General features: G+C 69.5%; 52 protein-coding genes and 1 tRNA gene (2 of these 53 running past the window's edge). 23 read left to right on the top strand and 30 right to left on the bottom strand.

The window, feature by feature from the left end; genetic code table 11:
• Positions 1–159, bottom strand: partial view of a pyridoxamine 5'-phosphate oxidase family protein gene (locus ABZV58_RS22045; RefSeq protein WP_355002018.1) — the beginning only. The gene continues 447 nt to the left of window position 1, outside the view; only the first 159 of its 606 coding nucleotides appear in the window; its start codon is at positions 157–159; the stop codon falls past the left edge of the window.
• A 116-nt stretch (positions 160–275) separates the two neighbouring features.
• Positions 276–731: a flavodoxin domain-containing protein gene (locus ABZV58_RS22050; RefSeq protein WP_355002019.1), complete on the bottom strand. Its 456-nt coding sequence runs from the start codon at positions 729–731 to the stop codon at positions 276–278.
• 509 nt (positions 732–1,240) lie between these two features.
• Here ABZV58_RS22050 and ABZV58_RS22055 point away from each other — a divergent pair.
• Positions 1,241–2,722: a stealth family protein gene (locus ABZV58_RS22055; RefSeq protein ID WP_355002020.1), complete on the top strand. Its 1,482-nt coding sequence runs from the start codon at positions 1,241–1,243 to the stop codon at positions 2,720–2,722.
• Here the strand turns inward: ABZV58_RS22055 and ABZV58_RS22060 are convergent.
• Entirely contained in the window at positions 2,670–3,623 is a 954-nt protein-coding gene (locus tag ABZV58_RS22060) for a phosphodiesterase (RefSeq protein WP_355002021.1), read from the bottom strand. The two genes, ABZV58_RS22055 and ABZV58_RS22060, sit on opposite strands and share 53 nt — an antisense overlap.
• Before the next feature lie 203 nt (positions 3,624–3,826).
• Between ABZV58_RS22060 and ABZV58_RS22065 the strand changes: the two genes are divergently transcribed.
• Positions 3,827–4,438, top strand: coding sequence for a DUF4232 domain-containing protein (locus ABZV58_RS22065; RefSeq protein ID WP_355002022.1), 612 nt, complete (start codon positions 3,827–3,829; stop codon positions 4,436–4,438).
• A gap of 261 nt (positions 4,439–4,699) precedes the next feature.
• Here ABZV58_RS22065 and ABZV58_RS22070 read toward each other — a convergent pair whose 3' ends face one another.
• From ABZV58_RS22070 to ABZV58_RS22090, 5 genes are all read right to left on the bottom strand, one after another.
• The gene (locus tag ABZV58_RS22070; RefSeq protein WP_355002023.1) at positions 4,700–5,791 is read right to left on the bottom strand and encodes a glycerol dehydrogenase; all 1,092 of its coding nucleotides are present in this window, start codon (positions 5,789–5,791) and stop codon (positions 4,700–4,702) included.
• A 197-nt stretch (positions 5,792–5,988) separates the two neighbouring features.
• Positions 5,989–6,621 carry a MazG family protein gene (locus ABZV58_RS22075; RefSeq protein ID WP_355002222.1) on the bottom strand — a complete coding sequence of 211 codons (633 nt, stop codon included), beginning with the start codon at positions 6,619–6,621 and terminating at the stop codon, positions 5,989–5,991.
• Between the two features lie 269 nt (positions 6,622–6,890).
• Positions 6,891–10,508, bottom strand: a complete 3,618-nt coding sequence (gene mfd, locus ABZV58_RS22080) for a transcription-repair coupling factor (RefSeq protein WP_355002024.1) — start codon at positions 10,506–10,508, stop codon at positions 6,891–6,893.
• Positions 10,509–10,951: 443 nt separating this feature from the next.
• On the bottom strand, positions 10,952–11,599 hold the full coding sequence (locus ABZV58_RS22085) for a TetR/AcrR family transcriptional regulator (RefSeq protein ID WP_355002025.1): 648 nt from the start codon (positions 11,597–11,599) through the stop codon (positions 10,952–10,954).
• A gap of 181 nt (positions 11,600–11,780) precedes the next feature.
• Complete coding sequence (locus tag ABZV58_RS22090) at positions 11,781–12,395, bottom strand: TetR/AcrR family transcriptional regulator (protein WP_355002026.1); 615 nt, start codon at positions 12,393–12,395, stop codon at positions 11,781–11,783.
• A 355-nt stretch (positions 12,396–12,750) separates the two neighbouring features.
• Here ABZV58_RS22090 and ABZV58_RS22095 point away from each other — a divergent pair.
• The 7 genes from ABZV58_RS22095 (at position 12,751) to ABZV58_RS22125 (ending at position 18,440) form a co-directional block, all read left to right on the top strand.
• Positions 12,751–12,821 (top strand) — tRNA-Gln (locus ABZV58_RS22095).
• An 88-nt stretch (positions 12,822–12,909) separates the two neighbouring features.
• Positions 12,910–14,400 carry a bifunctional UDP-N-acetylglucosamine diphosphorylase/glucosamine-1-phosphate N-acetyltransferase GlmU gene (gene glmU, locus ABZV58_RS22100; protein ID WP_355002027.1) on the top strand — a complete coding sequence of 497 codons (1,491 nt, stop codon included), beginning with the start codon at positions 12,910–12,912 and terminating at the stop codon, positions 14,398–14,400.
• Positions 14,397–15,377 carry a ribose-phosphate diphosphokinase gene (locus tag ABZV58_RS22105; protein ID WP_067784493.1) on the top strand — a complete coding sequence of 327 codons (981 nt, stop codon included), beginning with the start codon at positions 14,397–14,399 and terminating at the stop codon, positions 15,375–15,377. Before glmU ends, ABZV58_RS22105 begins: the two co-directional genes overlap by 4 nt.
• Before the next feature lie 275 nt (positions 15,378–15,652).
• A complete protein-coding gene (locus ABZV58_RS22110) occupies positions 15,653–16,441 on the top strand; it encodes a hypothetical protein (protein WP_355002028.1) in 789 nt (262 codons plus the stop codon).
• 78 nt (positions 16,442–16,519) lie between these two features.
• Positions 16,520–16,786 (top strand): hypothetical protein, encoded by a 267-nt coding sequence (locus ABZV58_RS22115; protein WP_355002029.1) that lies wholly within the window; start codon positions 16,520–16,522, stop codon positions 16,784–16,786.
• A 57-nt stretch (positions 16,787–16,843) separates the two neighbouring features.
• Complete coding sequence (locus ABZV58_RS22120; protein WP_355002030.1) at positions 16,844–17,767, top strand: hypothetical protein; 924 nt, start codon at positions 16,844–16,846, stop codon at positions 17,765–17,767.
• Between the two features lie 28 nt (positions 17,768–17,795).
• Positions 17,796–18,440, top strand: coding sequence for a DUF2461 domain-containing protein (locus ABZV58_RS22125; protein WP_355002031.1), 645 nt, complete (start codon positions 17,796–17,798; stop codon positions 18,438–18,440).
• 110 nt (positions 18,441–18,550) lie between these two features.
• Here the strand turns inward: ABZV58_RS22125 and egtD are convergent, their stop codons facing one another.
• The 4 genes from egtD to egtA form a co-directional block, all read right to left on the bottom strand.
• Positions 18,551–19,522: an L-histidine N(alpha)-methyltransferase gene (gene egtD / locus ABZV58_RS22130; RefSeq protein ID WP_355002032.1), complete on the bottom strand. Its 972-nt coding sequence runs from the start codon at positions 19,520–19,522 to the stop codon at positions 18,551–18,553.
• Positions 19,519–20,355, bottom strand: a complete 837-nt coding sequence (gene egtC / locus ABZV58_RS22135; protein WP_355002033.1) for an ergothioneine biosynthesis protein EgtC — start codon at positions 20,353–20,355, stop codon at positions 19,519–19,521. Before egtC ends, egtD begins: the two co-directional genes overlap by 4 nt.
• Complete coding sequence (egtB, locus tag ABZV58_RS22140; RefSeq protein ID WP_355002034.1) at positions 20,355–21,692, bottom strand: ergothioneine biosynthesis protein EgtB; 1,338 nt, start codon at positions 21,690–21,692, stop codon at positions 20,355–20,357. The genes egtC and egtB overlap by 1 nt, the downstream gene beginning before the upstream one ends.
• An 85-nt stretch (positions 21,693–21,777) precedes the next feature.
• Positions 21,778–23,088: an ergothioneine biosynthesis glutamate--cysteine ligase EgtA gene (egtA, locus tag ABZV58_RS22145; protein WP_355002035.1), complete on the bottom strand. Its 1,311-nt coding sequence runs from the start codon at positions 23,086–23,088 to the stop codon at positions 21,778–21,780.
• Positions 23,089–23,327: 239 nt separating this feature from the next.
• Here egtA and ABZV58_RS22150 point away from each other — a divergent pair, with 239 nt between their 5' ends.
• Positions 23,328–24,506, top strand: coding sequence for an aminotransferase class V-fold PLP-dependent enzyme (locus tag ABZV58_RS22150; RefSeq protein ID WP_355002036.1), 1,179 nt, complete (start codon positions 23,328–23,330; stop codon positions 24,504–24,506).
• Complete coding sequence (locus ABZV58_RS22155; RefSeq protein ID WP_355002037.1) at positions 24,506–25,423, top strand: ribonuclease Z; 918 nt, start codon at positions 24,506–24,508, stop codon at positions 25,421–25,423. The genes ABZV58_RS22150 and ABZV58_RS22155 overlap by 1 nt, the downstream gene beginning before the upstream one ends.
• Before the next feature lie 72 nt (positions 25,424–25,495).
• Here ABZV58_RS22155 and ABZV58_RS22160 read toward each other — a convergent pair whose 3' ends face one another.
• Together ABZV58_RS22160 and ABZV58_RS22165 are read right to left on the bottom strand one after the other, a co-directional pair.
• Entirely contained in the window at positions 25,496–26,401 is a 906-nt protein-coding gene (locus ABZV58_RS22160) for a hypothetical protein (RefSeq protein WP_355002038.1), read from the bottom strand.
• Positions 26,402–26,485: 84 nt separating this feature from the next.
• Positions 26,486–27,040, bottom strand: a complete 555-nt coding sequence (locus ABZV58_RS22165) for a TetR/AcrR family transcriptional regulator (RefSeq protein ID WP_355002039.1) — start codon at positions 27,038–27,040, stop codon at positions 26,486–26,488.
• Between the two features lie 104 nt (positions 27,041–27,144).
• Here ABZV58_RS22165 and ABZV58_RS22170 point away from each other — a divergent pair, with 104 nt between their 5' ends.
• Both ABZV58_RS22170 and ABZV58_RS22175 read left to right on the top strand, forming a co-directional pair.
• Positions 27,145–27,855 carry a lysophospholipid acyltransferase family protein gene (locus tag ABZV58_RS22170; RefSeq protein WP_355002040.1) on the top strand — a complete coding sequence of 237 codons (711 nt, stop codon included), beginning with the start codon at positions 27,145–27,147 and terminating at the stop codon, positions 27,853–27,855.
• 112 nt (positions 27,856–27,967) lie between these two features.
• Entirely contained in the window at positions 27,968–29,614 is a 1,647-nt protein-coding gene (locus tag ABZV58_RS22175; RefSeq protein ID WP_355002041.1) for a fatty acyl-AMP ligase, read from the top strand.
• A 163-nt stretch (positions 29,615–29,777) separates the two neighbouring features.
• Here the strand turns inward: ABZV58_RS22175 and pth are convergent, their stop codons facing one another.
• Together pth and ABZV58_RS22185 are read right to left on the bottom strand one after the other, a co-directional pair.
• Positions 29,778–30,359 carry an aminoacyl-tRNA hydrolase gene (gene pth, locus ABZV58_RS22180; RefSeq protein ID WP_355002042.1) on the bottom strand — a complete coding sequence of 194 codons (582 nt, stop codon included), beginning with the start codon at positions 30,357–30,359 and terminating at the stop codon, positions 29,778–29,780.
• Positions 30,360–30,382: 23 nt separating this feature from the next.
• Positions 30,383–30,979, bottom strand: a complete 597-nt coding sequence (locus ABZV58_RS22185; RefSeq protein WP_355002043.1) for a 50S ribosomal protein L25/general stress protein Ctc — start codon at positions 30,977–30,979, stop codon at positions 30,383–30,385.
• Positions 30,980–31,289: 310 nt separating this feature from the next.
• Here ABZV58_RS22185 and ABZV58_RS22190 point away from each other — a divergent pair, with 310 nt between their 5' ends.
• Entirely contained in the window at positions 31,290–32,933 is a 1,644-nt protein-coding gene (locus tag ABZV58_RS22190) for a peptide chain release factor 3 (RefSeq protein WP_355002044.1), read from the top strand.
• A 69-nt stretch (positions 32,934–33,002) separates the two neighbouring features.
• Here ABZV58_RS22190 and ABZV58_RS22195 read toward each other — a convergent pair whose 3' ends face one another.
• From ABZV58_RS22195 to ABZV58_RS22210, 4 genes are all read right to left on the bottom strand, one after another.
• Entirely contained in the window at positions 33,003–33,422 is a 420-nt protein-coding gene (locus ABZV58_RS22195; RefSeq protein ID WP_355002045.1) for an SgcJ/EcaC family oxidoreductase, read from the bottom strand.
• A 107-nt stretch (positions 33,423–33,529) separates the two neighbouring features.
• Positions 33,530–34,474: a sigma-70 family RNA polymerase sigma factor gene (locus ABZV58_RS22200; protein ID WP_355002046.1), complete on the bottom strand. Its 945-nt coding sequence runs from the start codon at positions 34,472–34,474 to the stop codon at positions 33,530–33,532.
• Between the two features lie 11 nt (positions 34,475–34,485).
• Positions 34,486–35,013: a nuclear transport factor 2 family protein gene (locus tag ABZV58_RS22205; RefSeq protein WP_355002223.1), complete on the bottom strand. Its 528-nt coding sequence runs from the start codon at positions 35,011–35,013 to the stop codon at positions 34,486–34,488.
• A 273-nt stretch (positions 35,014–35,286) separates the two neighbouring features.
• Complete coding sequence (locus ABZV58_RS22210; protein WP_355002047.1) at positions 35,287–36,162, bottom strand: Abi-alpha family protein; 876 nt, start codon at positions 36,160–36,162, stop codon at positions 35,287–35,289.
• 405 nt (positions 36,163–36,567) lie between these two features.
• On the opposite strand from ABZV58_RS22210, the gene ABZV58_RS22215 reads away from it, so the two are divergent.
• Together ABZV58_RS22215 and ABZV58_RS22220 are read left to right on the top strand one after the other, a co-directional pair.
• On the top strand, positions 36,568–37,842 hold the full coding sequence (locus ABZV58_RS22215; RefSeq protein WP_355002048.1) for a hypothetical protein: 1,275 nt from the start codon (positions 36,568–36,570) through the stop codon (positions 37,840–37,842).
• On the top strand, positions 37,833–38,753 hold the full coding sequence (locus ABZV58_RS22220; RefSeq protein ID WP_355002049.1) for an Abi-alpha family protein: 921 nt from the start codon (positions 37,833–37,835) through the stop codon (positions 38,751–38,753). The genes ABZV58_RS22215 and ABZV58_RS22220 overlap by 10 nt, the downstream gene beginning before the upstream one ends.
• Positions 38,754–38,855: 102 nt before the next feature.
• On the opposite strand, the gene ABZV58_RS22225 is transcribed toward ABZV58_RS22220, so the two are convergent.
• Together ABZV58_RS22225 and ABZV58_RS22230 are read right to left on the bottom strand one after the other, a co-directional pair.
• Positions 38,856–40,646, bottom strand: coding sequence for an ABC-F family ATP-binding cassette domain-containing protein (locus ABZV58_RS22225; protein WP_355002050.1), 1,791 nt, complete (start codon positions 40,644–40,646; stop codon positions 38,856–38,858).
• 95 nt (positions 40,647–40,741) lie between these two features.
• The gene (locus ABZV58_RS22230; protein WP_355002051.1) at positions 40,742–41,677 is read right to left on the bottom strand and encodes a 4-(cytidine 5'-diphospho)-2-C-methyl-D-erythritol kinase; all 936 of its coding nucleotides are present in this window, start codon (positions 41,675–41,677) and stop codon (positions 40,742–40,744) included.
• Positions 41,678–41,886: 209 nt separating this feature from the next.
• On the opposite strand from ABZV58_RS22230, the gene ABZV58_RS22235 reads away from it, so the two are divergent.
• Both ABZV58_RS22235 and ABZV58_RS22240 read left to right on the top strand, forming a co-directional pair.
• Complete coding sequence (locus ABZV58_RS22235) at positions 41,887–42,093, top strand: copper ion binding protein (RefSeq protein WP_067784434.1); 207 nt, start codon at positions 41,887–41,889, stop codon at positions 42,091–42,093.
• Positions 42,093–42,953, top strand: coding sequence for a hypothetical protein (locus ABZV58_RS22240; RefSeq protein ID WP_355002052.1), 861 nt, complete (start codon positions 42,093–42,095; stop codon positions 42,951–42,953). The genes ABZV58_RS22235 and ABZV58_RS22240 overlap by 1 nt, the downstream gene beginning before the upstream one ends.
• A 194-nt stretch (positions 42,954–43,147) precedes the next feature.
• Here ABZV58_RS22240 and rsmA read toward each other — a convergent pair whose 3' ends face one another.
• The 3 genes from rsmA to ABZV58_RS22255 form a co-directional block, all read right to left on the bottom strand.
• Positions 43,148–44,029, bottom strand: a complete 882-nt coding sequence (rsmA, locus tag ABZV58_RS22245; RefSeq protein WP_355002053.1) for a 16S rRNA (adenine(1518)-N(6)/adenine(1519)-N(6))-dimethyltransferase RsmA — start codon at positions 44,027–44,029, stop codon at positions 43,148–43,150.
• Positions 44,030–44,091: 62 nt separating this feature from the next.
• A complete protein-coding gene (locus ABZV58_RS22250) occupies positions 44,092–45,219 on the bottom strand; it encodes a transglycosylase family protein (RefSeq protein ID WP_355002054.1) in 1,128 nt (375 codons plus the stop codon).
• Between the two features lie 176 nt (positions 45,220–45,395).
• Positions 45,396–46,223 (bottom strand): TatD family hydrolase, encoded by an 828-nt coding sequence (locus tag ABZV58_RS22255; RefSeq protein ID WP_355002055.1) that lies wholly within the window; start codon positions 46,221–46,223, stop codon positions 45,396–45,398.
• Between ABZV58_RS22255 and metG the strand changes: the two genes are divergently transcribed.
• Positions 46,111–47,964: a methionine--tRNA ligase gene (gene metG, locus ABZV58_RS22260; protein ID WP_355002056.1), complete on the top strand. Its 1,854-nt coding sequence runs from the start codon at positions 46,111–46,113 to the stop codon at positions 47,962–47,964. The genes ABZV58_RS22255 and metG overlap by 113 nt on opposite strands.
• A gap of 72 nt (positions 47,965–48,036) precedes the next feature.
• On the opposite strand, the gene ABZV58_RS22265 is transcribed toward metG, so the two are convergent.
• Positions 48,037–48,789 (bottom strand): isocitrate lyase/phosphoenolpyruvate mutase family protein, encoded by a 753-nt coding sequence (locus ABZV58_RS22265; RefSeq protein ID WP_355002057.1) that lies wholly within the window; start codon positions 48,787–48,789, stop codon positions 48,037–48,039.
• A 146-nt stretch (positions 48,790–48,935) separates the two neighbouring features.
• Here ABZV58_RS22265 and ABZV58_RS22270 point away from each other — a divergent pair, with 146 nt between their 5' ends.
• A complete protein-coding gene (locus tag ABZV58_RS22270; RefSeq protein WP_355002058.1) occupies positions 48,936–49,799 on the top strand; it encodes an SDR family oxidoreductase in 864 nt (287 codons plus the stop codon).
• On the opposite strand, the gene soxR is transcribed toward ABZV58_RS22270, so the two are convergent.
• Positions 49,768–50,253, bottom strand: coding sequence for a redox-sensitive transcriptional activator SoxR (gene soxR, locus ABZV58_RS22275; protein ID WP_067784413.1), 486 nt, complete (start codon positions 50,251–50,253; stop codon positions 49,768–49,770). The two genes, ABZV58_RS22270 and soxR, sit on opposite strands and share 32 nt — an antisense overlap.
• A 124-nt stretch (positions 50,254–50,377) precedes the next feature.
• On the opposite strand from soxR, the gene arcA reads away from it, so the two are divergent.
• Positions 50,378–51,673: an arginine deiminase gene (arcA, locus tag ABZV58_RS22280; RefSeq protein WP_355002059.1), complete on the top strand. Its 1,296-nt coding sequence runs from the start codon at positions 50,378–50,380 to the stop codon at positions 51,671–51,673.
• 7 nt (positions 51,674–51,680) lie between these two features.
• Positions 51,681–52,040, top strand: coding sequence for a GntR family transcriptional regulator (locus tag ABZV58_RS22285; protein ID WP_355002060.1), 360 nt, complete (start codon positions 51,681–51,683; stop codon positions 52,038–52,040).
• Between the two features lie 8 nt (positions 52,041–52,048).
• Here the strand turns inward: ABZV58_RS22285 and ABZV58_RS22290 are convergent, their stop codons facing one another.
• Positions 52,049–53,647, bottom strand: coding sequence for a phospholipid carrier-dependent glycosyltransferase (locus ABZV58_RS22290; protein WP_355002061.1), 1,599 nt, complete (start codon positions 53,645–53,647; stop codon positions 52,049–52,051).
• Positions 53,648–54,083: 436 nt separating this feature from the next.
• Here ABZV58_RS22290 and rsmI point away from each other — a divergent pair, with 436 nt between their 5' ends.
• Positions 54,084–54,941: a 16S rRNA (cytidine(1402)-2'-O)-methyltransferase gene (gene rsmI, locus ABZV58_RS22295; RefSeq protein WP_355002062.1), complete on the top strand. Its 858-nt coding sequence runs from the start codon at positions 54,084–54,086 to the stop codon at positions 54,939–54,941.
• A gap of 280 nt (positions 54,942–55,221) precedes the next feature.
• Here rsmI and ABZV58_RS22300 read toward each other — a convergent pair whose 3' ends face one another.
• Positions 55,222–56,349 carry a glycosyltransferase gene (locus ABZV58_RS22300; RefSeq protein WP_355002063.1) on the bottom strand — a complete coding sequence of 376 codons (1,128 nt, stop codon included), beginning with the start codon at positions 56,347–56,349 and terminating at the stop codon, positions 55,222–55,224.
• Between the two features lie 90 nt (positions 56,350–56,439).
• Positions 56,440–57,263, bottom strand: partial view of an EAL domain-containing protein gene (locus ABZV58_RS22305; protein WP_355002224.1) — the final stretch only. Its footprint extends 994 nt past the window's final position; only the last 824 of its 1,818 coding nucleotides appear in the window; the start codon falls outside the window, past its right edge; the stop codon is at positions 56,440–56,442.

The raw sequence follows: 57,263 nt of genomic DNA on the forward strand, positions 1-57,263 counted from the left end.
GTCTTGTCGTTGCGCAGGGCTCGCTCCGGCTGCCATCTTCGTCACCTCATGGATCGTCGCGCGCGACGGGCTGTGTCGCACTGATAGCAGTCTAAGGTGCTGGGACACATGCGCGCTGGCGCTGTGCCGTTTGTCCGGCGGGACCTTGGGTTCTTTCACCGAAGCGGTTGCTGTTCGTCCGCTTGCGTTGTGTCACTTGCACGCTGGGGTAGGCAAACCTAATTCCGGCACACTCCGCGCAACGCCCCGGTGAATCGATGAAGCGGCGAGTTCGTTCAGGCCGAAGCGAATTCGAGAACGGGCAGCGTCCGCGCCCACTCACGCGCCATGTCGCGCACGCGCACCTCGGTGGACGCGTCGTGGCGCGCGTGCTCGCCGACCTGGGTCGCGCCGCGAGCGGTCAGCTTCTCGGCCGCGATCTCTCCGCCGCGGTTGAAGGTGTCGCCGTAGACGGAATCGCCGAGGCCGAACACCGCGAAGCGCAAACCGGTCAGATCGGGCGTGCGCGCGTCGAGGGCGTCGAAGAACGGCTCCGCGCCGGTCGGCAGATCACCGTCGCCGTAGGTCGAGCAGACGACGACGTGGAAGGCGGCGACGTCCAGATCGTCGACGTCGAAGTCGGTCATGTCGTAGACCGAGACGTCGTGCGCGCCCGCCAGCTCGTCCGCGACGCACCCGGCCGCGGTTTCGGAAGTGCCCATCTCCGACCCGAACAGAATGACTACGCGCACCGCGCCCGCTCCTTCCCGGCTCGCGCCGATAGCCGCTTTTGATTTGGCAAGGCTACCCTAATTCCTGTGCGGATGGACGCCGTCGCGGCCCGGTCCGGTATCCGTGCCCGTTTTCGATTGACGGACCGTCGCCACGGATGCATCATTCAGTAGCAACCCCCTGTTCAGCGGGGGTTCTCCGATAAGCCGGCCGATGACTGTCCGGCCTTGCGTGTTGCTCCCGGCCGCGCTAGGTCCCATCGCCCCGCGAGCCCGGTCAACACTCCCCATCCATACGAACGCTTCCCGCGTCCGGCCGTGAGTGAGGTGAGAACGATGGTGTACCGATCGTCAGGACTTCCGCGAATCACCGCGTTCCTGCACTACGGCAGGGCTCCGCATTTCTGACTCCGCACCGCATCGGGCACGTCCTGCGACGCGTCGGCGTCGCCGGGAACTCGCTCGGCTCCCGGTGCGGTGCGGGTGAAAGTACGGGCGCATCGTCGGAAACGGCCCAAAGGGAGGCGAATATGGACAGGGCAGTGAATCCAGGGGGTTGGGATCCCGGCACGGCTCGGGTGGGATACGACACCGTCGCGATCGCGGCGAGCAATCTGGCGGTCTCGGAGGCCGCGATCGCGGATCTCGGTTACCTGCGCGGCCAGCTCGCCGCGGCGGAGGTGCCGTTTCTGCTGATCAAGGACAGCGGGCACCGGCTGATCCTGGCCGCCGACGCGGCGCACCGCGGCATGGTGCATCGCGTGACGGACGCCGCGCGCGCTGCGGGCTTCGCGGTCGCGGAGGTCGGTCACCAGGTTTTCCGGCTCGGCCGCGACGCCGATCCGGCGCATCACGTCGAGCTGGAGCTGTGGGAGTACCACGGCGACACCGTCGAATGCCCGCGGCCCAACGCGTTGACCCGCAGCGTCTTCGACCTCGCCGACGTGGAGTTCACCCAGATCCGGCTGTTCGACCGGACGTGGCCGACCCTGGCCGACATGTTCGCGCCGCAGGCCACCGATGTCGCCTTCGACATCGACATCGTCTTCTCCTGGGTGGACGGCTCGGACCCGGAATTCCGCGCCAGGCGCGCGGGCCTGATGACACAGGTCGTCGTCGGTGAGGGCGACGACGCGGACGCCAGGATCCGCCAGATCGACGAACTGAAGTACGCCATGCGTTCGGTGCACAAGAACGCGCCGTGGATCCGCCGCATCTTCGTCGCCACCGATTCGGCGGTCCCCGACTGGCTGAGCGAGCACCCGAAGGTCACTATCGTGCCCGCGATCGAGCACTTCAGCGAGCCCGCGGCGCTGCCGACCTTCAACTCGCACGCGGTGGAATGCCAGTTGCAGCACATCGAGGGGCTCAGCGAGCACTTCCTGTACTCCAACGACGACATGTTCTTCGCCAGGCCGGTGCGGCCCGAGATGTTCTTCACGCCGGGCGGCATCAGCCGGTTCATCGAGGCGGACACCCGCATCGGGCCGGGCCGGAACAACGAGCGCCGCAGCGGATTCGAGAACGCGGCTCGGGTGAACCGCGCGTTGCTCGCCGATCGCTTGGGTCACGTCATCACCCGGCACCTCGAGCACACCCCCGCGCCGTTGCGGCGCAGCGTGCTGCTGGAGATGGAGGCGGAGTTCGGCGCCGACTTCGCGCGCACCATGGCCAGCCGATTCCGTTCGGCCACCGACATTTCCGTCACCAACTCGCTGTACCACTACTACGCGCTGCTGACCGGTCGCGCGGTACCGCAGGAGGCGGCGCGCATGCGCTACGTCGACACCACGAGCCGCGACGGGCTCGCGCTGCTCGACCACTTGGCCGCCGTGCGGGACGTCGACTTCTTCTGCCTCAACGACGGCAGCTTCCCCGAGGTGCCGGAATCCGAACGAGTCCAACGAGTTTCGGAATTCCTCGCGGACTGGTTCCCGGATCCGGCGCCATGGGAACGGCTCAGTGCACCGCCTCGTCGTCCGCTTCCGGAGTCGGCTCCCGGCGCCGCATGACGTGCGGGATGCGGCCCGCGGGTGGAATCGCGATGCCCGCCTCGGCGAGTTTCGCCGCCGCCTCCTCGGGGGTGGCGGGCTCGCCGACGGTCGCGCCCACGTCGATCGGGACCACCGAATGCACGACCGTGTCCGGATAGACGTGCACGAAGTTGAAGGCCTGGGCGCCGTCGCGGCCGCGCAGTCCGCCCGTCGCGGCGGCCAGATCCTGCGTGTAGCAGGTGGACGAGGCGACCGAGACCGGGATGCCCGCGAACGTCGCGTAGGTGGAGAAGTGCACGTGACCGGCGAGGATCGCGCGCACGTCGGTGCCGTCCAGCACGTCGGCGAGCCTGCGCTGGTCGCGCAGCTCCACCGTGACGGCCAGGTCGACCACGCACGGCACCGGCGGGTGGTGCATGGCCAGGATGGTGCCGAACGGCGCGGGCTCGGCGAGCACGTCGCTCAGCCAGGCCAGCTGCTCGTCGGAGATCTCGCCGTGGTGGTGTCCCGGCACCGAGGTGTCCAGCGCGATGATGCGCAATCCGTCGATCATGTGCACGCGATCGAACGGCTTCGTCGATGGCGCCTCGTCGAGCAACGTGTGCCGCAGCACCCCGCGATCGTCGTGGTTTCCCATCACCCAGACCACCGGCGCGCCGACGTGCCGCGCGAACGGCTCGACCAGCGCGCGTAGCTTCTCGTACGCGCCAGGCTCGCCGCGGTCGGCGAGATCGCCGGTGAACACCAGTGCCGTCGGGCGGATGCGGCTGGCCGCTGCCTGACCGAGCAGCCTGCGTAAACGCTGCTCGGCATCCACATCCCCGTACAGCTCGCCGTCACCGGCGATGAGGTGGGTGTCACTGAAATGGAACAACACGTGATCCGGTCGCGGATGCTCCGCGACTCTGCTGATGCGCACCGGACCGAACGTCCCTCCCGGCGGATGGCCCGCCATCGGCTTCGGGTTCCAGCCAGGATAGCGAACCCCTACCAACGGCTTTCCCGCCAAGTTGTGACGACAAGCTTGCGGGAAGGTGAGGTTTCGGTGTACAGGCCGCGCGTCGGATACGCTGCGGGCGACTCGAGACGGCCGGTGCGCGCCGGTGTTCGGAGGGGGTTCTGATGGGCATGCGGACGGTCGCGATCGGCGTTGCCTGCGTGGGGGTGCTGGTCGGTTGCGCGGCGTGCGCGAGTCCGCGCGAATACGGCGCCGACGACGCGATCTGGGCGTCGACCACGACCGCGAAGGCGGCGGGTGCGCAGTCCACGACGGGGGTGCCGGACGACCCGCTGCGGTGCCGAAGCGCCGAGCTCTCGCTGCGCTCGGTGGCGGGGCCGCAGGGCGGCGGCGGGACCGTCCGCGCCTACCTGGTGCTGACCAACGCGTCGGGACGCACCTGCACGGTGTTCGGCCATCCGGGCGTGGATTTTGTGAACAATGACACACTCTTCGGTGCGCGAACCGAGCCGGTGCCGCCGACCGCGGCGGCGCCCCGCGCGGTGCAGACGCTCGACCCCGGCGAATCGACCGCGGCGGAGTTCGTTTTCCGCGGCGAACCGGGTGGGACCTGCGCCGATATGCGTGCCATCCGAGTCGTCCCGCCGGACGAGACCGTGGCGTTGACCACTCCGCTCGTCGATCTGCACACCGGGCCCGCGGAGAGGTTTCGCGTCTGCGACAAAGTGATCACGGTGGGGGCGTTCACCACGGCGCGGGGGTTGCCGCGCAAGTAGGGGTTCGTCCGCCCGGATGTGCCCGGGCGCGGGAGCATCGCGGCCGCCGAGCTCGTTCGGACCAGCAGCCGCCGACCTTGTCCAGATCAGCAGCGCCGAGCCCATTCGGACCAGCGGCCGCCAACCCCGTCCAGATCAGCAGCCGCCGACCTTGTCCAGATCAGCAGCCGCCGAGGCCATTCGGACCAGCAGCCCATCGAGCCCGTTCGGACCAGCGGCCGCCGAGCGCTTTCGAATCGTCAACCGACGAGTGCCGCCGAATCAGCGACCGCCGAGGGCGTCCGCAGCGAGTAGGGCGTCGAGCACCATCGGCGCGTCCACCGTGAACGGCTCGTTGTGGATCGTCTCGCCCGGGGCGGTGGCGCGAGTCGCTATGGCGGACAGGGTTTCCCGGTCGGCGTCGGCGAGGCCGAGGTCGGCGAGGGAGGTCGGCAAGCCGACGTGGTCGCAGAAATCCAGTACGGTGTCGATCTCGTTGGCAGGCGCGCCTTCCAGCACCAGTTGGGTGAGTACGCCGAAGGCGACCTTCTCGCCGTGCAGGTACGGGTGGGTCTGCGGTGCGGCGGTGAGTCCGTTGTGCACCGCGTGCGCGGCCGCGAGGCCGGAGGATTCGAAGCCGAGGCCGGAGAGCAAGGTGTTGGCCTCGACGATGCGTTCCAGCGCCGGGGTGACGGTCTTTGTGTGCACCGCGGCCAACGCCTGCGGTCCGTCGGAGAGCAAAGTGCGGTAACACAATTCGGCGAGCGAACCGGCACTGCGGGTGGACGCGCCGCCGCGCATGTTGCGCACGTGTCCGGCGAGGCAGGTGCGCGCCTCGAACCAGGTGGCGAGCGCGTCGCCCATACCAGCGACGAGCAGCCGCGCGGGAGCCTGCGCGATGGCGGAGGTATCCACCAGCACAAGTGCGGGATTGCGGCGCACCAGCTGATACGCCTCGAATTCCCCTGCGTCCGTGTAGATCACCGACAGCGCGCTGCACGGCGCGTCACTCGACGCGGTGGTCGGACAGCTGATCATCGGCAGCCCCAGATCGTCGGCCACCGCCCGCGCCGAATCGATCACCTTCCCGCCACCGGCGCCGAGCACCGCCGCACTGCCACCGGCCCGCACGGCGTCGGTGATCCGCGCGATCTCCGCCCTGCTGCACTCCCCGCCGGAGGGATGCACCGAATACTCGATCTTCGCCTCCCCCAACGACCGCTCCCACGTCGCGGACAGCAACCGCCGCGCACTGCTCCCCGCGACGATCAACACCGGCCCCTCGATCCCCAACCGGCGCAACTCCTCCCCCAACGCCGCCGTGGCATCGCGCCCCTGCACATAGTGACCAGGCGACGAGAACACACTCAGCATCCGACACCTCCCGCTCGAGGGGCACCGGCGCACCCCAACCAGCCGCCATCGACCCGCCCAACGCTACGCGCCGAGCCCCCGCCCCACCGCGAATTCAGCCGCGCGCGGTGCTCAGTTCAGCGCCTCAGAACCTGGGCAGGAACGCCACCGCGGGCGCGTCCGGGCGGCGAACCGCCGATTCGGACCGAACCAGTTCCTCAGCGCGGCCAGAAGTGGCGCCAGTCGGCGGGCGTCAGGGCGGTGCGGGTGCCACGGGCGGATTCGGCGGCGTCTTCCGCATTGCGAATGGTGGCGGCGAAGGCGAGGGTGGCTTTGCGGAGCCGTTCTTCGGCGCTGTCGGGGCCGCCGAGGTGGACAACGCGCAGGTCGGCGGGGATCAGGTCGTCGGGAAGGCCCGCGCGGGTGCTGCGGGAGACGATCTTCTCGGCGAGGGCGAGGGCGGGCTGGGCCATCGCGATACCGTCGAGGCAGGAGCGGCGCGCCTTCTCGGCGGACTTGCGTTCCTCCCAGGCGCGTTCCTGGGCGGCGATCTTCTCCTCGACGGTGGCGTCGGGCGCGATGCCGGCATCGATCAGGTGCGGGCTGCGGTTGACGAGCTTGGCGACCAAGGCCGCCGCGACGTCGTCGACGGTGAATTCGCCTGCGGCTTCGGCGATCCGGGAGTGGAAGAGCACCTGGAGCAGCAGGTCGCCGAGTTCTTCCTTGATGGTGTCGGCGTCCTCGTGCTGGATGGCGTCGAGCAGTTCGTAGGTTTCTTCCAGCAGGTAGGGACGCAGCGAGTCGTGGGTCTGGGTGACCTCCCAGCCGCCGAAGTGCCACAGCCGGTCCATGACCTCGACGGCCCCGGTCAAACCCGCGGCCACCAGCGCAACGTCGGCCCCTGGCTGCGCACCACATGTCCCCGATTCGGCGCGGCCCGCCACAGCGGATTCCTCGACTCCGGCCGATGACGCGCCCCGGCTCCCCGAACCAGCGCGGCCCGCCACAGCGGGTTCCTCGTCGCTGGCCGATGACGCGCTCGGGCTTCCCGATGTGCCGTTGCGCGAGGCGGAACCCTCGGATCGCCCTGAACCACCTCCCGCGGCACCGTCCGGAGTACTCATCGAGCCGCCGTCGCCTCGGTGTCCACCGTGAGATCCACTGCCCCCTGGGCCTTTCCGTCCAGCGCGAGCAGCAGATCGGCGACGAACTGCAACAGCCGCACGTCGCGCACCCGCTCCGCGCCGACACTGTCCTCGACCCTGGGCAGCGGCAGCTGCACGACACCGCTCGCCGCCTTGTAGCCCGCGCTCGGATAGAGCCGCTTCAACCGCAACTGCTTGGAGTCGGGCAGGTTCAGCAGCGGCGAGACTTTCAAAGTCGTTCCGGTGACGGCGATCTCGGTCACACCGTATTCCCGCGCGACCAAACGCAGCTTCGCCACCGACACCAGACGCCCCACCTCGACAGGCAGCGGGCCGTAACGGTCGACCAGCTCCTCCACCACCGCGGCGAGAGCCGGATCGTCTTGGGCGGCAGCCAGTTTGCGGTACGCCTCCAAGCGCAGCCGATCGCTGGCGATGTAGTCGGGCGGGATGTGCGCGTCGACGGGCAGGTCGATGCGCACTTCCTTGACCTCTTCGGTGGTGATCGGCTTGCCGTCCGCGGCGGCGCGATACGCCTCCACAGCCTCGCCGACCAGGCGCACGTACAGGTCGAAGCCGACGCCCGCGACGTGACCCGACTGTTCGGCGCCGAGCACGTTACCCGCGCCGCGAATCTCCAGGTCCTTCATCGCCACCGCCATGCCCGCGCCGAGATCGGAGTTCTGCGCGATGGTGGCCAGCCGGTCGTAGGCGGTCTCGGTGAGCGGCTTCTCCGGCGGATACAGGAAGTAGGCGTAGCCGCGCTCCCGGCTGCGCCCGACGCGACCGCGCAACTGGTGCAGCTGCGAAAGACCAAGGGCGTCGGCGCGTTCCACGATCAGGGTGTTGGCGTTGGAGATGTCCAGGCCGGTCTCGATGATGGTGGTGCAGACCAGCACGTCGAACTCGCGCTGCCAGAAGCCCTGCACGGTCTGCTCGAGCATGTCCTCGTTCATCTGACCGTGCGCGACCACCACCCGCGCCTCGGGCACCAGATCGCGAATCCGCTTGGCCGCCTTGTCGATCGAGGACACTCGGTTGTGCACGTAGAACACCTGGCCGTCGCGCAGCAGCTCGCGCCGGATGGCGGCGGTGACCTGCTTGTCGTTGTAGCCGCCCACGTAGGTGAGCACCGGGTGTCGTTCCTCGGGCGGGGTGAGGATGGTCGACATCTCGCGGATGCCCGCCAGGCTCATCTCCAGGGTGCGCGGGATCGGGGTCGCCGACATGGTCAGCACGTCGACGTGCGTGCGCAGCGCCTTGATGTGCTCCTTGTGCTCGACGCCGAAGCGCTGCTCCTCGTCGACCACCACCAGGCCGAGATCCTTCCACCGCACGCCCGTCTGGAGCAGGCGGTGGGTGCCGACCACGATGTCGACCGCGCCGTCGGCCATGCCCTCGAGCACCGCCCGCGATTCGGCCGGATCGGTGAACCGGGACAGGCCCTTCACGGTGACCGGGAATCCGGCGACGCGCTCGGTGAACGTCTGCAGGTGCTGCTGGGCGAGCAGCGTCGTCGGCACCAGCACGACCACCTGCTTGCCGTCCTGTACCGCCTTGAACGCCGCGCGCACCGCGATCTCGGTCTTGCCGTAGCCGACGTCGCCGCACACCACCCGGTCCATCGGAACCGGCTTCTCCATATCCGACTTGACCTCGGCGATGGCGGTCATCTGGTCGACGGTCTCGGTGAACGCGAACGCGTCCTCCATCTCCTGCTGCCACGGCGTATCCGGCCCGAACGCGTGACCCGGCGCCGCCTGCCGCGCGGCGTAGAGCTGCACCAGCTCGCCCGCGATCTCGCGAACGGCCTTGCGCGCCTTGCGTTTCGTGTTCGCCCAGTCGGAGCCGCCCAGCTTGGACAGGCTCGGCATCTCGCCACCGACGTAGCGGGACAGTTGATCCAGCGACTCCATCGGCACGAACAGCCGGTCGCCTGGCTGGCCGCGCTTGCTCGGCGCGTACTCGATGACCAGGTACTCCCGGCGCGCGCCGCCGACGGTGCGCTCGATCATCTCCACGAACCGGCCGATGCCGTGCTGATCGTGCACCACCATGTCGCCCGCGGTGAGGGCTAGCGGGTCCACCTGGTTGCGCCGTTTGGCGGGCAGCCGCTTGCCCTCGGCGGGCGCGGTGACGCGGTTACCGGTCAGATCGGACTCGGCGACCACGACCAGCCCGGCGCCGTCGAACACGAGACCGTCGTGCAGGGAGCCGCACAGCACGCCGACCACGCCCGGGTTGGGTTCGGCGCCCGCGTCCAGCGCCGCAGCGGGCACCTCCGCGTCGGCCAGTCGCTCGAGCACGCGCTGCGCGGTGCCGTGACCGGCCACGACGACAACGGCGCGACCACCGGTGGCCACGTGCGCGCGCAACGAGGCGAAGATCGTGGCGACCAGCTGGTCGGAGCCGCGTGCCGCGGGACCGGCCAGCACCGGAAGCACGACCTCGGCCGGATCGCCCGACTCCAGGGGGCTCAGGCTCCACCACGGCAGCCCGTGCCGGTCGGCGCTCTCGTGGATCACCGGCAGCGCGCGGTACGAGGAGGCCGCCAGATCGAGGCCGTTCCCGCCGAGCGGCGCGGCGCCGCCGAAGGAGGCCGCCGTCCAGGACGCCTCCAGGAACTCCTCGCCGGTACGCACCAGGTCGGCGGCGCGGGTGCGGATCTTCTCCGGATCGCACAGCAGCACGTGCGTGCCCTCGGCGAGCTGTTCGGTCAGCAGCCGCAGCTCACCGGGCTGCAACACCGGAAGCAGCGCCTCCATGCCGTCCACCGGGATGCCCTCGGCCAGCTTCTCCAGCATCTCCACCAGCGCGGCGTCGGCGGCGTTCGCCTCGGCGACCTCCGCCGCCCGCGCCCGCACCTCGGGGGTGAGCAGCAGCTCGCGACAGGGCGGCGCGACGACGACGTCCACCTCGAGTTCGCCGATCGACCGCTGATCGGCGACCGCGAACGGCCGCAGCTCGGTCACCTCGTCGCCCCAGAACTCGACGCGCACCGGATGGTCGGCGGTCGGCGGGAACAGATCGAGGATGCCGCCGCGCACCGCGAACTCCCCGCGCTTGCCCACCATGTCCACCCGGGTATAGGCGAATTCCACCAGGCGAACGAGCAATTCGTCGAAATCGAACTCCGCGCCGACCCGCAGCACGATCGGCTCGATGTCGCCGAGACCGGCCGCCATCGGCTGCATCAGCGAACGCACGGTCGTCACCACCACGCGCAGCGGCTCCGGGAACACCGAATCGTCGGGATGCGCGAGCCTGCGCAGCACCTCCAGCCTGCGCCCGACCGTGTCGGCGCCCGGCGACAGCCGCTCGTGCGGCAGGGTCTCCCAGGAGGGGAACTGCGCGACCGTCTCGCCCAGCATCTCCTGCAACTCGACGGTCAGATCGTCGGCTTCGCGGCCGGTCGCGGTCACCACGACCAGCGGACGCTTGGCCGCCACCGTCGCCGCGACGAACGGCCGCACCGCCGACGGCGCCACCAACTCGACCGACGAGTTCCCGATCAGCTCGGTGACCGTGCGCAGCGCGGCATCCGCCCCGGCCGCCGCGACCAGTCCTGCCAGTGGTGGACGGTGGGTGGACATCGACAACTCCTGAGCTCAAGCGGGCGTTTCGAGCGGCGAACCGAGTCTATTGGCGCGCCGACACGCGCAAGTTCGCAGGGGTTCCATTCCGGACGCGGGCCACGTTGACCACCCTCGCGATCACGGGACAGACCACCCGCGAGGGATTGTCCCAGGATCGGTGGGCCGGCCCCTGCCGGTCGTCCGACAGCACCTCGCCCAGCCATCACCTCTACGTCGGACGAGGGTCAGGCGGCGTGGCGGATGAAGCTGACCGCCAGTTGCTCGCCTTAGAACGCGAGGTTCAGTTCGGCTTCCAGAGCGATGGACAGGCGGTGCAGCAGGGGCAGTGTAAGGGTCACGTCGCCGCATTCCATGCGAAGCCAATCACGGTCATACCTTGGCGCAGGCGGTCATTGGCTTTCAGGAGCGCCGAATATGTTGCGCTACGCCGCTTCCCGCCCCTACGGCACGTAGCGGCGCAACCGTCGCGCGGCGAATTCGCGGAAGTACGAGAGCTTTTCCGTCGGGACGATGGACGGCAGCAGGAAGTACCAGGCACGTTCCATGCGGGTGGCCATCTGGTCGATCGACTCGGTCCCGACCGCGACGATGTGCACGCCCGCGGTGACCTCCTGCAGCAGCAGGCCGACGATCTCGGGATCCAGGTCGGATTCCAGATCGCCTTGGGCGATGGCACGTTCGGCCAGGAGGCGATAGGTATCGCCCCAGGTCTTGGCGATGTTGTCGCCCTGAGCGCCGCGGTAGTCGCCGATCTGGTGGGTGAGCTTGAGCATGGCGCCGACCATCGGGTCGTTCATCGACAGGTCGGCCACCACATAGGTGATGCCGATGCACGCCTCCAGCGCGGGCACCCGCGGATCGAAGAAGCCCTGGCACGAGCTGATCAATCTCTCGTTGCCCTGATCGACGACGGCGCGCGCCAGTTCTTCCTTCGAACCGAAGTGAAAGTACAAGGCGCCCTTGGTCACGTTGGACTGCGCGATGATCTCGCTCAGGCTCGCGTTCGCATATCCCAAGCGCAGAAAGACATCGGCAGCGCCCGCAAGGACGGAATCGCGGGTGATCTCCGCGCGCGCTTGCCTAGCCATCAGATCCGCCTGTCATCCCTAAAACCAGCCATCCTGAAGTAGACCGACATCCCGAAGTAAGACCGACATACCGCCCGAACAGCACCCAGAGGATGGGTGAACCGTACCACCAGGTGGGCGCACGACAGTCAATTCGAGCATTCGGCCGAGCCTCCATCGCAATTCGCTGGTTAACCACCGGTCAATCCGACGTGCCCGCGCGCCATTCCGAAACCAGCCGCGGATCGGCCTCCAAGTGGCTCAGGCCGTTCCAACAGAGATTCACCAGATGCGCTGCCACAACCTCTTTGGGTGGTTCCCGCACGTCCAGCCACCACGTCGCGGCTGTGGAGACCATACCCACCAACCCCTGCGCGTAGAGAGTCGCCAGGCTCGTGTCGAAATCGCGCCGCTCGAAATCACCGGCGAGGATGTGCGCGACCTGGTTGACCGCCTCGTTGAGCAGGCTGGAGTAGCGACCGTCGTCGGTGGTCGCGACCTGGTCGCGCACCAGGATCCGGAACCCGTCGGTGCGCTCCTCGATATAGGTGAGCAGCGCGAGCGCGACCTGCTCGAGCCGCACCCGCGAACGGTTCTGCGTGAGCGAGGACGTGATCATGTCCAGCAGCATCGACATCTCGCGGTCGACGACCACCGCGTAGAGCCCCTCTTTGCCGCCGAAGTGTTCGTACACCACAGGTTTGGAGACCTGGGCGCGCTGCGCGATCTCCTCGATCGAGGTCGCGTCGTACCCGCGTTCCGCGAACAGCGCCCGGCCGATCTCGATCAACTGCTGGCGCCGTTGGGTTCCCGTCATCCGCGGCCGAGACACGCTGTTCCGCCTCTCCGTGTCATGTCGCCGGTCCTGAGCGCCTCGCCGGTTCCGCACCGAGCCACCGAGCGGGCCGTGCTCGGGTCCGGGCGTTCCGGGCGAGTTGTCCATGTTCTTGCGAAATCAGTCGTTGTGTCGGGGCGTCCGGCAGATACCTCGCCCTCGGGCAGAACCTTACCGTCAAACGGCAACTGTTCCAGACAGCGGAGTCCCCCGGGGCCGGCGAACGTGCTAACGCGCGCGTGGGACGGGATCGGTTCGACGTGAGACGGGTCTTCGTGCGAGGATTCAACCCGTGCCGAGGCACAGCGGCGGTTCCGTTGATCCGCCGGTGTGGCGATCCGCCGTAGTGTAATGGCAGCACCTCTGATTTTGGTTCAGATAGTTCAGGTTCGAGTCCTGGCGGCGGAGCACACCGGCACGGTGACTATCGTTGGCCCCGCACATCGCTGACCAAGCACTCATAGCCAGCACGATGACAGGCAGCCGAGGGAGATCCATGCCACAGCAGACCGCCGTCGTCGTTCTCGCCGCCGGAGCCGGGACGCGAATGCGGTCGAAGACCCCCAAAGTTCTGCATTCGCTGGCCGGCCGAAGCATGCTCGCGCACGCGCTGCATGCGGCGAACGAGATCGACCCCGCGCACCTCATCACGGTGGTGGGCCACGACAGAGAGCAAGTCGGCGCCGCGGTCGCCGAAGTGGCCGCCGAACTCGGCCGCGACATCACCCCGGCTCTGCAGGAGGAGCAGCTCGGCACCGGCCATGCCGTCCAGTGCGCGCTGCGCTCGCTGCCCGAGGACTTCACCGGCGATCTGCTGGTCACCTCCGCCGACGTGCCGCTGCTCGACGGACACACGCTGGCCGCGCTGCTCGACGAGCACCGCAGCTACACCGAGCGCTCCGCGGTCACCGTCCTGACCTTCGTCCCGGACGACCCGAACGGCTACGGCCGGATCATCCGGGACAAGGACGGTCAGGTCGTCGAGATCGTCGAGCACGCCGACGCCACCCCCGAGCAGGCCGCGATCAACGAGGTCAACTCCGGCGTGTACGCGTTCGACGCCGCCGTGCTGCGCACGATGATCGGCAGGCTGTCCACCGCCAACGCGCAGCACGAGCTGTATCTCACCGACGTGCTGCGCCTGGCCCGCGAGGCCGGGCATCCGGTGCACGGCGCCCGCCTGGTCGACGCGGCCAAGGTCACCGGCGTCAACGATCGGGTGCAGCTCTCGCAAGCCGCCCGAACCCTGAACCGCTACATCCTGGAACGCCACATGCGGGCCGGTGTCACCATCATGGATCCGGCCACCACCTGGGTGGACGCGAGCGTGCGGATCGGCAGGGACGCGGTGCTGCGGCCCGGCGTGCAGCTGCTCGGCGCGACGGTCATCGGCGAGGACGCCGAGATCGGGCCGGACAGCACGCTGACCGACGTGCTGGTCGGCGACGGCGCGAAGGTGGTGCGCACGCACGGCGAGCAGTCCACCGTCGGACCGGGCGCGGCCATCGGACCGTTCAGCTACCTGCGACCGGGCACCGTGGTCGGCGATTCCGGCAAGCTCGGCGCCTTCGTCGAGATCAAGAACGCCACCATCGGCGCGCACTCCAAGGTGCCGCACCTCACCTACGTCGGTGACGCGACGATCGGCGAACACAGCAACATCGGCGCTTCCAGCGTCTTCGTCAACTACGACGGCGTGCGCAAGCATCACACCGTGGTCGGCTCGCATGTCCGCACCGGCAGCGACACCATGTTCGTCGCACCGGTGACCGTGGGTGACGGCGCGTATACGGCGGCGGGTACTGTACTGCGCAGAAACGTTCCACCGGGGGCGCTCGCGGTGTCGGGTGGAGCACAGCGCAATATTGAGAACTGGGTGCAGCGGTACCGGCCGGGGACCGCGGCGGCGATCGCGGCGGCGGCAGCCATCGCGGCCGACGAGATGTCGGGTCAGGCAATCGAGCAAAAGGATGGCAAACAGCAGTGACCGCGTCATGGATCGATAACCAGAAGAACCTGATGCTCTTCGCGGGACGCTCCCATCCTGAGCTGGCCGAGCAGGTCGCCAAGGAACTCGACGTCCATGTCACGCCCCAGATCGCGCGCGACTTCGCCAACGGTGAGACCTTCGTTCGCTTCGAGGAATCCGTCCGCGGTTCGGACGCCTTCGTGCTGCAGAGCTTCCCGGCGCCGGTGAACCAGTGGCTGATGGAACAGCTCATCATGATCGACGCGCTCAAGCGCGGTTCGGCCAAGCGGATCACCGCGGTGCTGCCGTTCTACCCGTACGCGCGGCAGGACAAGAAGCACCGCGGCCGTGAGCCGATCTCGGCCCGCCTGGTCGCCGACATGCTGAAGACCGCGGGCGCCGACCGCATCATCACCGTCGACCTGCATACCGATCAGATCCAGGGCTTTTTCGACGGCCCGGTCGACCACATGCACGCGCTGTTCCAGCTCTCCGAGCACGTGCGCGCCAACTACAGCCTGGAGAACATCACCGTCGTCTCGCCCGACGCGGGCCGCGTGAAGGTCGCCGAGAAGTGGGCCGACGCGCTGGACGGCGCGCCGGTGGCGTTCATCCACAAGACCCGCGATCCGCTGGTCCCGAACCAGGTGAAGTCGCATCGTCCGGTCGGTGACGTCGACGGCCGCACCTGCATCCTGATCGACGACATGATCGACACCGGTGGCACCATCGCCGAGGCCGTGCGCGTGCTGCGCGAGGCGGGCGCGGGCGACGTCGTCATCGCGGCGACGCACGGCGTGCTCTCCAACCCGGCCGCCGAGCGTCTCGCCGCCTGCGGCGCGCGCGAGGTCGTGGTGACCAACACCCTGCCGATCACCGAGGACAAGAAGTTCCCGCAGCTGACGGTGCTGTCCATCGCGCCGCTGCTGGCCCGCACGATACGCGAGGTCTTCGAGAACGGTTCGGTCACCGGCCTGTTCAACGGCAACGCGTGACGCTTCCCTAGCAACACAGCGGCCCGGGCTTCGCGCCCGGGCCGCTGTCGTTTCGTCGGCCGGGTACGCGTCCTGCGCGTTCGCTCCGGCCTTGCGCGGGCTACTGACGGCCCCCGTCCGGCAGCGTCCTCCGGGTGTACCGCCGCATTCGCTCCGGCCGCGCGCGAGGCCGCCCACGGACTATGTCCGGTAGCGCCTGCAAGCCCGCGCTGGAGTTGGCCGGGCGAACGTGATACCCATGTGGGGCAATCGAACACGTAGAGGGGGGCGCCGCCATGACCACGCCGCAGGAACCGCGACCTGGCATCGACATCGGCAAGTCGGGGGCGCAGGACGACCGCCGGACGGCGGAGACCCAGGTGTACCAGCCGCCGAGCACGGCGCCGGAGACGCAGGTCTACCAGCCCGGGCAGGCGCACGGTTCCGGCACCGCGCCGGAAACGCAGGTATACCAACCCGGTTCGCCCAGTCTCCCGGAAGCGCCGGTCTATCAGCCGCCGGAGCCGCCCGCGGCCCCGCAGTATCCGGCCGGTGGCGTGTACGGGTATCCGCCGCTCGACGGCGCTCCGGCGGGCACGCCGGCCGGGGGCTACCCGCAGCAGCCGAGTCCGTACGACGCGCCGCCCGCCTACCCCGCCGCGCCCGCCTACCCGCCCGCGTACCCGGCGGCGCCCGCTCACCCTGCCGCGCCGGGCTATCCGCCCGCATCGGGCTATCCGGCCGCGCCGGGTTACCCTGCCGCACCGGGTTATCCGGCGGCGCCGGGCTACCCTGCCGCGCCCGGCGGCGGCTACTCGCCGTACCCGGCCGGACCCTACCGGCCGACTCAGACGCAGACGCTGTCGATCATCAGCTTCGTCTGCCTCGGCCTCAGCGTGCTGGGTGTCGGTTTCTGCTTCTTCCCCATCCTGCTCACCGGACCCGCGGGCATCATCCTCGGTTTCGTCGGGCACACCAAGAACGAATCGCTCGGCAAATGGGCGGCCATCGCCAACGCCGTGGTGTTGGTGCTGGCGGTCCTGCTGGTCGTCTTCGCCTTCGGAATAGCGAGCTACTCGTATTAGTCACGGACTCGACGGATCCGCGAATTCGCGGCGTCGAGTTACCCCCGTCCCGGCATCGGCGGGACGATACTGGGACCCATGAACCGTGACCCGCTGGACATGGACATGGGAGACGACGAGCAGGAAGACGAGATCCGCGAGTACGAGCGCTACATCGAGAATCCGCCGGAGAACCTCACCATCCGCGATCGGGAGAGCGAGGACGACGGCAGGCTCGGCATCGGCGAGGACTTGGACGAGCGCTGGACCCGGCGCGGCCAGCGCGCCGAGGACGTGGACGACTCGACCCTGCCCGCCGAAGAGGCGGCGATGGGAATCATCGACGAATCCGACTTGGAACGTTAAAGCTCGAACCACGTGGTACCCGGGGGTTGCTAGGCGCATACGACCAGGAGGCCGCTGATGAGCACACCCAAGAATCCCGACGAGTCGTCCGGGGACAAACCGCTGACCGGCAGCGCACCGCAGTCGGGGCAGGAATCGGGGGCGTCGCTGTCGAAGAAGCCGGAAGAACCCGAGCCGACGGGCACCGAATGGGCGACTCCCGCGTCCGCACAGCCGGTCCCGGGCGAGTCGACGCAGCCGCCGTCGGTCTCCGGTGGGACCGAGGCGGCGAGCGAACCCTCGGCGACCTCGGGCGGTGGGCCGTCCTCGGCGTCCGGTAGCGCGACGGAACCGCCGGTGACCGGCTCGGCGCCGCAGTCGACCGGGCCGGAGGGATGGAATCAGCCGGGGGCGGGTCAGCCCGAGTATCCGTTCGGCGGGCAGCCAGGCTACCCCGGTGCGGGGCCGGCCAGCTATCCCTCGAGCGAGCAGCCCGGCGCACCGGGACAGCCCGGCTATGCGACGGGTGGGCAATACGGCTATCCCGGCGGCGAGAAGCCGGGCGAGCAGTCGTATCCCGGCGGCCAATACCCCGGCGGACAGGGTTATCCGCCCGGAGGCCCGTCCTCGTACTCCACTTCCGATCAGGCCGACTACCCGGCGGCGCAGCCTTATGGACAGCCGCAGCATGGCGGCGCGTATCCGCAAGGCCAAGGCGGCTATCCCTCCTATCCGCAGCAGGGCCAGCCCTTCGGCGCCGAGCAGCCGAGGAAGCCGGGCACCCAGACGATGTCGATCATCGGTTTCGTCTGCGCGGCGCTCGCGCTGTTCCTGTGCCCGATCCTGTTCGGCCCCGCGGGCATCGTGTTCGGCATCCTCGGCCACAACAAGGGCGAGCCGCTCGGCCGGTGGGCCGCCATCGCCGCGGGCGTGGCGCTGATCGTCGGGCTCATCCTCAGTTTCGCGGTACTCAACACCGATTTCGTCCCCGACCAGAATTGAGTCGGTGGCCCGCCGTAAGTTCTCGGTCATGAGTGGTTTCGGTGGATTTCCGTTGGCCGGACTCGATTTCTACGAGGACTTGGAGGCCGACAACTCCAAGGCGTTCTGGAACGCGCACAAGTCGGTGTACGAGGACGCGGTGAAAGCGCCGATGGTCGCGCTGACCGCGGAGCTGGAAGCCGACTTCGGCACCGCGAAGATCTTCCGTCCCTATCGCGACGTGCGCTTCGCCAAGGACAAGTCCCCGTACAAGACGGCGCAGGGCGCGGTGGTCGGCACCGCGCCGGGCGTCGGCTGGTACGTGCAGATCAGCGCCGCCGGGCTGTTCGTCGGCGGCGGCTTCTACTCCGGGACACCCGCCCAGGTCGCCCAGCTGCGCGCCACGATCGATGACGACGTGCGCGGCCCGGAGCTCGAGAAGATCCTCGCGAAGCTGACCAAGGCGGGGTTCACCATCGGCGGCGACAAGCTGAAGACCAAGCCCAAGGGCTACGAGGCCGACCACCCGCGCATCGACTTGCTACGACACAAATCCCTGACCGCGAGCCGCCAGTTCGGTGCGCCCGAATGGCTGGAGACGCCACGCGCCGCCAAGGAGGTCCGCAAGGCCTGGGAGACGATGCGCCCGTTCATCGATCGACTGACCTCGATCGTCGGACCGGCCAACGCGTAGGTGGAGTCCTGCACCGCCGAGCGCGGTACGACGCTCACCGCCCGGCAGACGTGCAGTCGGCACTGCCGGGCGAGGCACGGCGCGAGGAGGCCTTCGAGGACCTCCCACCGCTAGATCCGCGCGGCGAGCACCAAGGCGAAGCGATTGTCGTCGTCGGTCCACACCCGCTCGGTGCGGAAACCAGCGGCGGCGAGTTCGTCATCCAGCCCGTCGACGCGGAACTTCGCGGAGATCTCCGTGCGCAACTGCTCGCCGCGCGCGAAGTGCACCGTGAGGTCGAGGTCGGCGACGGTGACCGTCATGTCCTCGGTCGCCGCGAGGCGCATCTCGATCCACTCGCGCTCGGCGTCCCACAGCGCGACGTGCGCGAACTTCTCCGGATCGAAGTCCGCCCGCAGGCGATGGTTGAGCACGTGCAGGACGTTCCGGTTGAACTCCGCGGTGACCCCGGCCGCGTCGTCGTAGGCGGGGACGAGCACGTCCGGATCGATGACCAGCCCGGCGCCGAGCAACAGCCGCTCGCCCGGCTCTAGCACCTCCCGGATGCCCGCGAGGAATTCGGCGCGCTCGTCGGGCACCAGATTGCCGATGGTGCCGCCGAGGAAGGCGATCATCCGGCGGCCGCCGCGCGGGAGGTTCCGCAGAGTGTCGGTGAAATCGCTGACCACGCCGTGCACGCCGAGCGCGGGGAACTCCGCGGCGACCTGCTCGGCCGCCGCCCGCAGCGCCGCCGACGAGACGTCCTGCGGCACATAGGTCTTCAGCGGACCTTCGGCGGTCAGCGCGGAGAGCAGCAGGCGGGTCTTGTGCGCCGAGCCCGCGCCGAGTTCGACGAGGACCTCGGCTTGCGCGATCCGCGCGATCTCGCCGACCACCCGCTCCAGCAGGGCGCGTTCGGTGCGCGTCGGGTAGTACTCGGGCAGTTCGGTGATGCGCTCGAACAATTCGCTGCCACGGGCGTCGTAGAACCACTTGGGCGGCAACCACTTCGGGTCGGCGGTGAGCCCGCGCCTGGCGTCGGTCCGCAGTGCCGTCGTGAGATCCTCGTCGGAGAGATGGACTTCCAGCGTCGGTGCGGTCATGGCGTGGACCTTTCGGTATCGGGCGGGATCAGCTCCTCGATCGAGAGCACCCCGGGCCTGGCTATCACCAGCTTCCGGTCGGGAATCGGCTGCCAGCGCGGATCGTCGTCGTACGGTTCTGAGGAGAGGATGGCGACGTCGTCGGTGACGAGCGCGGACAGCGCGTGGTGCACCGTGGTGGCCCACACCTGTTCGCCGTCGCCGATCAGCAGGTTGAGCCGGGCCGTCGGCATGTGCCGGAGCACGGCGTCGACAAGCAGACGCAACGCGGTCGCCGGGGTTTTCGCGTAGTCGGCGGATTCGGTGGAGCGCAACAGGTCTCGCAGCAGCACCCACAGGGCCGCGGAGTCGGTCGCCGCTTCGGCCTCGAGCAGCCGGGCGGTCTCGAAGAGGCGGGTCGCGCCCGCGCGGGTCGCGGCCACGTCGAGGTCCGAGGTGACCGCGGTGAGCACCCGTCGCCACTCCGGTATCGCGCCGTTGTGGCTGAAGGCCCAGCGTCCATCGATGAAGGGCGCGCACGCGGCCCGTTCGACGGGCATCCCGACTGTGGCCGAGCGGATCGAGCCGAGCACCGCGCCCGAAACCAGCTGGGGCAGCACCTCTTCCACCGCCGGATCGGTCCAGATGGGGTCGGGATTGCGATAGCGGCTCACCTCGGGTGCGCCGCCCGCGCCGTTTCGCCACCACGCGACACCGAAACCGTCGGCGTTGATGGTGCCGCCGCCGCGCATCTCCTTCGGCGCCCACGCCTGCGTGCGCAGGGAATGCGTTCCGCGCGTCAACAATTCGCCGACCGCCGCCGGCGGGCCGACGTAACCCAGGTGCCGGCACATCAGATTTCGTCCCGCCCCAGGTCGCGGGCGAGGCGGAAACCGGAGAAGATCTGGCGGCGGATCGGGTGGTCCCAGTTGCGGAAGGTGCCGCGGCAGGCCACCGGATCGGTGCCGAACGAACCTCCGCGCAGCACGCGATAGTCACCGCCGAAGAACACCTCGGAGTACTCCTTGTACGGGAACGCGCGGAAGCCGGGGTAGGCCTCGAAGCCCGACGACGTCCACTCCCAGACATCGCCGATCAGCTGGTGCACACCCGCGGGCGACGCGCCCGCCGGGTACGCGCCGACCTCGGCCGGTTCGAGATGGCGTTGTCCGAGATTGGCTGTGGCGGAGTCGGGTTCGGCATCGCCCCACGGGTAGCGGCGTTCGGCGCCGGTGTCCGGGTCGTACCGTGCGGCCTTCTCCCACTCGGCTTCGGTGGGCAGTCGCTTGCCCGCCCAGTTGGCGTAGGCCTCGGCCTCGAACCAGCAGACGTGCAGCACCGGCTGGCGCGGACGCAGCGGGGTCATCACGCCGAAGACCCGCCGCCACCAGTGTCCGGCCGGATCGCGGTCCCAGAACTGCGGCGCCACCAGCCCCGCTGCGGTGCGGTGCGCCCAGCCGCGCTCGGACCACAGTTCGGGGCGTTCGTAGCCGCCGTCCTCGACGAAGGCCAGGTACTGCTCGTTGGTGACCGGCGCGGCGTCGATCGCGAAGGCGGGCAGATGAACCCGGTGCGCGGGGCGTTCGTTGTCCAGCGCCCACGGATCGGTGGAAGTGCCCATGGTGAACTCGCCCGCCGGGATGATCACCTCGCCGGAGGCCGGGATCGCCGCGGCGGGCGCGCTCGGCGCGGCGAGCACCGCGGCGCCTGTGCGCAACTGGTGGGTGGCCAGCATGGTCTCGTCGTGCTGCTGCTCGTGCTGGGCGATCATGCCGAACGCGAAACCGCCGTCTACCAAGGGGTTTCCGCGCAACGCGCTGCTGTCGAGCACGTCGAGCACCTTGTCGCGAACGGTGCCGACGTAGCCGCGCGCCTCGGTGGGATCGAGCAGCGGCAGCCCGGGGCGATTGGACCGCGCGTGTTTGAAGGCGTCGTAGAGTTCATCGATGTCGGCTCGGACGGGATCGCGTCCGCCCACGTCGCGCACCAGCCACAACTCCTCCTGGTTGCCGATGTGCGCGAGGTCCCAGACCAGCGGGCTCATCAGACGGGAATGCTGGGCGACGAGTTCGGCCTCGTCCACGACGTCGGTCAGGCCGTGCGTCCTGGTGCGCGCGGTGGTGAGCACCTCGGCGATCCGCTCACGGAGCCGCTCGGTGCCGGAATGGTCGGTGGGGGCGAAAGTTGTCACGGTAACGCTCTCCGGGCGGTAGTCGTGCGGCGGGACGTGCCGCGTCCTCGTCGAATGATGCTGTGCGCGTGTCTGATTCGCGCTGTCACGACGCGGCCTCCACCCGGGTGTCGGCTGGAGTGCGGCCGCCGCGACATCGTTGCGAAGCGTCGTCCAGTTCGCGGGCCGCCGACGGCGTGCGGGCGTGCGCGGCGGCGAGGTCGAGCAGGTCGACGGCGGCCTTCCTGATCTCCGTGTCCACGAGGCCGTAGCGGGCCGCCTGCAACCACCGGCCCGCGACGGGCGCGGCGAGCGCGGTCGCCTCGGCGACCACGGCGGGCGCGGACAGCAGCGCGTCGAACGCGTGGACCGGGACCGTCCAGGTGTCGCCCGGCTGCGCGTCCAGATAGCGGACCTCCAGGTGGCCCGAGGCTCGGACCTGCGGGAACAAGGTCGTCAGGTGGTAGTCGAGGTCGGCGGTGTCGGGGCGGCGGCCGATCTCGTCGTCCAGCGCGCCGGACAGCCAGTCGGCGAAGGTCGCGCCCGGCGGGGCCGTCCACCCGGCGCCATTGCCGTCCGAGGGCGCGTCGGGTCTTCGGACGCACAGCAGCGGCACGTCCAGCGCCCAGCGGGCGTAGGCGGTCACCGGGTCGGACCATTCCTGCACCGGCGGGCGGGTCCTTGCGTTGTCGAGGCGCAGCCAGGCGCGCATCCGCTGGGAGGCCCACGCGCCTTCGGGCGCGCCGCGGAGCGCGGGCGAACAGGCGAAGGCGGCGACCAGGGCCGGACCCATGGCGTACAACGCGGTCCACCTGGCGGTGACCTCGGCGCGGTCGGCGCCCGCGTCGACGCTGACCTGGGTGGCCGCGGTATTGCACATCATCAGCTTGCCGAAGGGGCCGATTCCGCCGAAGGACTGCTCCATGGCGCGGTAGCGGGGCAACTGCAACACCCGCTTCGGGCGGCGGTCGGCATCGGCGGAGAGGGAAAGTGTTCGGATGCACCGGGTTTCGAGCAGCTCGCGCAGCAGGCGGGCGTCGCCGATCAGACGCTCGCACAGCTCGGCGGCGGTGGCATACGGTGCGCTGGAGAGTTCGATTTGACCGCCGGGTTCGAGGGTGACCCGGCTGCCCCCTGGCAACGGAAGCGCCGGAGAATCGGGGGCGATGGATCGCGGTGCGTGCGGTCCGAGCGCGGCTGCGAAGGCAGACAGCTGCGGGCGGGGGGCCGCGGCGGACCCGGACGCCGAACACTCACCCTGCACGGTGAGCCACTCGAGCTCGGCGCCGATCAGCGTCGGTGGCCCCAGCTTGAAGCAGACGCCGCCGACGTAGGCCTCGGCGACCGCGCGCGAGGACAGCTCGCCGGGCTCGATGGCTTGCCTGGCCGATTCCGGATGTTCGAGCGTGATCGCCATGCCAACCTCCACCTGAGTTCGTGCGCGGGGCCGGACATCCGTCCGAACACCATGATCGTTGTTCGTGTCGCTGTCTCCGCGCCCGAACACCGATCCGAACGCGCTCTCACCGTGGTTCCGTTCAAACCAGGGTAGCCACGGATACCGACAAATATCCGTCCAGCGGTCGAACAGACGGTCCGACCTGGGGCGCTGCCGAGCGCCTGCGCGGGGACTTCGGTACCGATAATGTCGTCGGCATGCTGGACGAGACGCGGGTACGCGAAGACACACCGGGCTGCCGGTCCGATTCCGGGCTGGTCTTCCTCGACAGCGCGGGTTCCTCGCTCCCGCCCGAGATCGTTCTGGACACCGTCGTCGACCACCTGCGCAGGGAGGCCGAGATCGGCGGCTACCGCGCCGCCAACGAACGCCTCGACGACCTCGCCGCGGTCAAGACCGCGATCGGCGCGCTGATCAACGCCGACCCGAGCGCCATCGCCCTCAGCGACAGCGCGACGCGCTCCTGGGCCGACTTCTTCTATTCCGTCCCGCTCGGACCGGGCGACCGCGTGCTCATCTCGGGTTCGGACTACGCCAGCAACGCCATCGCGGCGATCCAGCGGGCCCGCGCGGTCGGCGCCACGGTCGAGCAGATCCCCAACGACGGCAGCGGACAGCTCGATCTGGACGCGATGGCCGAGATGGTCGACGAACGGGTCGAGCTGGTGTCGGTGTTGCACGCGCCGACCAACGGCGGGCTGGTGAATCCAGCCGCCGAGGCGACCAGAATCGCGCACTCGGTGGGAGCGCTGGTGTTGCTCGACGCCTGCCAGTCGGCGGGCCAGATCCCGATCGACGTGGCCGAGCTCGGCGTCGACGCGCTCTCGGTCACCGGGCGCAAGTGGCTGCGCGGGCCGCGCGGCACCGGATTCCTCTATGTGCGACCGGAATTGGCCGCCACGATGGAACCGCAGCGACTGGACCTGCACAGCGCGGAGTGGACCGGTCCCGAGGAGTACCGGCTCGCGCCGGACGCCAGCCGCTTCGAGTTCTGGGAGTGCGACGTGGCCGCTCGGCTCGGGCTCGGCGCGGCCGTTCGATACCTGCTCGACCTCGGGCCGGAGGATGTCTACGCGGCGATCGGCGCGCGGGCGGAGTACCTGCGCAAGGCGCTGCCCGAGATCGACGGAGTCACCGTGCGCGACAATGGCGTTCGGCACAGCGGCATCGTCTCGTTCACGGTCGACGGCGTGTCCCCCGCCGAGGTGCGCGACCGGCTCGCGGCCCAGAACATCACGGTGACGGTCAGTCACGCCAGTTCCACCCTGCTGGACATGACCGCGCGCGGGCTGGACTCGGTGGTGCGCGCGTCGCCGCATTGCTTCGTCTCCTTCGAGGAACTCGATCGGTTCGTGGCCGCCGTCGCCGCCCTCTGATGTCGCAGCGCGAGCTCGTCGTCCTCGGCACCGCCAGTCAGGTGCCGACCAAACACCGCAATCACAACGGTTATCTGCTGCGCTGGGGTGCGGAGGGTGTGCTGTTCGATCCCGGCGAGGGGACCCAGCGGCAGATGGCGTTCGCCGGGCTGGCGGCGGGCGACATCACGCGCATCGCGGTCACGCACTTCCACGGCGATCACTGCCTCGGGCTGCCCGGCATCGTGCAGCGGATCAATCTCGATCGGGTCGCGCACCCCGTGGACGTGTACTACCCCGCGTCCGGCGAGGTGTATTTCGAGCGGTTGTGCAATGCGACGGCGTTCTACCGGACCGTCGAGCTGCGGGCGCGGCCGATCGCGGGGCCCGGTGCGTTGCCCGCGCCCGACGCGCCGTTCGGGATCGAAGCGGTGCCGCTGTCGCATCCGGTCGAGGCGTTCGGCTACCGGCTGACCGAGCCTTCCGGGCATCGGATGCTGCCGGAACGGCTGCGTGCCCGCGGCGTGCGCGGACCTGATGTCGGTCGGCTGCAACGGGAGGGTTCACTCGTCGTCGACGGCGTGACCGTCACGGTCGACGAAGTCAGCGAACCACGGCCAGGGCAGAGTTTCGCCTTCGTCATGGACACCCGCCTGTGCGCGGGCGTGCACCAATTGGCTTCCGGCGTGGACGTTCTGGTGATCGAGGCGACCTTCCTCGACGCCGACGCCCACCTCGCCGACGAATACGGCCACCTCACCGCGGGCCAAGCCGCCCGCGTCGCCGCCGAAGCCGGCGCCCACACCCTCGTCCTCACCCATTTCTCCCAGCGCTACCGCACCCTCGACGGCCACCGCGCCGAAGCCGAGAAGTATTTCACCGGCGAGCTTTTCATCGCCGAAGACCTCGCCCGCATCCCCTTCCCCCCGCGCCGCTGATCCACGAACAGATCGTCGGTGTCCGCGACCACCGCCCGGGGCAGCCAGCATCGCCGGGATAAATCTGGGGGGCTACTCCGCGAAGAGTTCCTCAGCCGAAGCAACGGTTACCGCGCGCCGCACCCACTCGGCCAGGACGTCGGTATCGGTGCACGCCGTAATCCGATCGCGGGCCTCGTCGGAAACGGGGATGCCACGCGCATCCAGCACCGTGAGCAGGGCGCGAACTTCACCCTCCGCTTCGCCCTTCTTGTGGCCTTCCGCTTCGCCCCTCTTCTTGCCCTGCGCGAAATACCGGCGGGCGAAGTCACTCTGGTACTCGTAATTGCGGAGCGTGGAGGTCATCAGCGTCTCCCAAACGGATCGGGCGGCTCGAGGCAGCCTCGTCAGGATGAAGTCATAGTACAGGTCGGCCCGGTCCTCCTCGAAGGTGTCGAGCGCCGCCAGAGCGGCCGCGAACACCTTTGCGTTGTCCGGGTGCGTGTGGTGCGACGCAGCCGACAGCACCGCGAGTTCCGGCAGAGTATTGGCGGTTTCTAGGTCGGTGACCACCGGAACGGCGGACGGATCGAGCACCAGCGGCACCAGCCGGGCGTACGGGTGGCCGTACCCGAAATCGATCGGCTTCGCCGCCCAACGCGCGGTCCGCTTATCGGGGCACAGCACCAGCAGGACAGTCGGGCACTTCCACCGCGCCCGCAACGCGGCGACGTACACCGGCCACGACCATCGCTTGTCCGGATCTGGGCGTAGTTGGACCTCCACGACCACCGCCAGCACCGGCCCCTCGGCGGCGTGCAGCACCGCCACCGAATCCGCGTGGTACTCGGTCGGTGCCAGAATCGGCAGGTCACCGGACAGGTTCTCGATTTTGTCGAACTCGGGCAGCTGCCAGCCGAGCGCTGCCAGCAACGGCGGGATCATGTCCGGTCGGCTCCGGAACATATCGATGATCAGCTCATGCTGCTGCGATGGCATGCGCGGCACAGTACCGACGTCGACCGACAGAACCAGATCCCGTCGGCGTGCCGTGCGACGACTCGCCGCGGAGGTGAAAGTTGTTCAAGGAAGGTATATTTGGAGGATTTGGTCGACGAGGGTCGGGTCGTCGGCGGTGGGGGCGATGAGGGTGAGGCTCTGGTTGGCGCGGAGGGTGGCGAGGCCGTGTAGGGCGGTCCAGAGGAGGAGGGGGCGGTCGGGGGCCGTGGGGCTTGCCTGGCTGACGAGGTCGGCGAAGCGGCCGAAGAGCGGGAGGGTGGTGGCGCGGAGGTTGGCGCCGGAGCCCTCGAGCAGGTCGTGGCGGAACATGAGGGTGAACATCTGCGGGCGGGTGGCCGCGAAGTCGACATAGCCGATGGCCATGCGGCGCAGGCGATCTCGGGACGGGGCGCCGGCGTCGTCGGTCGCGGCGAAGCGCGCGGCGAGATCGGCGAAGCCGCGCGCCGCGATGGCCGCGAGCAGCGCCCTGTGGGTGGGGAAATGCCGACGCGGCGCGCCGTGCGAGACGCCCGCGGCGCGAGTGATCGCGCGCAGCCCGAGCCGATCCGGACCTTCCTGTTCCAGCAGTTCGACGCCGACGGCGATCAGTCGTTCGCTCAGGGGTTCGTTCCCGGTCACGCAGACATTGTGCACGCCGATCGGTCGGCCGACGAACGCAGGGTAGACAATGTCTACGCACTCCGGTAGACATTGTCTACACGTTTGTCGACGGAAGGTTCCCCGTGTGGTATCGCCTGTTCAAGCACGTCCTGCTCGGTCCGCTGCTGCGGATCATCGGCCGACCCGAGGTGGTCGGCCTGGAGCACGTGCCGCGCAGCGGGCCGGTGATCATCGCCGCCAACCACCTGGCCGTCATCGACTCGCTGTACCTGGCGCTCGTCCTGCCGCGCCGGGTCACCTTCCTGGCCAAGCAGGAGTACTTCACGGGCACCGGGTGGAAGGGGCGCTTCAACCGGTGGTTCTTCTCCGCCGCGGGCCAAGTGCCGGTCGACCGGACCGGCGGCACCGCGGCCGCTGACGCCTTGGCGGCCGCGACCCGAATCCTGGAGGCGGGCGGCGTCTGGGCAATCCACCCGGAGGGCACCCGATCGCCGGACGGCCGGGTCTATCGCGGGCGCACCGGCGCGCTGCGGGTCGCCATCGCGACCGGCGCCCCGGTGGTCCCCGTGGTGTTGTCCGGGACCGACCGGGTCAATCCGCGGGGCAGCCGGATGTGGCGATTCGCCAAGGTGCGCGTCCACTTCGGCGCGCCGCGCTACTACCCGCCCGCCGAGGCGCGGGCGGACGCGCGCACCGAGACCGACGCGCTGATGCGGGAGCTGGCGCGGCGATCCGGTCGGCAGTACGTCGACTCCTATGCGGCCACGTTCCACGGCACGACCGCGCGCCGGTCGTCCGCACGAGCGGACTTGAGGTCTCGCGACCACCACTGATCGGTCTGTACCGACGATCCGGCAGGAGCCCAGGGGTTAACGTCGCGGCGATTCGGCGGGATAGTGGGAGGAGGCCGGATGCTCGGTCGAGCTGTGACGAGGAGATCGACAAATGAGCAGGTTCACCGATGAGATGTACGCGACGGGGAGGTCCTCCGGACGCGGCCTGGTGACCGGGGAGCCGGGCGCTCCGCTGCGGCAGACCTGGAGCGAGGTCCATCGAATCGCGCGCCGGATGGCGGGCGGACTCGCGGAGGCGGGCATCGATTACGGCGACGCGGTGGGCGTGCTCGCGGGCATGCCGGTCGACATCGCACCGGCGTGCCAGGCGATCTGGATGCGCGGCGCGTCCATCACCATGCTGCACCAGCCGACTCCGCGGACCGACCTCGCGGTGTGGGCCCGCGACACCGAGACCGTGCTCGGCATGATCGAGGCGCGCGCGGTGGTGCTCGGCGCGCCGTTCGAGGCGGCGGAACCGCTGCTGCGTGAGCGCGGCATCACCGTCGTGCGGATCGACCAGTTGGCGGAGGGCCCCGAGATCGAACCGGTGACGACCACCGAATCCGATGTGGCCCTTCAGCAATTGACCTCCGGCTCCACCGGATCGCCGAAGGCGGTGCGGATCACGCACGGCAACTTCTACGTCAACGCCTACGCGATGTTCGATCGGGTGAAGTTCCAGCTCGACAACGATGTGATGATCAGCTGGCTGCCGCTGTTCCACGACATGGGCATGGTCGGATTCCTCAGCGTCCCCATGCAATTCGGCGCCGAGGTGGTGTGCGTGACGCCGCTCGACTTCCTGACGCGGCCGCTGCTGTGGGCCGAGCTGATCGACAAGTACCGCGGAACCGTCACCGCCGCACCGAATTTCGCGTATTCCTTGCTGGCCCGCAGGCTGCGGCAGGCCGAGGACGGCGCGCTCGACCTGAGCAGCGTCCGGTACATGTGGAACGGGGCCGAACCGGTGGACCCCGACACCATGGACACGCTGGCCGAGGCCGGAAAGCGCTTCGGGCTCAACCCGATGGCGCTCACCCCGGTGTACGGCATGGCCGAGACGACGCTGGCCGTTTCCGTCCCGGACCCCGGCCTCGGCCAAGTGCTCGACGTCATCGACGCCGATCTGCTGGAGGCGCTCGGCAAGGCGGTTCCGGTGCCGGAGCAGCACATCGGCCACGCCAACGTGCGCCGCCTGCCGACCCTCGGCTACCTGGTCGATCACCTGGAGGGCCGGGTGGTGGACGGCGAACGCCAACCGCTGCCGACCCGCTCGGTCGGCGTCATCGAATTGCGTGGTCCCGCGGTGACTTCCGGATACGTGACGGTCGACGGCTTCCGTCCGGCCCAGGACGCGGACGGCTGGCTCGACACCGGCGATATCGGTTACTTCACCGAAGACGGCCTGGTGGTGGTCTGCGGCCGCAAGAAGGACGTCATCATCATGGGCGGGCGCAATATCTTCCCGACCGACATCGAGCGCGCCGCCATGCGGGTGCCTGGCGTGCGCCCCGGCAATGCGGTCGCGGTCCGGCTGGACGCGGGACAGAAGCGCGAGAGTTTCGCCGTGGTCGTCGAATCCAACGACCACCAGAATCCGGCCGAGGTCAAGCGCATCGAGCACGACATCGTGCACGCGGTCTTCTCCGAGGTCGGCGTCCGCCCGCGCACTGTGGCCGTACTCGGCCCCGGCGCCCTGCCGAAGACCTCGTCGGGCAAACTGCGCCGCTCCGCCACGGCGATTCATTTGCACTGAACGCGCCAGAGACACCCTCTCGTGCCTCGGGCGGAGGTCGACGCCGCGGATCTTCCGAATCAGCACCGTGCGCCGCACCGAGCCCGGCACGCCACTCAGCTGCACGCGGTGTGGCACGGCGGTTCCGCACGATCGCGGGCAGCGACCAGGAAAGCCCTGTGCCTCAGTGCAATTGGTTCTGCGCCGTCTCCAGCCCGACGCGCAGCAACAGCTCGACCGCGTCGGCGGCCTGCTCGACGATCACCGGCACTTCCTTGCGCTCGGGCGCCGAGAACGGCTTGAGCACGAAATCGGCCGGGTCCTGCCTGCCGGGCGGCCGCCCGATGCCGATTCGGGTGCGCACGTAATCCTTGGTGGTCAGCGCGCTGGAGATGGATCGGAGGCCGTTGTGACCACCCTCCCCGCCGCCGCGCTTGAGCTTGACCGCGCCGAAGGGCAGATCCAGTTCGTCGTGCACGACGATCACCTCGGTGGGCGGGACCGAGAAGAACCTGGCGAGCGCGGCCACCGGCCTGCCGGAGAGATTCATGTAGGACCGCGGCTTGGCGATCAGGACCTGGCGACCGTCGAGGCGGGCCTGCAGCAGGTCGGCTCCGGACTTCTTGTGCACGGCGAAACGGCCGCCGACGCGCTCGGCGAGCACGTCGGCGACCAGGAAACCGACATTGTGCCGGGTGCGCTCGTACTCCGGACCCGGATTGCCAAGTCCGATGACGAGCGCGGGCCCGGTCGTGGATTCGGTCATCTACGAACCGGTTCCGGGCGTCCTTACTCGGCGCTCTCGGCCTCGGCTTCGCCCTCGCCGGCCTCCGGCTCGGCGGCGGGCGCGGCGATCACGTTGACGACCAATGTCTCGGCGTCGGCGGCCAGGGCGACACCGGAGGGCAGCTGGATCTCGCCCGCGGTGATCTGGGTGCCAGCCTCGACGCCCTCGACGGAGACCTCGATGGCCTCGGGCAGGTTCAGCGCCTCGGCCTCGATGGAGATGGTGGTGGCTTCCTGGGTGACCAGGGTGCCCGCGGCGGCGTCACCGGTGACGGTCACGGCGACGTCGGCGGTGACCTTCTCGCCACGCTTGACGATGAGCAGGTCGGCGTGCTCGATGTAGCGGCGAATCGGGTGCACCACAACGGATTTGGTCAGCGCCAGCTGCTGCTTGCCGTCGATGACGAGGTTCAGCACCGCGTTGGTGCCGTGCTCGCGCAGGATGGCGGCGAAGGCCTGGGCGTTGAGGGCGAGGTGCTGCGGGTCGGCCTGGTGGCCGTACAGCACGGCGGGGACGTTGCCCGCACGACGGGTGCGACGCGCGGCTCCCTTGCCGAACTCGGTGCGTACGGCGGCTTCGAGAAGGTTGACGTCGGACATGACTGGATCTACTCCTACGGCTCTTCCGGGCTGTCAAAGGTGCCCGCCAGGGAGGGTGGCGCCCTGGGCTGGGGTTCTGGTCTACTCGTCGGGGCGAAGACCGAACGAGGACGGCCGGAAGCCGCGCCGCGTCGATCACGGTGTCGCAAAAACGTCTGCGGACACCCTCGCCGAGACAACCCGAACACCATACCCCAGCTCACGTGCGGCAGATGAATCGGGTGGTCAGACGCGGTTCGGCGGGTCGCAACCCTGGTCGCGTAATCTGGACCGGTTGTCTATTCGCCGAGCCTGCGAAAGGTTGCTCACGTTGACCGCCCCTGAGGACGTCGTCGCGCCCACCCCGCGCGGACTGCCCGCCGAGGTCGCCCGGCGCCGCACTTTCGCCGTGATCTCCCACCCGGACGCGGGCAAATCGACGCTCACCGAGGCGCTGGCGCTGCACGCCAGGATGATTTCCGAGGCGGGCGCGATCCACGGCAAGGCGGGCCGCAAGTCGACGGTCTCCGACTGGATGGAGATGGAGAAGGCGCGCGGCATCTCGGTCAGCTCCACCGCGTTGCAGTTCAACTACCGCGCCGCGGGCTCCGATGTCGACAGCGTCATCAACCTGGTCGACACCCCCGGCCACTCCGACTTCTCCGAGGACACCTACCGGGTGCTCACGGCGGTGGACGCGGCCGTGATGCTCATCGACGCCGCCAAGGGCCTCGAGCCGCAGACGCTGAAGTTGTTCCAGGTCTGCCGCCACCGCGGCATCCCGGTGATCACCGTGATCAACAAGTGGGACCGGCCCGGCCGCGCGCCGCTCGAGCTGCTCGACGAGATCGAGGAGCGCATCGGCCTCACCCCCACGCCGCTGTTCCTTCCGGTCGGCATCGCCGGTGACTTCCGTGGTCTGCTGCGCCGCGGCGCCGACGGCGCGGCGCTCGAATACATCCACTTCACCCGCACCGCGGGCGGCGCGACGATCGCGCCGGAGGACTCGATCACCCCGGAGTCGGCCGAGGTCCGCGAGGGCGAGGCGTGGACGACGGCGGTCGAGGAGAGCGAACTGCTCTCCGCCACCGGACAGGACCACGATCAGGAGCTGTTCCTCGCCGGGCAGACCTCGCCGGTCATCTACGCCTCCGCGATGCTGAACTTCGGCGTGCGCCAGCTGCTGGAGACGCTGGTGGCGCTGGCTCCCGCGCCCGGATCGCGCAAGGCCGTCGACGGCACGCCGCGCGCCACCACCGACCCGTTCAGCGCCGTGGTGTTCAAGGTGCAGGCGGGCATGGACACCGCGCACCGGGACCGGCTGGCGTTCATGCGGATCGTGTCGGGCGAGTTCGAGCGCGGCATGGTCGTGACGCACGCGCAGACCGGGCGACCGTTCGCCACCAAGTACGCGCTGACCGTGTTCGGTCGTGAGCGCGCCACCGTCGACACCGCCTACCCCGGCGACGTGGTCGGCCTGGTGAACGCGACCGCGCTGGCGCCCGGCCACACCCTGTTCGTGGACAAGAAGGTGGAGTTCCCGCCGATCCCGTCCTTCGCGCCGGAGCACTTCGCGGTGCTGCGCGCACGGACCGCTGGCAAGTACAAGCAGTTCCGCAAGGCCATCGACCAGCTCGATTCCGAGGGCGTGGTGCAGGTGCTGCGCAACGACATCCGCGGTGACGCCGCCCCCGTGCTCGCGGCCGTCGGCCCGATGCAGTTCGAGGTGGTCACCGCGCGCATGCTCGCGGAGTTCAACGTCGAGACGAACATGGAGCACCTCGGCTACTCGCTGGCCAGGCGCACCGACGCCGCCTCGGCGGAGGAACTCGGCCGTCAGCGCGGCGTCGAGGTGTTCACCCGCAGCGACGGCGCGCTGCTCGCCCTGTTCAGCGACAAGTGGCGGTTGCAGTACATCGAGAAGGAACACCCGAAGCTGACGCTGGAACCGCTGGTCGCCGCCGCCGACAACTGACGGCGGCGCCCGCTTCAAGTGGAACCGCCCAGACCTGCTCGCGTAGCGATCCCGGTGCGGCGCAAGGATTTACGCTCCGGCGGCGGCCGGCGCGCCGATCGGCAGCGGGAACGAATGGTGTTCGTGGGTGACCTGCCAGCGGCCGCCGGACTCGCGCAGGCCGATGGTCAGCCGTAACCGGTTGGCCGGGTCGACGCGGAACTCCTCGGGCTTGCCACAGCGCAACAGCGCGTACGCGAACGCCACGTCGCTGCCCGCGGTGACGTCCAGCGACACGATCTCGAACACCGCGCCCTCGGCGAGCCACCGGAAGAACGGCGGCCAGGTCTCCCGATAAGCGTCGATGCCGCGCACGCCGTCGTTCGGCGGGGGCACGTCGTACATGACGATGTCGTCGGCGTGGTCGGCGAGCACTCCGGCGAGATCGCCCGCGCGCACGGCGGCGGCCCATCGTTCGATCAGCTCGCGAATCCGCGCTTCGTCGTTCATGGTCGGCATTCCCTTCGGTACGGCCGCCGGGTGCGGCGGCGTGCGGGTCCATCCCGTCGTCCGTACAACCCGGGCGCCGCGCCGAACTCATCGGTGCGCGCGAAAGTTCAAGGCAGTTCGACCGGCAGGCCGAAAGACGGAAAGAGTTCGGGCTCGAGGAACGAGACCACCTCCGCGATCCGGCCCTCGCGCACCGCGACCACGTCCAGCGCCATCGCCGCGAACACCGCGCGCTGCTCCTCCCAGAGATAGGTGCCGAACGCGAGCTGGCCGTTGGCGGAGGCGAGCACAAAACGCCAGCGGTACCGCAGCGGACCGTCGAGCAGGAACCCGCGAATGGCGGCCTGCCCGGCGTACCACTCGGGCAGCGGCGGCATGGAGTACTTCGCGTCCGCGCTGAGCAACGCGACGATCGCCGTCACGTCGCCCGACTCCCACGCGGCGGCGTATCGCACCGCCAAGTCGCGGATCTCGTGGTCGGCCATGGTGTGCAGCGCGCGCTGCTGAGACTGCGCGGGCAGCCGCGCCTCGACCCCGGCCCGCGCGCGCTGCAACGCGCTGTTGGCCGAAGCCACGCTGATCTCCAGCAGTTCGGCGGTCTCGCGGGCGGAGAAACCGAGCACGTCGCGCAGCACCAGCGCGGCCCGCTGGAGCCCGGGCAGATATTGCAGTGCGGCGACGAACGCCAGCTCCACCGCCTCGCGCGCCTCGTATCTGGCCTCGGGCGCCCTGCCGCGCACATCGGCATCGGGATAGGGCTCCAGCCAGGCGATATCGGTCAGCGGCGCGCCGGGGCTCAGGTCCACCGGCAGTTCGCGGCGGCGACGAGTCTCGAGCAGAGTCAGGCAGCGGTTGGTGGCGATTCGGTAGAGCCAAGGCCGCAGCCCGGCGGGGTCGGTCAGCTTGTCGAGGTTGCGCCAGGCTCGCACCAGCGACTCCTGCACCGCGTCGTCGGCGTCGTGCACCGAACCGAGCATGCGGTAGCAGTGCACGCGCAGCTCCGCGCGCAGCGGGGCGACCAGCCGTTCGAACTCCGCTTCGGCCGTCCGCACGGAACCCGCCGTCATTCTTCTTCGGGTTCCCGCGGCGGCGGCCCGCTGCCCGGATCACGCTCCACCGGCGCGATGCCGTCTTCCCTGGCGATCAGACCCCAGCGGCTCGAGGTCAGGCGCAGGCTCGGCAGGTCGCTCAGCGAGACCACCACCTCGTAGGTGCGCTCGTAGCCCGTGTGCGCGATCCGCCAGTGGCCGTCGTCGCAGCGCACGTAGCGGTCGGTGTAGAAGGCCGCGCCGCGCAGCAGCATGTTGTGCGCGGGGATCAGCACCGTGTCGGCGAGATACCAAGTGCCCGTTGCGGTGTCGCCGTCCACGTCGACCTCGGGATGGTCGCAGCGGTGCTCGGTGATGACGTGCGGGCCGAGCGTGTTGCGCATGAAGGCGAGGAAGGCGTCCCGCGATTCGAACTGGAGGTATTCGCTGTAGGTCGCGGTGGCCTCGGGAATCATGGTGTCGGCGAATTCTTCCCAGGACTTCGTGTCCAGCGCGCGCAGGTAGCGGAACTTCAGGCGGCTGATGGCCGCGACGTCGTCCATGCCCGGCCGATCGGCGGGCGGCCGGATGACGCGCCGCGGATCCAGGAGGTCACCCTCCTCCGCTTGCGCGCCGTTGCCCGGATCGGCGCGCTCGGCGGTCTGCTCCGTGCGCTCCGCGGTCTCCTCGGCCGCGTCGACGGTCGAGTCGCCGCGCCCCTGCTCGCCGCTTCCCTGATCCATACCTCAACAATCCCATCCGAAGCCGCCGAGCTTCACGGTTTGGGAGATCTGTATCAGATTGCTATCAACGGGCGGGCGTGCCGCCCGGGAAGATCAACTACCGATCGTAAAGCAGGTGCGGCAGAAATCCTCGCCGAATTCGGTGAGCCGCAGACTCTTGCGCACGATTTTCGGCGCGCGACCGGCCTTCTTCAGCGCGGCCTCGACCACCGGCTGCACCTCGAGCACCATGTAGCGGCTGAGCACCACCGGATCGTCGGAGGTCAGCGTCAGGCCGAGCCGGTTGAGGTTGATCAGGTACGACCGCGCCCGGTCCGGATAGCGCACGCCGGCCTGCTCCGGCACCGAGGTCAGGTCGCCCTGGACGAGTTCGGAGCCGATGCCGAGCGGACGGTTGGTACGCACGTCCACCGCGGGCTGCGGCCCGTTCAGCGACATGAAGCGCAGGATGCGCGCCTCGTCGGGAGCCAGTTCGTCGAGGATCCGGTCGTAGGCCGGGTGCACGTCCTCGGTGAAGTAGACGTCGGCCGAACGCGCGAGCAGCGCGTCACCGCGGCGGCGCAGTTCCTCGGTGGTCGCCGAGCGCAGGTACGAACCCACCGCGATGGCCTGCTGCGGGCCGTTCGTGGGAGTCGGTACGTAACTGACGATTTCGCGCACCGAACCCTCGGTCACGCCGAGGGCGCTGCGCGCGATCGAACGCAGCGCGTTGCCGGTCCGCTCGGCGATCTCGGCCGAGGACTCGCCGTCCAGCGCGGCCTGGGCGATCTCCTTGGTGACCTCGTACGAGGTGTTCACCGCCCACTGGCCACCGCGCACGGCGGTGCCCGCCGCCAGCCCGGCGGCTCGGAACACACCGCGGATCAGCCTCGCCTCGTTGCTGATCTGCCGCTGTTCGACATCCGAGCTGCGCTCTACCGCGCGGGAACCGGCCCGGGCCACGTCCTGTCCGGTTCTTTCGTCTGCCACGTCCTACTCCGAAGTGTCGCCAAGTGAACGAATCCGCCCACAGATTATTGCCCGATGGGCTTTCAGGTATAGCGAACCCCGACCGTTCGCGCGTCCCTGCCGACCCAACCGTTGGACCCGATCGCCAGCACCCCAGCATGTTTCATTCCGCGAAACGGATGTGGCGGACGCCATTCTCTCGCCCCGACCGAGACAATGCGGCATTCGAGGCACGTACTGTGACTGATGTCTCAGACACTACCGCGTCCTCCGGTGGACGCGGCGTCGCGTCTCACAATAGGGTCCAGCTGCCGACAGGGTGCTAGTTTGGGGTGCCGGTGAGGCGGCGATCACCGGTTTTTCGGCAGGAGGGTGTCGTTGTTAGAGAGTGTTTTCGGAGTTCACCCCACGATCCTCCTCGAGCTTTTGACCATTCCGCTTTTCACAGGAGTGATCGGCTATATCACCAACTGGACCGGCGTGCTCATGCTGTTCCAGCCCATCGCCTTTCACGGCGTCCGAGTACCCGGCCTCCGGGCGCTCTATCCTTTCCTGCCCAAGCGAATCCAGGTCCTCCCGCTGCTGAGCTACGACGGCAGGATGGGCTGGCAGGGCATCGTCCCCTCACGCGCCGACAAAATGGCCAGCATCGCCGTCGACAAAGGGCTCGCCAAGCTCGGTAGCGTCTCCGATTTCTATCGCGAGCTCGAACCCGACAAGCTCGCCGAACATTTGGCCAGCATCGCCGACGCGCAGATCACCGACATCGTCGAGGAGATCCTGCGCCGCGAGCACCCGCAGCTCTGGTACAACCTGCCCAGTCAGGTGCGCGACATGGTGCACGCGCGGGTGCGTCAGCAGCTGCCCGACATCCTGCGCGAACTGACCCAGGAACTCGGCGCGAACATCGATCAGTTGATCGACGTGAAGCAGATGGTGATCCGTTACTTCCAGGCCCGGCCGCATCTGCTCAACACGCTGTTCCAGGTGCTCGGCGCCAAAGAGCTTCGGTTCATGCAGAACTTCGGTTTCTACTTCGGCGCGCCGATGGGTGCGCTGCTCGTGCTCGTCCTGCACGTCACCGGGTGGTCGACCTGGGTGGTGCTGCCGATCGGCGGTGTGATCATCGGGTGGGTGGTCAACTGGATCGGCATCAACATGATCTTCGCCCCGGCCTACCCGAAGTGGTGGTGCCCGTGGCGGCAGGGTTTGTTGATCAAGCGCCAGTCCGAGATCACCGACGGCTACGCCGAACTCGTGTCGAGCCAGGTGATGACGGTGGCCAACATCGGCGACGAACTGCTCAACGGTCCGCGTTCGGATCGCACCATGCAGATGCTGGAGGACACCCTGCGACCCGCCGCCGACCGGGCGCTCGGCCCGGCGCGGCCCGCGGTGAAATTCATGCTCGGCAGCCGCGAGTACGACTCGTTGCAGGCGACGCTGACCACCGAGGCGATGTCCATCGCGCCGATCGCGTTCGCCGATCCGGACTTCAACCTCCAGCAGGGCAAACAGATCAACGATTACATCGCCAAACAGATGTCCGCTCTGCAGCCTCCGGACTTCGTGGAAATGCTGCGCTCGGCCATCAAACAGGATGAATGGTTGCTTTTCGTCCATGGCGGCGCGCTGGGCCTCTTGGCCGGATACGCTCACATTCTGATCTTCGGAACGGGAGTGGCGACGACATGGGTATGACGGGCTCGGGCGAGAACAACGCGGGATCGGACGCCGACGCGGTCGGCGACGATATCCAGGCCACCGAGCATTCCGAGTCCGTCGCGCCGTCGACGGAACTCGCCCGGTGGCCGCTATCCGATATCGAACCCGTGGCCGAGAAGCCCGCCCGGCGCCGCGTGCCGACCCCGCGCCAGACCGTGCGAGCGGCGGGCGGGGTGGCCAAGGTCGCGTTCACGGCCGCGTCCGAGGTCACGGCATGGACCGTGGACACCGCGCTCGGCGTCACCGGAACCGTGGTCAAGGGCAGCATCGCCGGTGTACCGCCGCGCGAGGTGCTCGCCGAGGCCGAAGCCGAGGTCCGCGACGCGGTGCGCCGGGCCCTCGGTCTGCCTCCCGCGACACCCGAACGCACCGACCCGGCCGTGCCCACGCTGCGCGAACAGGGCGCCGCGCTACTACGCCTCTCGGCGAGCATGCACGCCGAAGCGTCCGAGATCCACCCGGCGTTCGCCGGAATGCTCGCCGAGCTGACGCCCGACGAGGCGCGCATCCTGCGCTTCCTGCACGTGGACGGCCCGCAGCCGTCGATCGACATCCGCGTCGGACGGCCGAGGGCGCTCGGCGCGGAGCGCTACCTGTCCGGTCTCACGCTGATCGGCGACCAGGCGGGGCTGCGTTTCCCGAACCGGGTGCCGCAATACCTGACCAACCTGCGCAGGCTCGGGCTGATCGAATTCGCCAAGGAACCGGTCGACAACCCGAACCGCTACCAGTTGCTCGAAGCGCAGTCGCCGGTGCGAGAGTTGCTGAAGCGCTCCGGGTTCGGCACCAAGGTGCACTACCGCAGCATCGTGCTCACCACCTTCGGCGCGGACTTCGTCCAGACCTGCCTGCCGGTGGTCACCGAAGGCCGCGCCGAATCCAGCTGACCACCCCCGCCGCGCGGCCCAGGTGCCACACATCTCGCACACGCCTCACATAGGCATCGACTATGTGAGGCGCGCGAACGGTGTGTGGGACAGCCGCGGCGGTCAGACGCCTTCGGCGAGTTCGAGCCAGCGCTCCTCGGCGGTTTCCTTGTCGGCGAGGACTTGCTTGAGTTCGGCGCCGAGGGTGACGAGCTTGTCCGGTTCGGTGGCCGCGTCGGCGAGGGCGGCGTGCAGGCGCTCCTCGCGCTCGGTGAGCTTGTCGATGGCCCGCTCGAGCTTGGCGAGTTCCTTGCGCGCCGCACGGTAGGCCGCGGAATCGGTGGCCGCGGCGGCGGGCTTGTCGGCGGACGCGCGGGCAGGCGCGGGTGCGCTCAGCGCGGCTCGCTTCTTCAGGTATTCCTCGATGCCGCCCGGCAGGTTGGTGAGTTTTCCGTCGCCGAACAGCGCCCAGGTGGAGTCGCAGATGCGTTCGATCAGGTAGCGGTCGTGGCTGATGACCACCAGGGTGCCCGCCCAGTTGTCCAGCAGGTCCTCGAGCTGTTGCAGGGTGTCGATGTCCAGGTCGTTGGTCGGCTCGTCGAGCAACAGGACGTTGGGCTCGGACATCAGGATGCGAGTGAGTTGCAGCCTGCGCCGCTCGCCGCCGGAGAGATCGCCGACCGGGGTGCGCTGGCGGGCCGGGGTGAAACCGAGCCGCTCGGCCAGCTGCCCGGCGGATATCTCCTTGTCGCCCAGCATGATTCGCTGCGCGACCTGCTGCACCGCTTCGAGCACGCGCATTTCGGTCGGCAGGTCGTCGAGTTCCTGGCGCAGCCAGCCGATCTGCACCGTCTGGCCCTGGACGCGCTTGCCCGCCGCGGGCTCGACGTCACCGGCCAGCGCGCGCAGCAGGGTGGTCTTGCCCGATCCGTTGACGCCGACCAGGCCGACCCGCTCGCCCGGCGCGAGGCGCCAGGTCAGATCGCGCACGAGTTCGCGGTTGTCCGGCGTGGTGAGGGTGGTGTCCTCCAGCTCGATGACGACCCGTCCCAGCCGTTTCCTGGCGAACGCGGCCAGCGACACGCTGTCGCGCGGCGGCGGCACGTCGGCGATCAGCGCCTCGGCGGCCTCCACCCGGTAGCGCGGCTTGGACGTGCGCGCCTGCGGGCCGCGCCGCAGCCAGGCCAGTTCCTTGCGGGCCAGATTGCGGCGCCGCGCCTCGCTGGCGTCGGCCTGCCGCGCCCGTTCCGCGCGCGCGAAAATCCAGTCGCCGTAACCACCCTCGTAGCTTTCGACCTTGCCGCCGACGACCTCCCAGGTGTTGGTGGCGACGGTGTCGAGGAACCAGCGGTCGTGGGTGACGACGACCAGGGCGGAGCGGCGGCTCAGCAGGTGCTCGGCCAGCCACTGCACGCCCTCGACGTCGAGGTGGTTGGTCGGCTCGTCGAGGACGAGCAGGTCGAGTTCGCGCACCAGCGCCGCGGCCAGCGCGACGCGGCGGCGCTCACCGCCGGACAGGTTCGTCACCGGGGTGTCCATGCCGAGGCCCTGGATGCCGATGCCGTCCAGGACGGAGCGGATCCGCGGGTTCGCCGCCCATTCGTGTTCGGCGACGCCGTCGGTCATCTGGTCGTCGGCCAGACCGGCGAGCACCACTTCGCCGATGGTCGCGCCCTCGGGCAGCGTGCCGCGCTGGGTCACCACGGCGAGGCGCAACCCGCCGAGCCTGCTGACCCGGCCGCTGTCGGGCTCCTCGATGCCGGTGAGCACCTCGAGCAACGTGGTCTTGCCGCCGCCGTTCAGACCGACGACACCGATGCGTTCGCCCGCGTGCACGCCGAGCGAGACGTTGTCCAGGAGGGGCTTGATCCCGAAGCTCTTGGAGACCTGCTCGAGGTTGATCAGGTTGGACATGGACGCTGCTAGCCCGCCTCTCCGGGTGATTTACCGACCGTACGAGCCTACTCACCCGGCGTCGCGCGCCCGCGCGCGCGTCGGCGGCGATGCGATCAGCGCTTGCCCGAGGTGTCGGTGTCGAGGATGCGCGCGCCGGGCACCGGTCCGCTCGCCGTGCGAACACTGCGGGCGACGCCCGCCCCCGCCAGCTCAGCGGCGACCGCGACGGCCGCGTCTTCGCTCTCGCAGAGGAACGCGCAGGTGGGCCCGGAGCCGGACACCAACCCGGCCAGCGCGCCCGCGCCGACTCCCGCGCGCAAGGTTCGCCGCAGCTCCGGCTTCAGCGAGACCGCGGCCGCCTGTAGGTCGTTGCCGAGCAGCGGGGCGAGCTGATGCGGGTCGCCGGAGGCCAGCGCCTGCATCAGCCGCTGGGGCTCGCCGAGCCGCGGCGGGTCGCCGTGCTCGCGGAGCCGGTCCAGCTCGGCGAAGACCGAGGGCGTCGAAAGCCCGCCCTTGGCGAGCGCGAGCACCCAGTGAAACGTATTGCGGGACAACACAGGAAGTAGCCGTTCGCCGCGACCGGTGCCGAGCGCGGTGCCGCCGTGCAGCGCGAAAGGGACGTCGCTGCCGAGTTCCGCTGCGACCGAGGCCAATTCGTCGCGGGACAGGCCGATGTCCCAGAGCTCGTTCAGGCCGACCAGCGCGGCGGCCGCGTCCGCGCTGCCGCCCGCCATGCCGCCCGCGACCGGAATGCCCTTGCTGATGGTGATTTCCACCAGCGGCGCCCGGCCCGCGAGATGCGCGAGGCGCACGGCGGCCTTCCACACCAAGTTGTTGCGATCGGTGGGCACCTCGGCCGCGCCCTCGCCGGTCACCCGGACGGTGAGCGCGGCCGAGGGCGCCAGCTCGATGTCGTCGCTGAGTGAGAGCGCCTGGAAGACCGTGGTCAGGTCGTGGTACCCGTCCGCGCGCAGGTCGCCGACGCCGAGGTGCAGATTCACCTTCGACGGCGCGCGCACGGTGACGGGACTGGGCACAACTGACAACACGGTGTTCAAGCCTAGTGGGTGGGTCCGACAACCGCGGGGCTCGATATCCGCCATTCACCCGCTGTGATCCGTTCGGTCACAACAGCGCTGCGTGCGGTTACCACGGCGCCGCGCCGTTGGCCACTTGCGTCCATATACCCATGGGGGGTATGTTCACATTCGTCGGATACCCCGGCACCGTACGATCGCAGCGACCGAAGGAGTTGGAGATGGCTACCACCACTTACACCGTCAAGGGAATGACCTGCGGGCACTGCGTCAGCTCGGTGAAGACGGAGATCGGCAAGATCGACGGTGTCACCAGCGTCGACGTCGACCTGGCGACCGGCGCCGTTCGGGTGGACAGCGCTGCGCCGCTCGCCGAGGCCGACGTCGTCGCCGCCGTCGACGAGGCGGGGTACGAGGTAGCTGTCTGATGCGGGATCGGCTGCGGTTCGCCGCGTTCGGTGGCGGGCTCGTCGTGCTGCTCGGAGCCGCGCTCGGCATCGGCGCCCTGGTGGGCGATCCGGGCGGGCAGACCCGGGTCCTCGACACCGCACAATACCGGTCGACCGGGTTGTCGGACTCCGAGTCCGGCTACGCCCTGGCCGACCTGAGCGCGCCCACCTCGCCGAACCGCGCCGGTCCCCTGCGCTTTCGCATCACCGGTCCGGACGGCGCGCCGGTCACCCGGTTCGCCGTCCGGCACGAGAAGCCGTTGCATCTCGTCGTCGCCCGCACGGACACGGCCGAGTACCGGCACGCGCACCCGACGATGGCGGCCGACGGCACCTGGTCCGTCGACTGGACCTGGGCCGCGCCCGGTACCTATCGAGTGTTCGCCGACTTCGCGCCGGGCGACGGATCGGACGACCTGGTGCTGAGCGGCACCGTCACGGTCGCCGGAGACGTGACCGCCCGGCCGCTGCCGTCCGTCGCCGAGACCGCGTCGGTGGACGGTTACCAGGTCCGCTTGCAGGGCGATTCCGACGACCTGCGTTTCACCGTGACCCGCGACGGCCGCCCCGTCACCGATCTCGAGCCGTACCTCGGCGCCTACGCCCACCTGGTCGGCCTGCACTCACCATCGCTCGCCTATCTGCACGCGCACCCACAGGGCGAGGTCGGCCGAACGAATCCGGGACCGGAGGTGTCGTTCCACGCCGAGCCGCCGATGCCGGGGGCCTACCGGTTGTATTTCGAGTTCGCCCACGGCGGTTCGGTGCACACGGCCGAGTTCACCCGCGAGTTCGTGCCGGTTTCCCAGCCGGACCATTCGGGCGGCCATCACCGCTAGTGCCGCACGCTGGCCGAACCGAGCTACACGAACCGACTCGGCGTGCGCCATGACGGTGCAGTCGGACGACCTGTGCGTGACGGCGGCCGCTAGCCCGGCGGGGCGAGCGAGGCCGCGGTGTCCAAAGTTCCGTGCGCGAGCGGAGTCGGCGCATGCCCTGGTGCAACGGGCCGCCAGCTCCTGGTGCGGCGACGCTACCCCTGCGCGGCGAGCCGGACGAAGGTCGCGGTATCCAAGGTCTCCCCGCGCGCGGTCGGATCGATGCCCGCCGCGGTCAGTCGGCGCTCGGCCTCGGCGGGTGATCCCGCCCAGCCGGACAGCGCGGCGCGCAACGTCTTCCGGCGCTGGGCGAAGGCGGCGTCGACGACCTCGAAGACGCGGCGGCGGTGTTCGTCGTCCATGGACCACGGGGGCTCGGCGAAGCGCTGCACGCGCACCAACCCCGATTCCACGCGCGGCACCGGCCAGAACACCTGGGTGCCGACCGCGCCCGCGCGGCTCACCTTGCCGAAGAAACCGGCCTTCACACTGGGCACGCCGTAGACGCGGCTGCCGGGCTCGGCGGCCAGACGGTCGGCGACCTCCGCCTGCACCATCACCAAAGAGGTTGTGATGCTGGGCAATTCGGCGAGCAGGTGGAGCAGCACCGGCACCGCGACGTTGTACGGCAGGTTGGCGACCAGTGCCGTCGGGGCGGCGGGCAGGTCGGCGGCGGCGACCCGCAGCGCGTCGGCACGCACCACGCGCAGCCGGTCGGCCAGGTCCGGCGCACGGTCGGCGACCGTCACCGGGAGGTGCTCGGCGAGCACCGGATCGATCTCGACCGCGATCACCGAGTCCACCACGTCCAGCAGGGCGAGCGTCAGCGAGCCGAGGCCAGGTCCCACCTCGAGCACGGTGTCGGCGCGACCGACCCGCGCCGCCACGACGATCCGGCGCACGGTGTTGGCGTCGTGGACGAAGTTCTGCCCGAGCTGCTTGGTCGGCCGCACACCGAACCGCTCGGCGAGGACCCGCACCTCGGCGGGCCCGAGCAGCGCGGCACTCCCCCTGGCGGAAACATCGGCATCGGACACGCGAAGAACCTACCAATCCGCCACGCCCACCGGACCCACCCGGCCGCGCGACGATCCGAAAGTCAGCCGAGCCCGAGCCTGCTGGTGCACGCGGGCCAGGCGCCCCAGCCCTGCCGGGCCCTGGTCACCTCGGCGATGGCGATCTGCTCCTCACGGGTGGCCAGGTCGGCGCGCGGCGCGTAGCGCAGGCCGCCCTGCCGCTCCCAGGTGCTCTGGTCGAACTGGATGCCGCCGTAGTAGCCGTTGCCGGTGTTGATGGCCCAGTTGCCGTTGGACTCGCAGCGCGCGAGCGCGTCCCAGATCTGGCCGTCACGCACCGGCGGCACCTCGGTGCCCGGCTTGGTCCCCTTGCGCACGGTCTTGGGCTGGGCGGGCACGGAGACCACCGACTCGACCTGCTTGCGCTCGACTTCCTCGCCGTTGACCCTGGTCACCGCGAAGGTCACGTCGTGCACGCCCGGCACGCCGGGGTTCTCGACGACGGTGCGGCTCATGTTCATCTCGGGGTCTTCGATGACGTTCTCCGGCGGATCCAGCGGCAGCGTCTCGGTGTGGTGCTCGACGCGCTTGCGGGTCACCACGATTCGCAGGCCGTCGGTCAGCGGAGTGCTCGGCGCGGGCTCGACGGTGTCCTGCTCGATCAGCGGGATGCCAGCGACGGAGAGGAATTCGCCGACGGTCGGCGCGGCGAGCCGCACGTCGACCGCGTTGCCGATGCCGTCGAGCAGCGACACCGAGCGCGGGCTGGAGATGCGCAGCGCCGCGCCGTCCAGCGGCAGCCGCTCGTCGCGTGCGGGCCAGACGTAGGTGTCGGCGGGGAGGTTCAGCTGGGCGAGCGCCTCGCCCGCGGTGAGGCCGGTGGTCCACACCGTCTCGGCCCTGCCGTCCACGGTCAGCGCCACCTGACGCGCCCGGTTCAGCACGATCGTCGCGCCATCGGTCACCGTGGAGCCGCGGCCCGGGCGGACCAGATCACGTTCGGTCAGGTCGAACCCGGCGGCCCGCAGCACGCCGTCGACGTTGCGGGACATGGTGCTCAGAATGGACCGTTCGCCGTCCACGACCACCGTCACCGTCTTGCGGTTCACGATCGCCAGCGAGGCGCCGACGATCAGCGTCAGCAGCAGCGCCGCGACGGCCGCGTACAGCAGTGGCGACCGCGACTGGTTGATCCTCGTGAAGGGCGACATGGTCACAGTACGATAACGAAGCGACCTTGCCCCGACAACCGCATCTGGGCGAGCTGGAGAAGCTCAGATCACGGGAAGATATCGACGCCGCAGGTAGATAACAGCCTCGAGACACGAAGTGACCTGAGCCACACAACGGGTTTCCAGTCCCCTTACGCGGGTACGCGCACTCGCCTTCAGATTCCGTAGACGCGCCGTGCGTTCGCGGTGGTGATCTCGGCCAGTTCGCGCGGATCCTGTTCGCGCAGTTCGGCGAGCGCACGCACCGTGTAGGGCAGGCAGTACGACTCGTTCGGCGCGCCACGGAACGGGTGCGGCGTCAGATACGGCGCGTCGGTCTCCACCAGAATCTGCTCATCCGGCACCACCTTCGCTGCCTCGCGCAGCTCGTGGGCGTTCTTGAAGCTGACCGTCCCGGAGAAACTCAGCACATAGCCCTCGGCGACGCAGGACAGCGCCATGTTGGCGTCCGAGGAGAAGCAGTGGAAGATCACCGTCGACGGCGCGCCCTCGTCCAGCAGGACGGTCAGCAGGTCGTGATCGGCCTCGCGATTGTGGATCATCAGCGGCTTGCGCACCCGCTTGGCCAGCTCGATGTGCCAGCGGAACCCCTCGACCTGGGTCTCGATGTCGGCGCAACCGTCGAGCTTGCCCGGCCAGTAGTAGTCCAGACCCGTCTCGCCGATGGCGACGACTCTCGGGTCGACCGCCAGCCGCTCCAACTCGGCCTTCGCCGCGTCGTCCAGCGCGTTGGCCCTGGTGGGGTGCAGCGCGATCGCGGCGTAGACGCGCGAATCCCAGTGCGCGGCCCGCACCGCCCACTGCGCGGCGGCGAGATCGTCGGCGACCGTGACCACCTTGCCGACGCCCACCGATTCGGCGCGATCCACGATGGCGGCGGTGGACTCGGCGTCGGTGGCGCCGCAGGCATCCAGATGGGTGTGCGCGTCCACCAGCGGCGCGAGCGGCTCGGGCAGATCGGGCGCGGGGCGCTTGCTGCTCACGACTCCGCCTCGCCAGCGCTCGGCTGCGTCGTGCGCCGCGTGGCGCTGTGTCGATGGTTCGCTCGCCGACGCTCGCTCATCGGCATTCGCTTCCACCCGGGATCGCCGCCGGGCGACGGCCGGGTCCTGCGGGGATATTCACGTGAGCGACGGAAAGCACGCGCATTACAGTAGACACACCATGAGCGCAGCTGAACGCCCCGCCTTCTACATCACAACGGCCATCGCCTACCCGAACGGTGCGCCGCACATCGGACATGCCTACGAGTACATCTCGGCGGACGCCATCGCCCGATTCAAGCGACTCGACGGCTACGACGTGTTCTTCATGACCGGCACCGACGAGCACGGCCAGAAGATGCAGCAGGCCGCGGCCGCCGAGGGCATTCCGGTGGAAGAGCTCGCGGCGCGCAACTCCGACGTCTTCGAGCAGCTCGACAAGACGCTCGACGTCTCCTACGACCGGTTCATCCGCACCACCGACGCCGACCACCAGACGGCCAGCATCGCGATCTGGGAGCGGATGCTCGCCAACGGCGACATCTACCTGGACAACTACTCGGGCTGGTACTCGGTGCGCGACGAGGCCTTCTACACCGAGGAGGAGACGACGCTGCTCGACGACGGCAGCCGCGTCTCCACCGACACCAAGACGCCGGTGGAGTGGACCGAGGAGTCCAACTACTTCTTCCGGCTGTCGAAGTACCAGGACCGGCTGCTCGCGCTCTACGAGGAGCATCCCGAATTCATCGCGCCCGCAACGCGTCGCAACGAGATCGTCAGCTACGTGAAGGCGGGCCTGAAGGACCTGTCCATCTCGCGCACCACCTTCGACTGGGGCGTGCCGGTGCCCGGCCACCCCGACCACGTGATGTACGTCTGGGTGGACGCGCTCACCAACTACATCACCGGCGTCGGCTTCCCGGACACCGAATCCGCTGCCTTCCAGAAGTTCTGGCCCGCCGACGTGCACATCATCGGCAAGGACATCACCCGTTTCCACACGGTGTACTGGCCCGCGTTCCTCATGTCGGCCGGGGTCGAGCTGCCGAAACGCGTATTCGTGCACGGCTTCCTGTACAACAAGGGCGAGAAGATGTCGAAGTCGGTCGGCAACGTCGTCGACCCGCTCGAGCTCGTCGACGAATACGGCGTCGACGCGGTGCGGTTCTTCCTGCTGCGCGAGATCTCCTACGGCCAGGACGGCAGCTACAGCCACGACGCCATCGTCGGCCGGATCAACAGCGACCTGGCCAACGAGTTCGGCAACCTGGTGCAGCGCAGCCTGACGATGGTGAACAAGAACTGCGACGCGGCCGTGCCGACGCCGGGCGAGTTCACCGCGGAGGACCGCGAACTGCTCGACCGCGCGAACGGTCTGCTGGAACGCTGCCGCGCCGAATTCGACGCCCAGCAGATGCATCTCGCGCTCGAGGCGATCTGGCTGACGCTCGGCGAGACCAACAAGTACTTCTCGGCCCAGGCGCCGTGGGCGCTGCGCAAGTCGGGCACCGAAGAGGACCTCGCCCGCATGGCGACGGTGCTGTACGTGACGCTCGAGGTGGTCCGCATCGTCGCGATCCTGGTGCAGCCGGTGCTGCCCGGGTCGTCGGCCAAGATCCTCGACCTGCTCGCCCAGCAGGGCCGCACCTTCGCCGACATCGCGACTCCGCTCACGCCGGGTGTCTCGCTGCCCGCGCCGGAGCCGGTGTACCCGCGCTACCTGGAGAAGAAGGACTGACGCAACCGGAACGGCACGGCGATTCCCGGAGGAATCACCGTGCCGTTCCGCGTTTTTCGTGCCGCGCGGGCTCTACTTCCACCGCTCGAGCAGCCGGTTGGCCTCGGTCGCCAGCGCGAACTGGAGGTAGGGTCCGAAGCTGATCCTGGCCACACCTTGCGCGGCGAGTTCCGCGCGATCCGACTTGTCCGGCAGCCCGATCGCGTTGACGGGCCGCGGCAGTTCCGAGGTCAGGCGGCGCATGTCGGCGTCGGAGTGCCTGCCGACCGGGTACAGCACGTCGGCGCCCGCGGCGGCGGCCAGCGTCAGCCGGGCGATGGCGCGGTCCAGACGATCGGACTCGTCGCCGACCTGCTTGATGAACAGGTCGGTGCGGGCGTTGACCACGACGTGCACCCCGGCGGCGTCGGCGAATTCGCGCAGCCCGTGCACGAAGTCGGCGTGCTCTTGGTCGCCACGCAGGCGTCCGTTCTCGCTGTGCACGGTGTCCTCGATGTTCAGGCCGACCGCGCCCGCGTCGAGCAGTCCCTCGATCAGCTGGGCGGGCTCGAGGCCGTATCCGGCCTCGATGTCGACGGAGACCGGCACGTCGACCGCGTCGGTGATCTGGCGGACCCTGGTGAGCAGTTCGGTGAAGGTCATGCCCTCGTTGTCGCTGCGCCCGATCGAGTCCGCGACCGGGTGGCTGCCCAGCGTGAGGGCCGAAAAGCCCGCGGCGACAGCGAGATTCGCCGACCACGCGTCCCACACGGTGGGCAGGACGACCGGGTCGCCCGGACGGTGCAGCGCGAGCAGTTCTTTGGCCTTGCTTTCCACAGTGGTCATACACCGATCATGGACCCCGCCCGAGCCCGTCGCAGTGTGACACACCCCATCCCTGGAATCGGCTAGCTGCCGTAGCCTGCGCGGCGGGCGAAGTAGCCTGCATGGGCCGAGTCGGGCTAGCGAGATGGGATCCGAAAGTGCGAACAGTGGGGCGAGGACGCGGCAAGACGGTACGCGGCGCGAAGGTCTTGGTGACGGGCGCGGCGAGCGGCATCGGCAAGGCGACCGCGATCGCGGCCGCCGAGCAGGGCGCCGAGCTGGTGCTCACCGACATCAATGCCGAGGGACTGAGCGCCACGGTCGAGGAGATCCGGCGCGCGGGCGGGACCGTGCTCGACTCGCGGCCCTTCGACATCACCGACTACGACGCCGTGGCCGCCTTCGCCGCGGACGTCCACGACACCCACGGCAGCATGGACGTGGTGATGAACGTGGCGGGCACGTCGGCGTGGGGCACCGTGGAGAACCTCGAGCACCGGCACTGGAAGCGCATGGTGGACATCAATCTGATGGGGCCGATCCACGTCATCGAGAGCTTCGTGCCCGCCATGGTGCGCGCGGGCCGCGGCGGCGCGCTGGTGAACGTGTCCTCGGCGGCCGGGCTGCTCGCGCTGCCCTGGCACGCCGCCTACAGCGCGGGCAAGTTCGGTATCCGCGGCGTCTCCGAGGTGCTGCGCTTCGACCTCGCACGGCACGGCATCTCGGTGCACCTGGTGGCGCCGGGCGCGGTGAACACGCCGCTCGTGCACACCGTCGAGCTGGTCGGGGTGGACCGGGACGATCCAAGGGTGCGCAGGATGACCAAAACGTTCACCAAGCACGCCGTGCCGCCCGAGCGGGTGGCCGCGGCGATCCTGCGCGGTGTCGAACGAAACCGGTTCCTGATCTACAGCTCGTTCGACATCCGCTTCGGCTACTGGTGGGCGCGCAAGTTCGCGTTCCCGTACGAGTTCGTGATCCGCCGGGCCAGCGCCCAGTTCAACAGGCTGCTGGCTTCGTCGGGCAGTTGAGGTGCGTGTCGAGCACCCTGGCGCCGGGACCTTCCTCGCCGAGCCGGTCGCGCTCGTTGACGAGTTTGCAGCTGCCGAGCGAGAGGCAGCCGCAACCGATACAGCCGGTGAGGTTGTCGCGCAGCCGGATCAGCTGACTGATGCGGTCGTCGAGATCCTCGCGCCACGCGGTGGACAGGGTCTCCCAGTCGCGCCGGGTCGGGGTGCGGCTCTCGGGCAGTTTGTCCAGCGCCTCGCGGATCTCGCTGAGCGGTATGCCGACCCGTTGCGAGATGCGGATGAACGCGACCCTGCGCAGCGTCTCGCGGTGGTATCTGCGCTGATTCCCGCTGGTACGACGGCTCGAGATGAGCCCTTCGCGTTCGTAGAAATGCAGCGCGGACACGGCCACTCCGCTACGCTCGGACAGCTGCCCGGGGGTCAGTTCCTTTGCTCGCCAATCGGCTGTCGACATCACACTCCTCCATTCACCTGAACAATACTTCAGGTTAGAGGTGCTCGGGACGAATTCGGACACCCCACGGCATTGGGAGGCCGATTTCCATCCTGTTACGCCGATCGCGAACTACGGTCGGAGGATGGGAGCAGACGCTGTGCCCGTCGACGATGCAAAGGACTGGCGCGGGGGCGGGCCCGACCGCGCCGGCGAACCGCGTTACGGGGTTACTTCCGAGGTGGGCGCCCTGCGCACGGTGTTGCTACACCGGCCCGGCGCCGAACTGCGCAGACTCACCCCGCGCAACAACGACCAGCTGCTGTTCGACGGCATCCCCTGGGTGGAGCGGGCGCAACAGGAGCACGACACCTTCGCCGACGTGTTACGCGACCGCGGCGTCGAGGTGCTGCTGCTGGCGGATCTGCTCGCCGAGACCATCTCGGCCAGCGGCGCGGCGCGCATCCAGGGCATCTCGGCCGCCGTCGACGCGCGCAGGCTCGGTCACGTGCTCGCCGACGAGCTGGCCGCCTACCTGCGCGGGGTGCCCGCCGAGGAGCTGGCCGAGATCCTGATGGCGGGCATGACCTTCGACGAACTGCCGTTCGGCCCCGACGCGGCCTCGCTGGTGCGGCGGATGCACCACGGCCACGACTTCGTCATCGACCCGCTGCCCAACCTGTTGTTCACCAGGGATTCCTCGTTCTGGGTCGGGCCGCGCGTGGCGATCACCTCGCTCGCCCTGCCCGCCCGGATCCGCGAGACCTCGCTGACCGATCTCATCTACGCCTTCCACCCGCGCTTCCTCGGGGTGCGGCGAGCCTACGAATCGCACACCGCGCCGATCGAAGGCGGCGACGTGCTGCTGCTCGCGCCGGGCGTGGTCGCGGTCGGCGTCGGCGAGCGGACCACGCCCGCCGGGGCGGAAGCGTTGGCGCGCAGCCTGTTCGACGACGGACTCGCGCACACCGTGCTGGTCATCCCGATCGCGCAGACGCGGGCGACCATGCACCTGGACACGGTGTGCACCATGGTCGACACCGACGCCGTGGTGATGTACCCGGCCGTCCGAGACGAGCTGCGCGCGTTCACGATTCACCGCGAGGACGACTACGTGAGCCACGAGGGCGGCGGCGGGGTGACGATGCGCGGACCCGATCCGTTCCTGCCCGCGGCGGCCGAGGCGATGGGCATCGGCAAGCTGCGGGTGATCGACACCGGACTCGACGGCGTCACCGCCGAACGCGAACAGTGGGACGACGGCAACAACACCCTCGCCGTCGCCCCCGGCGTCGTGATCGCCTACGAACGCAACGAGATGACCAACGCTCGGCTGCTGGACGCGGGCATCGAGGTGCTGCCGATCCCTGGCTCGGAGCTGGGTTCGGGGCGCGGCGGCCCGCGGTGTCTGTCCTGTCCGCTGTCCAGGGACGACGTGTGAGCCGCCCATGTTCACACTCACGATCAGCCACGATTCGCCCATCCCGCCGTACGAGCAGCTGCGGCTCGCGGTCATCGCGCAGGTGCGCTCCGGCGAGCTGACCGCGGGCACGAAGATACCCACCGTGCGAGCGTTGGCCGCCCAGCTGAACCTGGCGCCCAACACCGTCGCGCGCGCCTACCGCGAGCTGGAGGCCGACGGCGTGCTGGAGACCAGAGGCAGGCAGGGTTCGTTCATCGCGTCCTCCGGCGACCCGACCCGCGACGCGGCCGGACGCGCCGCGACCGCGTACGTCTCGGCCATCCGGCGGCTCGGCCTGGACGACGAAACCGCGCTGCGCTACGTGAAATCCGCGCTCGAGTATTGAGGTACGCCCTAACGCCAGCTGGGCAGCCAGAGATGGTCGTGCCAGCTGGCGGGGGTGATCGGCAGCGCGGTCAGGATCGGCCACAGCCAGATGAAGTTCGCGACCACCAGGCCCAGATACAGGCAGACCGCGAGCAGGCCGAGACTGTGCCGCTCGCTGGGCATCTCGGGAAGGAAGGTGCCCAGCGGGCTGCGCGGTAGCGGCGACGAGCGCGCCGGTCCCAGGACGTCACCCAGCGCCAGCGCGACGCCCATCATCAGGAAGGGCGCGAGCGGCACCGCGTAGAAGTAGTACATCTGCCGGTCCAGGGTCAGGAACCAGGGCAGCAGTGCCGCGCCGTAGCCGGTCAGCACCGCGGCGTAGCGCCAGTCGCGCCGGACGATACTGCGCCACAGCAGCCAGCCGACCACCGGAAGGGCGATCCACCAGATCGCCGGGGTGCCGATCAGCATCACGGCTTTCACGCACTGCGCCTGCCCGCAACCGGTGACATTGGTGTCGGCGTAGTAGTACAGCATCGGCCGCAGCCCCATCGGCCACGTCCACGGCTTGGACTCCCACGGGTGGTGGTTGCCCGCGGAATTCGTCAATCCCTCGTGGAAGTGCAGCGATTCGCCGCTGTAGAACCACAGCGCGCGCAACGGCTCGGGCAGGAACGACCACGGGCCGTCCGATCCGATCTGATTGCCGACCGCGTACCGGTACACGCCGGTCTCGCTCACGAACCAGGCCCAGTAGGTGGCCAGATAGACGCCGAGCGGGATCAGCACCAGCGCGTAGAGCGCGGGACCCACGTCGCGCAGCGCCGTGCCCACCCAAGGCTTGCGGACCCCGTACGCGCGGCGCGCCGCCACGTCGAAGCAGACGCTCAGGATGCCGAACGCGGCGATGAAATAGATGCCGGACCACTTGGTGCCGCACGCGAGGCCGAGCAGCACGCCCGCGCCGAAACGCCACCAGCGCACGCCTAGTCGCGGACCCCACGGCGTCGCGCCGATGCGTCCTTCGAGGTCGACCCGCGCCATTCTGGCCCGCACGTCGTCCCGGTCCAGCACCAGGCAGCCGAAGGCCGCGGTGATGAACAGCGCCATGAAGATGTCGAGCATGCCGATGCGGGAGGAGACGAAGAGCAGCCCGTCGGCGATCACCAGGATGCCCGCGATGGCGCCGATCAGCGTCGATCGGGCGAGCCTGCGCGTTATCCGGATGACGAGCAAGACCAGCACGGTTCCGGCGAGCGCGGCGGTGAACCGCCAGCCCCAGCCGTTGTAGCCGAACAGGAATTCGCCGATGGCGATCATCTGCTTGCCGACCGGCGGATGCACCACGAGCCCGTAGCCGGGGTTGTCCTCCACGCCGCCGCCGGTCAGCATCTGCCAGGCCTGCGGCGCGTAGTGCTTCTCGTCGAAGACGGGGGTGCCCGCGTCGGTCGGGTAGTTCAGCATGGTGAACCGAGTCACCGCCGCGATCGCGGTCAGGAAGGCGGTGACCAGCCAGCCGCGCAGGGTGTCGACGGGCCCGAAATCGGGCGACGGCCGAAGCGGCGCGGGGCTCGACCAGGTGGGCACGGCCCCGGGTACGGTCGCGCGGGAGGTCACCTGGGTCACGCCCCGATCGTATTAGGTACACGCCCCGAGGTCCCGCATCGGTGACCCGGACACCGCCCGAATCACATCTCGTCGCTGCCGGACCGCGGGCGGGGATCGCATACCGACATACTCGGAAACCGGACGGTATGTACTCCGCCTTCGCTCCGCCACACGCGGACTGACGGCGGACTGCGTCCGGCAGCGCCCACGGGGTGTACTGCCCTTCGCTCGGATCGTGCGCGGGCAGGCGGCGGACTCTGTCCGGCTGTGCGCACTGGACGTCCGCCCACTCCGCCACGGCAGCGCGGGCGGCAGAATGTGTCCGGCTAGTGCCGACAGGCGTGTCGCCGCCTGCACTGCGGCCATCGCGGGCTGAGGACGGACTCCGTGCGGCAGCGCCCACTAGGCTGCTCGTGTCCGGAACTTGCCGGGTTCAGTACGAGACGGGAGTGCGGTGGGAGACCAGGCGACGGTGGGCGGCTCGGGCGGGCGGCTGGTGCTCGGGGCGACGCCGATGGGCGATATCGGGGACGCGTCCCAGCGCCTGCGCGACGCGCTGGGGTCCGCCGACGTGGTCGCCGCCGAAGACACCCGCCGCACCCGCGCCCTCGCCAAGGCGCTCGGCGTCGAGATCACCGGGCGGGTGGTGAGCTTCTACGACCACGTCGAGACCGCCCGCATCCCGGCGCTGCTGAGCGAGATCGAGGCCGGGCGCACCGTCCTGCTCGTCACCGACGCGGGCATGCCCTCGGTGAGCGACCCCGGCTACCGGATGGTCGCGGCCTGCGTGGAACGCGATCTTCCGGTCACCTGCCTGCCTGGTCCGTCGGCCGTCACCACCGCGCTCGCCCTCTCCGCGCTGCCGGTGGAGCGCTTCTGTTTCGACGGCTTCCCGCCGCGAAAGTCGGGGCAGCGCAAGGAATGGCTGCGCACCCTGCGCGAGGAGCCGCGCGCCTGCGTCTTCTTCGAGGCGCCGCACCGGCTGGCCGACTGCCTCGCCGACGCCGTCGAGGTACTCGGCCCCGACCGCCGCGCCGCCGTCTGCCGCGAACTCACCAAGACCTACGAACAGGTCGTCCGCGGCACGCTGGCCGAACTCGCGGAATGGGCCGTCGACAGCGCCCGCGGCGAGATCACCGTCGTCCTGGAGGGCGCCCAGCCGAAAGCCGCCGACCCGGCCGACCTGGTCGCCGAAGTCGAAGCACTGACGGCCCAGGGCCTGCGCCTGAAGGACGCCTGCGCGCATATCGCCGGCGCCAACAACGTCTCCCGCCGCGAGCTCTACGACGCCGTCCTCGCCGCCCGCGACTAGCCCGCACCCTGCGAACCCGCGAGCACTCCTGCTGCCACAGAGCGTTCGTACGCCTCACATAGCCACCGCCTATGTGAGGCGTACAAGTCCCGTGTGGGACCCGCATACTCGGCTGGCAGGCCCCCACACGGTGTTCGTGCACGCCACAGGAGCACGGCCTGTGTGCCGGGTGCCGAACCTGGGACCCGGATCTTGCTGCCGCACAGCGTTCGTACGCCTCACACAGGCACCGCCTGTGTGAGGCGTACGGAACCTGTGTGGGACGGCCGGATGGCAGCGGTCAGCGGTTGAGGACGTCGAGCATGCCCGCGACGGCGCGGGGCCAGGTGAATTGTTCGGCGCGGGTGCGGGCGGCGCGGCGGCGGCCGACGGCGGGCATCGCGAGCACGTCGCTGACGGCTTCGGCGAAGGCGGTCGGGTGGTCGTCGGCGACCGCGCCGCAGTCGGCGGTGACGATGTCGGCGAGCGCCGAGGAGCGGCTCGCGACAACCGGCGTGCCAGCGGCGAGCGCTTCCAGCGCGGCGAGGCCGAAGGTCTCGTGCGGCCCAGGCGCGAGCGAGACATCCGCGGTGGCAAGCAATTTCGCGACCATCGCCCGATCGGTGATGAAGCCGGTGAAGTGCACGGCGGGCTGCCCGCTCGGCAGCGGAAGCAACGCACGCGCGCGCCGTTCCAGCGCATCGCGGCGCGGTCCGTCGCCCGCGACGACGAGGCGCGCCTCGGTGCCCGCCTTGCGCAGCTCCGCCACCGCCTCGATGCTGCGGTCGACGCGCTTCTCGACCGAGAGCCGCCCGCAGTGCACGAGCAGCGTATGCCCGGCCGCCGCGAGGTCGGCGCGCAGGCGGCGATCGCGGCGACGCGGGCTGAACAGGTCCAGATCGACGCCGAGCGGAACCAGCTCGACATTCGGCGCGCCGATCCGCAGGAACTCCGCGCGCGCGAATTCCGTTGTGCAGACCACGATGTCGTACTCGGCCGCGGTGTGCCGGTTGGCGATGTCGGCGCACCTGCGGGCCAGCGCACCCGGCAGGATCTGGCCGAGCAGCCGGTCCAGCCGTTCGTGCGAGATCATCACGCTGGCCACGTCGCGGCGACTCGCCCAGCGGCCGAAACCGCGCAGCGTGAGCCGGTCGGACACCTCGAGCACGTCGGGCCGCAACCCGGTCAGCACGTCGGCGACCCGGCGCGGGTCGGCGGCACGGTAGCCGCCGGTCCACGGAATAGCCAAGGCGGGCAAGGTGATCCGCAGCGCGCCGCCGGGCAGCACCTCCTCGCTGCGGCGCGGTCCCGGCACGATCAGCACCACCTCGTGCCCGGCCGCCACGTAGCCCGCGCCCAGATGATGCAGTGCGGTGCGCAGCCCGCCGGACCGCGGACCGTAGAAGTTCGCCAGTTGCACGATGCGCACCCGCCGATCGTCGCAGCGCAACCGGATACCTGCGGCACCCTAGCGCTCAACGGGCGGTGAACAGCAGTGAAAGAACCGGGGAATCGGCGGTCAGTGCTTCGCGACGCCGCGCGCGGCGCGCGGCAAGTCCAGATCCAGCGGAATCCGGCCGAGCGCGAGATGCGACTCGACCTGGTCGGAGGGCATCGGCCGGGCGATCAGAAAGCCCTGTGCCCGATAGCAACCGAGGCCGACCAACGTTCGGGCGGCCACCGCGGTCTCCACGCCCTCGCCGACCACGCCGAGTCCGAACGATCCGGCCAGGCCGATGATGGACTTCACGATGGCCAGGTCGTCGGTGCTCGCGCCGAGCCGCTGCACGAAACCGCGGTCGATCTTGACCGCGTCCACCGGCAGCGCTTTCAGATGCGACAGCGAGCTGTAGCCGGTGCCGAAATCGTCGATGGCGATCTGCACGCCCATCCGCTTGAGCCCGCGCAACGTCACCTGGGTGCGGGCCAGATCCTGGACGACGACGTGTTCGGTGATCTCCAGGCAGACCGAGCTGCCGTCGATGCCGAACAGCCGCAGGATGTCCTCGATCCGCTCCACGAAGTCCAAGCTGACGAGCTGCACCGGCGAGACGTTGATGCGCATCACCACGTTGGCGGCCAGACCGCGGCGGCGCCATTCGGCGAACTGGGCGCAAGCCGAGCGGATGACCCACCGACCGAGCTCGCCCGCCAGATTCGTCGCCTCCGCGACGGTGACGAACGCGCCGGGCGGCAGCAGCCCCCTGGTCGGATGCATCCACCGCACCAGCGCCTCCAGCGCGACGATCCGGCCGGTGCGCAGGTCCACCTCGGGCTGGTAGTGCAGCAGCAGCGAGCCGTCGGAGACCGCGCCGCGCAGGTTCAGCTCCACGTCGTCCTGGA

The sequence above is a fragment of the Nocardia sp. NPDC004654 genome (assembly GCF_040609595.1).
Taxonomy (GTDB): Bacteria; Actinomycetota; Actinomycetes; order Mycobacteriales; family Mycobacteriaceae; genus Nocardia.

Coding starts and splice junctions, on each gene's coding strand:
- ABZV58_RS22055 (WP_355002020.1), top strand. CDS start 1,241: ATGGACAGGGCAGTGAATCCAGGGGGTTGGGATCCCGGCACGGCTCGG.
- ABZV58_RS22065 (WP_355002022.1), top strand. CDS start 3,827: ATGGGCATGCGGACGGTCGCGATCGGCGTTGCCTGCGTGGGGGTGCTG.
- ABZV58_RS22070 (WP_355002023.1), bottom strand. CDS start 5,791: ATGCTGAGTGTGTTCTCGTCGCCTGGTCACTATGTGCAGGGGCGCGAT.
- ABZV58_RS22075 (WP_355002222.1), bottom strand. CDS start 6,621: ATGGACCGGCTGTGGCACTTCGGCGGCTGGGAGGTCACCCAGACCCAC.
- mfd (WP_355002024.1), bottom strand. CDS start 10,508: ATGTCCACCCACCGTCCACCACTGGCAGGACTGGTCGCGGCGGCCGGG.
- ABZV58_RS22085 (WP_355002025.1), bottom strand. CDS start 11,599: ATGGCTAGGCAAGCGCGCGCGGAGATCACCCGCGATTCCGTCCTTGCG.
- ABZV58_RS22090 (WP_355002026.1), bottom strand. CDS start 12,395: ATGACGGGAACCCAACGGCGCCAGCAGTTGATCGAGATCGGCCGGGCG.
- glmU (WP_355002027.1), top strand. CDS start 12,910: ATGCCACAGCAGACCGCCGTCGTCGTTCTCGCCGCCGGAGCCGGGACG.
- ABZV58_RS22110 (WP_355002028.1), top strand. CDS start 15,653: ATGACCACGCCGCAGGAACCGCGACCTGGCATCGACATCGGCAAGTCG.
- ABZV58_RS22115 (WP_355002029.1), top strand. CDS start 16,520: ATGAACCGTGACCCGCTGGACATGGACATGGGAGACGACGAGCAGGAA.
- ABZV58_RS22120 (WP_355002030.1), top strand. CDS start 16,844: ATGAGCACACCCAAGAATCCCGACGAGTCGTCCGGGGACAAACCGCTG.
- ABZV58_RS22125 (WP_355002031.1), top strand. CDS start 17,796: ATGAGTGGTTTCGGTGGATTTCCGTTGGCCGGACTCGATTTCTACGAG.
- egtD (WP_355002032.1), bottom strand. CDS start 19,522: ATGACCGCACCGACGCTGGAAGTCCATCTCTCCGACGAGGATCTCACG.
- egtC (WP_355002033.1), bottom strand. CDS start 20,355: ATGTGCCGGCACCTGGGTTACGTCGGCCCGCCGGCGGCGGTCGGCGAA.
- egtA (WP_355002035.1), bottom strand. CDS start 23,088: ATGGCGATCACGCTCGAACATCCGGAATCGGCCAGGCAAGCCATCGAG.
- ABZV58_RS22150 (WP_355002036.1), top strand. CDS start 23,328: ATGCTGGACGAGACGCGGGTACGCGAAGACACACCGGGCTGCCGGTCC.
- ABZV58_RS22155 (WP_355002037.1), top strand. CDS start 24,506: ATGTCGCAGCGCGAGCTCGTCGTCCTCGGCACCGCCAGTCAGGTGCCG.
- ABZV58_RS22160 (WP_355002038.1), bottom strand. CDS start 26,401: ATGCCATCGCAGCAGCATGAGCTGATCATCGATATGTTCCGGAGCCGA.
- ABZV58_RS22175 (WP_355002041.1), top strand. CDS start 27,968: ATGAGCAGGTTCACCGATGAGATGTACGCGACGGGGAGGTCCTCCGGA.
- pth (WP_355002042.1), bottom strand. CDS start 30,359: ATGACCGAATCCACGACCGGGCCCGCGCTCGTCATCGGACTTGGCAAT.
- ABZV58_RS22185 (WP_355002043.1), bottom strand. CDS start 30,979: ATGTCCGACGTCAACCTTCTCGAAGCCGCCGTACGCACCGAGTTCGGC.
- ABZV58_RS22195 (WP_355002045.1), bottom strand. CDS start 33,422: ATGAACGACGAAGCGCGGATTCGCGAGCTGATCGAACGATGGGCCGCC.
- ABZV58_RS22205 (WP_355002223.1), bottom strand. CDS start 35,013: ATGGACGACGTCGCGGCCATCAGCCGCCTGAAGTTCCGCTACCTGCGC.
- ABZV58_RS22220 (WP_355002049.1), top strand. CDS start 37,833: ATGGGTATGACGGGCTCGGGCGAGAACAACGCGGGATCGGACGCCGAC.
- ABZV58_RS22225 (WP_355002050.1), bottom strand. CDS start 40,646: ATGTCCAACCTGATCAACCTCGAGCAGGTCTCCAAGAGCTTCGGGATC.
- ABZV58_RS22235 (WP_067784434.1), top strand. CDS start 41,887: ATGGCTACCACCACTTACACCGTCAAGGGAATGACCTGCGGGCACTGC.
- ABZV58_RS22240 (WP_355002052.1), top strand. CDS start 42,093: ATGCGGGATCGGCTGCGGTTCGCCGCGTTCGGTGGCGGGCTCGTCGTG.
- ABZV58_RS22250 (WP_355002054.1), bottom strand. CDS start 45,219: ATGTCGCCCTTCACGAGGATCAACCAGTCGCGGTCGCCACTGCTGTAC.
- metG (WP_355002056.1), top strand. CDS start 46,111: ATGGCGGCGGTGGACTCGGCGTCGGTGGCGCCGCAGGCATCCAGATGG.
- ABZV58_RS22265 (WP_355002057.1), bottom strand. CDS start 48,789: ATGACCACTGTGGAAAGCAAGGCCAAAGAACTGCTCGCGCTGCACCGT.
- soxR (WP_067784413.1), bottom strand. CDS start 50,253: ATGTCGACAGCCGATTGGCGAGCAAAGGAACTGACCCCCGGGCAGCTG.
- arcA (WP_355002059.1), top strand. CDS start 50,378: ATGGGAGCAGACGCTGTGCCCGTCGACGATGCAAAGGACTGGCGCGGG.
- ABZV58_RS22285 (WP_355002060.1), top strand. CDS start 51,681: ATGTTCACACTCACGATCAGCCACGATTCGCCCATCCCGCCGTACGAG.